This is a genomic window from Paenibacillus sp. RC84 (genome assembly GCF_041260495.1).
Lineage (GTDB): Bacteria > Bacillota > Bacilli > Paenibacillales > NBRC-103111 > Paenibacillus_F.
Map to the genome: position 1 here is coordinate 1 of NZ_JBGBYL010000003.1, position 57,671 is coordinate 57,671.

A 57,671-nucleotide genomic window follows, 5' to 3' on the forward strand; every position below is an offset into this window, starting at 1 on the left:
GTAAGACCCCTTGAAGACGACGAGGTAGATAGGTTGGAGGTGGAAGCACAGCAATGTGTGGAGCTGACCAATACTAATCGGTCGAGGGCTTGACCACAAGGTTTTTTCCGACAGGAAAAGCCGCATCGAAAGCATATAACACATATGCACCACAAGATCTTTGGATGGATCGACTGCACGTTTCGCTGCTAGTTTTCAGGGAGCAACCCTGATGTGTCTGAATAGACACCTGTTTGGTGACGATGGCGGAAGGGAACCACGCGTACCCATCCCGAACACGACCGTTAAGCCTTCCAGCGCCGATGGTACTTGGACCGAAGGGTCCTGGGAGAGTAGGACGTTGCCAAGCAAATGAGAGTCCTTTTGAACGTAACCGTTCAAGAGGGCTGTTTTTGTATGTAGACGAATTTACCGGCGTTTTGTATTCTATTGGAAGCTATACTAATGGCATTGCATCGGAGCACTGCTTCTGTTCTATAAGTTTCGATGGTTTGAAACTGAAGCAGCAGGCTAGGCACAAAAAAGGCAGGACGTCTGAAGACGTTCTGCTTTTTTTGTGCCTAGCTCAAGCGATATTTTGCGGGCGAAAGTCCATTGTGCTTTTTGAACAGTTGACAGAAGTAAGAGAAGTTAGAAAATCCGATTCGTTGGCCGATTTCTCGGACAGATAAATTCGTCGTTTTGAGAAGAAAAGAGGCCTGTTGCAGCCGTTTAGCAGTCAAATAGTTAGTCAAGGTGCTCCCGGTCTCCCTGTGGAACAGGTAGGAAACATGGTTGGGAGTGAGGTGCACGTGCCTGGCCAAATCGGTTAAACGAAATTCCAAGGCATAGTTGGCTTCGATCCATGCGAGGATGGCAACCACGGACGGAGAAAAGCGGAGTGCGGAGCCTACTCTGCCTACGGCTGATTGTTTATCAAAAAGGTCTTGAATCCGGTGGAGGAGGGAGAGCGTATCCAGCAGAACTTTTTCGGACTGGGCCGGAGTGTTCCGGTTTGCTTGGGGTTCACCCTTATAAAAATGAAAGAGTTTATCCATGGCATCCGTATCCGTCACGCCTACCCACTGTTCTCCGAAAGGATGTTTCCAGATATGCAGCAAGAAACTGTTTAACGACGGGTAAGGCTCGGTATACCGGAGCAACACGGCCGGATCGAACAGAAGCATGGAACGGATGTAAGGTTGTTGTTCGGTAATGGTCATCCGAATCGTATGAAGCTGAAAGGGTTTGAAATACAGAAGTGTGCCGGGTTTCATCTCAAACAGTTCCTGCCCGATCATGACCCTCCCGTTGCCGCGGTGGACATATAAAATTTCGATTCCCTGATGGGCATGGAAAATATCTCGAAAGTTTTCCGAACGATTCAGACAGAGGGAAAGCTGCACGGGATGCCGTCCAAGATCGGCATAATTATCAAGTCTCATGGTGAGCGACCTCAATGAATTCGTAATATAACAACATTATATCATAATATCCCCAAAACAAGTCCGGACGGTGTTTGCTACGATAGAGGAATAACGTATAAACGGAGTCTGCCCGGTGGAGTGGAGTGCCGGAGGATTGCCGGGAAGGCAGGGATAACGATGAACAAGGAAGAATTATGGGGCAGTTTGTATAAGAAAGTAAACGCTATGGCACAAAAAATGGGGAATAAATCGCCTCATGTTGCTTTTGACGGAGTCTACGATGATATGAGGATCGATTGGTGGACATCCGGGTTCTGGCCGGGTATGTTGTGGATTATGCATGAAATGACAGGCGATCCTTCATTCCGGGAAAGAGCCTGGGACTGGGATGCGAATCTGGAACAGTGTATGGTAAGCAAATCGAACCTTCATCATGATGTAGGGTTTCAATTTCTTCCGACTGCCGTGATCAAATACAAGCTTACGGGAGATGCGGATGCACGCCGAAGGGGGATTCAGGCGGCGAATTTTCTGGCGGGGCGGTTTAATCTGGCCGGTCGCTTTCTGCGCGCCTGGAATCAGGATAAAACCGGCTGGGCCATCATTGACTCCTGCATGAATCTATCCCTGCTTTTCTGGGCGGCGGAAGAAATCCAGGATCCCCGCTTTCGCCATATAGCGGCGGCTCATGCGGATACCGTGCTGGAGCATTTTATCCGGGAAGACGGATCGGTCAGGCACATTGTCAGCTTTGATCCGGAGACGGGGGCTTTTCTGGAAGCGCTGGGAGGCCAGGGACATTCGCCGGAATCGGGATGGAGTCGCGGTCAGGCGTGGGCCCTTTACGGGATGGCGAACGTTTACCGGTACACCGGCGATATACGTTACCTGCATGCGGCGAAAAGAGTCGCCCACTATTTTCTGGCTTCCCTGCCGGAGGATGCCGTGCCCCACTGGGATTTCCGTACCGGGAATGCGGAAGGGGAGCCCAGAGATACGTCGGCGGCAGCTTGCGCGGCGTCCGGTCTGCTTGAAATCGCAAAGCATGTGGCTGCCCCTGAAAGAGTGCTGTATGAGCGGGCCGCGGTGAGGATTATGGCAGTTTTGGCAGGATCGTACGCGTCTTTTGATGACGAGACCGAAGCGATCCTTCGGGAAGGCACGGGAAATAAGCCTGCCGGCCAGAACGTCGACGTGGGGTTGATCTACGGCGATTACTTCTTTGTCGAGGCGGCCGCAAAGCTGAACGGCTGGCAGGGAAGCATTTTTTAAAGAAGCAAAGAAAGCGAAGGACATCCGGAAAAACAGAGAAAGACACATACAGTCTCAGAGTGTCAGTCTTTAGAAGAACGGATAACGTTTTTTCATAAATGGAATCATACAAGGGTGGTTAGGGAGCATGCTCCCTGGCACAGTCATACGGCCATCGAAAGTAGGAGCTGCCGTAAGTTCATAAGAGCCCATTTGCGGAAATTCGCGGATTAACGGGGAAAGGAGTCTTTGCAGGCAACTGTGCAGCTAAGATAATGGGAGGCTGTTTACCTAATGTTTACCTCCTTCTCATTTCGGGTAATGAAAAGTGTCCAATTATTGATCAAAATTTGAAAATTGTTTGAACAAATTTTAAAGATTGTGCTATAATAGACACAAATAGACCCTTACTGCACGAAAGGGAAGTGATATCAATGACAACTAAAACATTAACGGTACCGCAAAGACAAAAAAACGAACGCGAAGTTGGTCGCTTATTTACTTTTATGAACATGATGGCATGGAGTTCGCTTGTAATCGGCATTATTATGAGCTTGTGGAACGTATTTCACTTTAGCGACAAGAACCTGACGTTGATGGTCGGCATCGGCTTTATGGTCGGAAGCGTGTTCATTTATACAATCGGCACAGCGATTCATCTGGTGCACGAGCGTAAATTCGAACAGCAGGAGAACGGCGAAGTAACCGAATGACGCAGGAATGAATGAGAAGTCCTCCGGACCCGAAAGGGTGGAGGGCTTTTTCTATTGTCTTGGAGTATGGAGTATGAACGTGTGAGAGAAAGAGCGCATATTTAACCGGGACAGGTTGTTAGAAGACGGCCGTTTGGGGTAATGAAGCTTAAGGTGTGTCTGGAAATCGACATAATCGGACAGATTTTACGTTCACAATTAGACTCAAACGGGTGCTAGGTTTCATCCAAGTTTTGGTGAAAACGTTGGTCTGACAAGGTTTTCTGCCTATTCATTACAAAAAAACGTCGAAACGTTGAACTTTCTATTACGGAATTTCAACGGTTCGATGACACCTTTGTTAACAGGGCAGATGTTCGATTCCGTTTCTGTTATGTTTATCACATACATGAAAGAACGAACGATCTCCGCATCTTCTGATGGCGGAGGCGTTAGTCAGGAGATGAGGAGAATTGAAGAAGGGGAACTTGTTCCGGCGTTTAAGCGCAGTATTCATGCTGGTCTTGATGACGGTCGTTTCCGCAGGCTGTAAAAGTCCGATCGTATTGGATCCGAAAGGTCCCGTCGGTCAGCAGCAGATGGATTTGATCGTGATTTCGACTCTGCTCTGCCTGGTCATCATCGTACCCGTACTCGTGATTACCTTTGTAATCGTATGGCGCTACCGTGACAAGCCGGACAGAAAGGCGAAATATACGCCAAACTGGGAGCACAGCACTAAGCTTGAAACCATTTGGTGGGGGATCCCGATTCTGATTATTTTGGCACTGGGTATCGTAACGGTCCGTTACACGCATGCGTTGGAGCCTTCCAAACCGCTTGCGGCCGAGAAAGAGGTTAAGCCGATCACGATCCAAGTTACATCGTTGGACTGGAAATGGCTTTTCAAGTATCCGGAGCAAGGTATCGCGACAGTTAACTATGTTCAGTTTCCGGAAGATGTGCCGGTCCGTTTCGAACTGACTTCGGATGCACCGATGAACTCCTTCTGGATTCCGCAGCTTGGCGGACAGATTTACACCATGTCCGGTATGGCCATGAAGCTGAACCTGATGGCCGACGAGCCTGGTGAATATATGGGATCGGGCGCTAACTTCAGCGGTAAAGATTTCGGTAAGATGAGATTCGTCGCGAAAGCAACGACTCAAGCCGACTTCGATTCCTGGGTCAAAGAAATCAAAGGCAGCTCTCCGGAGCTTACGCTGGACGGCTACAAGAAGCTTGCGGAGCCTGGCGTATCCGAGGTTCAATCTTTCTCCAAATTCCCGGAAGGGTTGTTTGAGAAGATCGTAACGAGATACTCCCCGTCCCATAACCATGGAGGCTTCGGTGCACCTGCACCCGCCAAACCATCCGCCGGTACCGAGTCGGGCACTTCCGACAAAGCGGCCGGAAACAGTTCAACGGAAGGCTCGGGCGCAGTGAAGCAAGAAGCTTCCGCCGCTCATACGGGTCATGAATAGAGAGGAAAGGGGGAACATCCATTATGTTGGATAAAATCAAAGATTTCGCGTCCACGTTCTTCGTAACCGGCGATCCGCTGATCTACGGCGCTGACGTGAGTATCGCTCTGGCGACCATCGCCATCATCTTTGTACTTACTTATTTTAAAAAATGGACATGGCTGTGGCGCGAATGGCTGACTACCGTCGACCATAAGCGTGTCGGTATCATGTATATCATCGCTTCGATTCTGATGCTGTTCCGCGGCGGCGTCGATGCGCTGCTAATGCGGACGCAGCTGGCGATGCCGGATATGGAGTTCCTGCAGCCGGAGCACTATAACCAAATTTTCACCACGCACGGCGTAATTATGATTTTGTTTATGGCGATGCCGCTTATGTTCGGCTTGTTCAATATCGCCGTACCGCTTCAAATCGGAGCGCGCGACGTTGCGTTCCCGTTCCTGAACGCGCTCAGCTTCTGGCTGTTCTTCTTCGGCGCGATGCTGTTCAATATGTCTTTCGTTATCGGAGGCTCGCCTGATGCGGGCTGGCTGGCCTATCCGCCGCTGTCGGAGCTTTCACACAGTCCGGGGGTCGGGCAGAACTTCTACATCTGGGGGATTCAAATTTCCGGTATCGGGAGTTTGATGACCGGTATTAACTTTATCGTGACCATTCTGAAAATGCGCGCACCGGGCATGAAGCTCATGAAAATGCCGATGTTTTCCTGGTCCGTGCTTTCCAGCTGTATCGCGATCATTTTCGCCTTCCCGATCCTGACCGTGACGCTGGCCCTGTTGTTCCTGGACCGTTTCATGGGCGCGCACTTCTTCACGCTCGATGGCGGGGGCAACCCGATGATGTACATCAACCTCATCTGGATGTGGGGTCACCCTGAGGTTTACATCGTTGTCCTGCCTGCATTCGGTATATTCTCCGAAGTCGTCGCGACTTTCGCGAAGAAAAAATTGTTCGGGTACAAATCCATGGTGTTCGCCATGATGATTATTAGCGTTCTCTCGTTCTTTACCTGGGCGCATCACTTCTTTACGATGGGTTCGGGGGCCAATGTCAATGCCTTCTTTGCCATAACGACGATGATTATCGCGATTCCGACGGGCGTGAAGGTGTTTAACTGGCTGTTCACCATGTACCGGGGTAAAATCAGGTTCGACACGCCGATGCTGTGGACGATCGGATTTATTCCGTGCTTTATCGTGGGCGGGATGACCGGGGTGCTGCTCTCCGTAGCGCCGGCCGACTTCCAGTTCCACAACAGTTACTTCCTGATTGCCCACTTCCACCAAGTGCTCATCGGCGGTGTCGCATTCGGATACTTCGCCGGTCTTTACTACTGGTGGCCGAAGATTTTCGGCTTCAAGCTGAATGAGAAGCTCGGTAAATGGGCATTCTGGCTTTGGAATATCGGTTTCTATGTCTGCTTCATGCCGCAGTATTTCCTCGGCCTGGACGGCATGACACGGCGTCTCAGCACGTATGGTTGGGATTCGGGCTGGTACGGCTTGAATCTGACGTCCACTATCGGGGGCTTCCTGATGGGGATCGGTTTCATTTTCCAAGTGTGGCAAATCGCACACAGCATCAAATTCATGGAGCGCGACACAACAGGCGATCCGTGGGACGGACGTACGCTGGAATGGTCCATTCCTTCGCCGGCTCCGCTTTATAACTTTGCGACGATTCCTACGGCAAGCATGCAGGATCCTTACTGGGAAGAGAAGCAGCGTCTGGAGCAGGGCGGCAAACCGGCGCCTAAGGCGAAGCTTGAACCGATTCACATGCCGAAAAACTCGGCGATTCCGTTCATCAAATCGCTTTGCTGGTTTATCGCGGGCTTCGGGTTCGTGTTCGGCTGGATGTTCTTCGCCATCCCGGGCATGATCGGAGTGGCGTTGTGTATGCTCGCGCATTCCTTCAACTATGATACAGATTACTATATTCCGGTGGATGAGATTGAACGCACGGAAGCCGCGGCAAGGGGGTCGGTCTAATTGGCACAAGCAAGCAGTCCTAATAAAGCAATGTCTCACCAGCACGATCACAGCCATGATGATGGCCATCATGACCTCGAATCGCTGCGGATGTTCGGCTTCTGGATCTTCCTGATCACCGACGTTATTCTATTCGGTACGCTGTTCGCTACGTACATCGTTCTTCACGGCAACACTAACGGCGGTCCGACTCCGGCAGAACTGTTCGAAATGCCGGGTATTATCGCGGAGACGTTCATCCTCCTCACGTCCAGCTTTACAAGCGGTCTGGCGGTGCTGGCGATGAACAAAGGCAACCGTAAAGGCCTGATCGGCTGGCTGGCCGTAACGGCGCTGCTGGGCGCTTCCTTCATCACGCTGGAAGTAACCGAGTTTGTAAAAATGGTTCATGAAGGCGCGACGATCTCCACGAGCGGTTTCTTGTCCGGGTTCTTCACCCTGGTCGGAACGCACGGAATCCACGTATCCGTCGGTCTGGTATGGATGATTGCTTTGATGATTCAGCTAAGCCGTCACGGCATCAACTCCGTAACACGCCGCAAAGTGAACATCATCAGCTTGTACTGGCACTTTCTGGACGTGGTCTGGATCTTCGTCTTCACGTTCGTTTACTTGATGGGGGTGATGTAAGATGGCACAACATACGACCCATTCGGGCGGAGCGCATGATCATGAACACCATGAATCGCATGGTTCTCTGAAGTCTTACGTCATCGGTTTCCTTCTGTCGATCGTGCTGACGATTATTCCGCTGGTCGTGATCCTGAACAAAATGGTAACGGGCAAGGCGGCCATTCTGGTCCTGCTCATTACCGCCGTTCTCCAGTTCGCCGTGCAGCTTCTGTTCTTCATGCACTTGACGGACGAGAAGGGGCCTCGATACAACCTGCTGACTTTGATTCTCGGTCTCGTAATTCTGACGACGATCGTAGCAGGTTCCATCTGGATTATGACTTACAATACCGTCGCTCACTGAGCGAGGTCCGAAAGAGCTTTCCCGTTCATGCGGGGAAGCTCTTTTTTTATGGGCATCCGTAAGAAAAATGTTTATTTCGTAAATGAGCACGAGGGAAGTAGAAGGTAACCTACACAGCGTTCCATCTGTCCGGCTATTCATTAGATCGGTTTATGTTCGTGGATAAAAGAGGAAACGAATCGACAAAAAAAGAATAGTACACCTATGAGCTTGTTTGTACTTTTTACTAACGAAACTTAAGTTGGCGGGTAAGGATGGAGATTCGTGTGAAGCATTGTCCTAATTGTAACAGTGATCGAATCAAGCAAACTTCTTCTATTTTAACGAGACTGCTGCTCTCTGTTTACTTTTTTCTTACCTTTATATTTTTCACGGGAGAGGTTTCTTATGGGGCCTTGATTTCCTTGATTCCGTTCGTAGCTCCTTATGATAATAAATGCCTCAACTGTAGTCATCTATTCTATAAATTCTTTCCCCGATTGAACAAGGCTGCTTTATTCAGATTTTCGGTTCTGGATCAGTGTGTTTTGGCCCTCGCTCCTTCCATGCTTTTGATTACAGGGTTAATCGAATTCTTTCCTTATACGGGGCTTGGCAGAATTGTTTCTCTTCCCGTTATTTATGTTTTAAACAGTACCGTGATCGTGATTGGCTTCATAAAAAGAACCAGATACGTAAATCGGGCTGTTTCGGTAACCGTCGCCATCCTGATAACGTTATTCCTTTCCATTTTATTGTATCCCCAAGAGTTCAACCCCCCTGTTATGGAGCAATTGTGGGAGTTGGCTTTTGGGTAGTAATCACAAAGGTAGAATTTTGTTGTACCCGTGCAATAAGAAAAAAAGAAAGGTCAATTAGCCGTTCAATTATAGGAAAGATGCGGCAGCACGGTCGGAGGGGGAACACTGAACGTGAATGCTGACACCTTGACAAGGATCGAACGATCCTGTATAAATAAATCTAATTATTCAAACAACGCAAAACAGGAACGTTTAAGAACGGGATTGGCATTCAGACGGATAGTCGCAGCGAGCCGGAAAAGGTGGGAGCCGGTACGGATGTCTGATTGGCCGCGGGCCCGGGAGATGGTCTTCTGAACGGAAAGTAGGGAGATCCGGCTGAGCGCCGTTATCGGTCAAGAGAGGTCCGGTTTTCGCCCAGGAGGCAGCCGGACACTTAGAGTGGTACCGCGGGATCTTACGAGCTCTCGTCTCTTCATAGAGACGGGGGCTTTTTGCGTTTCACCCAAAAAACCGGAGGCGATACTATGATTTCCACACAATTAAGCGATGAAATCGAAAGACAGGTCCGGAAGCTGCTGGACGAAACCGGTACGCCGTGGCCGGCAGGAATTAAAGTGCTGGTGGATAAGCCGGCCCATCCCGAGCACGGGGAGTACAGTACGAATGTGGCCATGCTCTTAGCCAAAACGTTAAAAAAACCACCCCTGGAGATTGCGGAAAAGCTAAAAATGGAGCTGGAGCATTCCGGCATTGCAGAAGGGATTTTTTCGAAAGTGGAGGCTGCTCCGCCGGGCTTTTTGAATTTTGCTATCGATTGGAGCGCCTGGATGAACCGCCACCGGGAATACTCGGCTTATGCGGGGGATGGCGGGAAGGGAAAGGTGATGATCGAGCATACGTCGATCAATCCGAACAAATCGGCGCATATCGGACATTTGCGTAATTCCTGCATTGGGGATACGCTGGCGCGCCTATTATCGAGAGCAGGCCGTGAAGTCGAAATTCACAATTACATTGATGATCTGGGCAACCAGTTGGCTGATACGGTAGTGGGTATCCTTCATACGAAGACGGAGGGAAAGCATGTCTGTTTCGGTGATTTTTGCTGGGATACGTATGCAAAGGTGAACAGAATGTATAAAGAGGAGCCTGGCCTTCAGGAAGAGAGAACGAGGGTTCTGCACGAGTTGGAGGAAGGAACCTCTTCTACGGCCTGGATCGGGCGTTTGACGGCGGAAAAGATTGTGCGCGAACAACTTCACGAGATGAAGGCGTTCGGCATCGGCTATGACGTGCTCGTATGGGAAAGCCGGATTGTATCCGAGGGGCTGTGGGAAGCCGCTTTTGAGCATCTTCAGGCTACCGAGGCCTTTTATAAAGTGGAGGAAGGCAAGCTTGCCGGATGCTGGGTGCTGCGTCACGGAGGTGAGCGCAGCGGTGAAGCGGAGGGGGCCTCAAATCCTGAACCGGAAGCGCATCAGGCGGACAAAGTGCTCGTCCGGTCGAACGGGATACTGACTTATACGGCGAAAGATATCGCGTACCATCTGTGGAAGTTCGGCTTGTTGTCCCAAGATTTTACGTATATGCCGTTCGCGGAAGGCGTCTGGTCCACCGATTCGCAAGGATATGCGATGCCGTACGGCCGCGGAGAGACGGTGATCAATGTGATCGATTACCGGCAGGAATATCCGCAGACGATGGTTAAGCTGGCGCTGGAGGCGCTCGGATACAAGGAGCAGGCGGCCAGGCTGCTGCATGTCAGCTACGGAGTCGTGTCGCTGAGCCCCGAAACGGCCGAAAGCCTTGGGGTCGACACTTCCGCAGGCAAAGGCTCGTATGCCATGTCGGGCCGCCAGGGTGTAGGCATCAAGGTGGCCGAGCTCCTCCATGTGATGGAGGAGAGCATCGAATCCAAGCGCTCCCGGCAGGAGGGGCTTTCCAGCCGGGAGATTGCGGCCGCCGCAATCCGGTATTACCTGCTGAAATATCATCTTCAGACGGAAGTCGTTTTCGATCTGCGCCAGGCGACGGAAGTAAGCGGAAATTCCGGCGTATATCTGCTGTACGCTTACGCCCGTGCCGGAAGTGTGCTGGAAAAGGCAGCCGCAGGGCGGATGGGAAGCGGCAAAGCGCTCATGGAGCGGTGCCTTCCGTTGACGGCGGGGCGCTGGAGCCCCCGGAGCGTCAGCTGCTGAAGCAGATCGCGTACTGGACCGAGACCATGGATGCCGCCGTCCGGCAGCTGGCTCCGAATCTGATCTGCAGCTATGCTTTCGAGCTGTCGCTGCTGTTCAACAATTTCTACGGTGCTTGCCCGATACTGAAGGGTCCGGCCGACCGGGTGGAGCTGCGGGTGTGGCTGACTTGGAAATTCCGTGAAACGTTGGGGAAGGCGCTCGATGTGCTCGGACTGCCGGCTCCGGAACGCATGTAATTCTTCCGGCGAGCATGGTATGCCGTACCTTGACCGGAAGGCTCCGTGAAAGGGGGCCCGGCCGCACGGGCAAGGAGAGCGCGGCCCGTGCGGCACGGTCCGGTCTGTCCTGGCCTAGCTTAGGCGGCTTCTTTGTTCACGGCAAGCTTTAACAGCGCATGGGTGTCGGTATAGACGCCGCCTGAGCTTGACCGGAGTACGACGGTAATCAGGTTCTTCCCGTCAAGGTCCGCCGATGAGACAAGACAATAGCCGGCTTCGTCGGTGAAGCCTGTTTTGACACCGTTAACGCCTTTGAAGTAGTAGGCGCCGCCCTCTTGAAGAAGCTGGTTCCGGTTGACGAAAGTTTGCGAATGTCCGGCCGAAGCGACCGTATGCCGGGGCTGATCGACAATGCTGCGGAACACTTTGTTCTTCATGGCTTCACGGGCAAGCAAGGCCATATCGCCCGCAGTCGTGTAATGCTTGGGATCGTGCAGCCCGTGCGGGTTCGTGAAGTGGGAGCGCTTGGCGCCGACCGCGGCGGCCTTCTCGTTCATCAGACCGGCGAAATAGGCGATGCCCTCTTCCGCGGAGAGCTTGCGGCCGCTATCCTTCTCCGCTATGTAGCGGGCGACGGTTCTGGCCGCGTCGTTGCCGGAAGGAAGCATCATCGCGGCGATAAGATCTTCCAGTGAAAGGCGCTGGCCTTCCCACAGTCCGGCGGTGCTTTCACCCGTTGTTTTCAGCCGGATTTCGTCGCCGACCGTAATGCGGTCCTTGGCGCCGCCTTTCTCGAGGGCGACCATGGCGCTGACGATTTTGGTGGTGCTGGCGGGATAAAGGCGCGAGTCCTTTTGTTTCTCGAAAAGGACTTTGCCGGTATCCGCGTCCATGAGTACGGCGGCTTCTCCCTCGACGGAAGAAGTTAAAGGGCTGCCGCTTTCGCCCAGAAGACCAGAGCGCAGCGTCGATATGGCGGAGGCCGCGTGAGGTTGGATAACATGTAAGGGATCCGAGACAAGGGTCAAGGCGACGACGGCAGCCGTGAGTCCCAGCAGGGTTGATTTTAGTTTCATAGGGTAGTGCTCCTTTCCGGTTTGAGGCGGTAACTGCTCTCCTTCTATATTGGACCCTAACGTTTAATAAACCGATAAGAAAACCTTACGAAATAATTACGATTCTCTGTGATTTTAGACAGATTTTGAGAGTCTCGCGAACAGCCGTTATTCCAGCGATAAAAAAAGCGATCCCCCGAGGGAGATCGCGTTTAAAAGGAACCGGAGCGGACGGAAGAAGGGGGAGGGCTGTCGGGATTCAGCGTCCGCAGGCGGACCGTGAATACCGTCTCCTCCGGATCGCTGTAAGCCTCGATCGTTCCGCCGTGGAGATCGATAATCTGCTTGGCGATGGCCAGACCGATTCCGGAGCCCCCGAGATGCTTTGTACGGGACTTCTCGACGCGGTAGAACCGCTCGAAAATCCGCGGAAGATCGGGCGCGGGAATCGATTCTCCGTAATTGGTTAAGGACAGGACAATTTCGCTGCCTTCAATCCGTCCCGTGACGTCGAGATAAGCCCCGTCATGCCCGTACTTGATGGCATTGGTGATCAGATTTTCGAACACCCGGCGCAGTTTGTTGCCGTCCGCAAGCACATAGAGGCGGGGCTGCTCGAACGTCATTCGCGTGTCCATGTCCGCCTCCTTGAGCTGCAGCTGAAAAGCGGAGAAAATCTGGTGCAGCATTTCGACCAGATCGATCTTGACGAGCTGGAGCTTCATTTCTTTGTTCCGAAGCCGCGTATACTCGAACAAATCCTGAACGAGCTGGTTCAGCCGCTGGGATTCCTCGTACGCCATTCCGATATAGTGGCGGAGCTCCACTTCGTCCCGGTACCTGTCCTGATCCACCAGGCCCAGATAACCGGTAATGGAAGTGAGCGGTGTCCGAAGATCGTGCGATACGTTCGTGATCAGGTCGTTCTTGGCCTGTTCGGCCTGGCGTTCTTCCTCCAGGGAGAGCTTCAGGCGGTCCACAAGCCGGTTAACGTGTACGGCAAGCTGACCGAGCTCGCCGGAGCCCCCCGCCGGAACGCGGTGATTAAAATCGCCGTCGGTGATTTTTTGCATATTCTCGATAATCTGCGCGAGCGTGCGCTTGTCCCGGTGACGCTGCTCCAGCCGGTAAAAATAAATAAAAAAGAGAAGGAAGATGATCAGTCCGGCCTGGATATAAGCATCGGGATAACCGATCCGGTAGTTGATCCAGATCAAAATATTTTCCAGGCTGATCCGCTCGGAAAGATAGGAATAGAAGAGCGTGCGGCCCAGTAGAAAAATAAGAAGCAGCACCATGAGGGCCGATCCGAGGCTGTACAGCAGGGCTCTGCTCCAATTAGTTTTCAAGCTTGTAGCCGACCCCCCATATCGTGTGGATAAGTTTCTCGCCGTCCATTTCCTTCTCCAGTTTGTCGCGGAGGCGGCTGATATGAACCGTGACGGAGTTCGTGGATTCGAAATATTTTTCTTTCCAGATTTTCTCGAAAATTTCTTCCGAGCTGAAAACGCGTCCCGGATGAGTCGCCAGCAGGGACAGAATGCCGAATTCGATCGGCGTCAGCTTGACGAGGCGTCCGTTGGCCGTAACGGTGTGCGTCTGCTTGTCGATCAGCAGGGAACCGATCCGGGTCGTGTGCTCTTCGGCGGGAACGGATGCCTGCGCCTGGAAATACGCCCTTCTCAACAAGGACTTCACACGGGCGATCAGCTCCAGCGGATTGAAGGGCTTCACGACGTAATCGTCCGCCCCGGTCATCAGCCCGGTAATTTTATCGAGATCCCCGTCCTTGGCGCTGATCATCAAGATGGGGGTCATTTGCTTTTCGCGTATTTTCATGCAAACTTGAAGGCCGTCCATGCCCGGCATCATAATATCGAGAATGACGAGGTGAACCGTCTGCGCCGCCATAATTTCCAGAGCCGTCAGGCCGTTGTCGGCTTTGTAGACGGTATAGCCTTCGTTTTGCAAATAAATTTCGATGAGTTGCGCGATTTTATCGTCGTCGTCGACGATCAGAATATGCTTGTCCATGTCCGTTTTCATCCTTTGTTTTGCCCGGTTGCGGAGGGCCGTCAGTCATAATGGTTCCATTGTATCATTTGTTGCTTAGGATCTTTTTACAAAAAGGTTAAGAAATTCTTTCAATAAAAAAAGCGGGGATGCCCCCGCGGCTTAAATAAAGGCCGGTCCCCAAAAGAGGAACCGGCCCCGGTTCTTATTTCGAAAACAGTTTCAGGTAATCGCCGTAGCCTTCTTCTTCCAGTTTGTTTTTCGGAATGAAGCGCAGAGCGGCCGAGTTGATGCAGTAACGAAGCCCGTTCGGGCCCGGGCCGTCTTCGAAGACATGCCCCAGATGGGAATCCGCTTCTTTGCTGCGGACTTCCGTGCGGACCATATTGTGGGTCAGATCCACATGCTCCGTTACTTGCTCGCCCTGCAGCGGCTGCGTAAAGGAAGGCCATCCGCAGGACGAATCGAATTTGTCCAGGGAGCTGAATAGCGGCTCGCCGGATACGATATCGACGTACAGCCCTTCTTCTTTGTGATCCCAGAATTCATTGCGGAACGGCGGCTCGGTGCCGCTGTTCTGCGTCACTTCGTACTGCATGGGCGTGAGACGCTTTTTGAGATCCTGATCTTTCGCGTGGTCTTTCCAAGTGTTTTTCAAAAATGCCGCCCTCCCTGATCCTACCGAGTACGCTTTATAGCGCAGCGGATTTTTTTTATAGTACCCTTGGTGATACTCTTCTGCCGGGTAAAACGGCTTGGCCGGTAAAATTTCCGTGGCGATCGGTTTGTCGAACCGCCCGCTGCGGGCCAGATCCGACTTGGATTTCTCCGCCGCGGCCTTCTGTTCCTCGCTATGGTAGAAAATGGCCGTTTGATACGACTGTCCACGGTCGTTAAATTGCCCGCCCGCGTCCGTCGGGTCGATCTGCTGCCAGAATACCTGAAGCAGGCGCTCGTAGGAGAACACGGCAGGGTCGAACGTGATCTGGACCGCTTCGTAATGGCCGGTCGTATCGGAGCAAACCTGCTCGTACGTAGGGTTCTCCAGGTGACCGCCCGTATAGCCGGATTCGACTTTGAGAATTCCAGGCTGCTCGTCGAACGGCTTGACCATGCACCAGAAGCAGCCGCCTGCAAATGTTGCCAGCTCGGATGACTTGTTTTCCAAACTCATGGTTCCCCAGCTCCTTTATTTGAAAGTTCTGTAATGTCGGTTGTATTCCTGACCTTTCTATTATACCATCTCCCCGCCCGAAAAAAGAAATCCCGCCGCCGGGTCACGGCAGCCTGTCGTTTGCCGCCTCCGCTTACGGCCGGACCGCTCTTTCACGAAAGCCCCGAAAGGAGTATAATGGCCCTTGCATGACGTATGCAGTCCATTCTGAAACGAAACAGGTGACCTCGATGGAAGCGAATTATTGTATGACGTGCGGAACTCCGCTTGAAACGCGGGATATGGACGGGACGCTTCGCAGGGCTTGTCCGGCCTGCAGCTTTGTCCACTGGGGCAGCTACAGTGCGGGCGTGGGGGCTCTCGTGATGCGGGAAGATAAGCTTTTGCTCGTCCGCAGGGCGCAGGAGCCGGGCAAGGGAAGATGGACCAACCCGGGCGGCTTTATCGAACAGCTTGAGCTGATTCACGAGACGATTGCGCGGGAAGTGCTGGAGGAGACGGGCATCGAGGCTTCCGTTAAGAAGGTAGTGGCGTTCCGGGACATGCCGAAAAGCATTCATAACATTTATATCGCTTTCGCGATGGATTACGTAAGCGGGGAACCCGTACCGGACGATCACGAGGTGGACGCCGCAGGATTTTACAGCCGGGAAGAAATGGAGACGATGAACGTGGCTCCTTTTACTCGCTGGCTGGCCGATGTGGCCTGGAACGGGCGGGGCGGAGGACTGGTTATCGACACGGATCCGGTGGTTCCGCTGGACGGGTACGGACTTTTCCGCGTCTAACACGGTTAAACAGCAGAGCGGATACAAAGCATGCAGCCAAGGCAGCGATTGCCGAAGGCTGCATTTTTTTAGGGTAAAAATCGGTATGAAAAGAGCCGGTCGGGCAGCATTCTAGTCCTTGATTTCAATTGGTAAAATTATTCTCCAAAAGCGCCGAAAACCGTACTAAAAATTCCTTGTACAGATGGAAGTTTCCTGTGCTATCTTATTGCCATAGAAAGATTTGGAAGCGTTTTCTAAAAAGGCGGACGTGATGATTTTCGGCTCCGGGTTTAAGCCCTCTTTTTTAAGTCCTCCGACATATGACTCCTGCTGTGAAACTCTTCCCGCGAGACTTGCTTATTCCGCTTAATGACTTCCGCCTAACGGAACGCTTTCCGAATCTTCCGCCATCATGTATAGGAGGTCATGTTCTTGAAAAAATGGAAACCCTCTTTATTGACCGCATTAACGCTGGGGCTTGCGCTGGGAGCCGTTCCCGCCATGGGCGCGTCCTCTGCCGGGGATATCAGTATCGCTTACGGCAGCCGCGTCGCCGTACAGCAGCAGAAGCCTGTTCTGCAGGGGGATGCCCTGACCGTACCCGCCGAGGAGCTGGCCAAACAGCTTCAACTAAAGCTTAGTCCCCTGAAAGAGGACGGGACTTTTACGCTGTCTAAGACGGGCGTCTTTATCGAGATGAAGCTGGGCTCCAAGGAAGCGCGAGTGAACAACCAGCTCGCTAACCTTCAAGCCGCTCCCGCCAAACAAGGAGACGCGCTGTACGTTCCTCTCCGTTTCGTTTCGGAGGCGTCGCGGAGCCTGGTGGAGTGGGATCAGGCCAGACGGATGGCGATCATCAGCCCTTCTTATAAAGTCGTCGGCTATTTCACCTCTTGGGGAAAATTGAAGGCTTCCGAGATCGACGCGTCCAAGCTGACGCATATCAACTACGCGTTCGCCAATATCGTGGACGGGGAGGTGGCGCTGAGTTCGCCTAAGGATCAGGAAGAAGCCTACCCTGGAGCGTGCAAAGGAGAAGATTGCGCCAAATTTGTAAGCGATTTCAAAGAGCTTGCGAAATTAAAGCAGGCGAATCCTCATTTGCAGACGCTGGTCAGTGTCGGCGGCTGGACCTGGTCGGGCCGGTTCTCGGACGCGGCTCTTACGGAGGCTTCGCGTACCAAATTCGCCGACAGCGCCGTCCGCTTTATCCGGGAGAACGGCTTCGACGGAGTCGATCTCGACTGGGAGTATCCGGTGACGGGAGGCCTGGAAACGAATGTGCGCCGTCCGGAGGACCGCACGAACTTTACCTTGCTGCTGCACACCATCCGTGAAAAGCTGGAAGCCGCCGGACGTGAAGACGGCCGTCATTATTTGCTCACGATCGCATCGGGCGCGAATCCGAACTACGTGAGGGATACGGAGCTCGATAAAGTGGCCGAGGCCATTGATTTTGTGAACATCATGACGTACGACCTGCACGGAAGCTGGGAGCCGACGAGCAACAACAACGCCGCCTTGTACTACGATCCGGCCGATCCGGATCCGAACGCCCACCGCTTCTATGCGGAAGCGGCTGTGAACGGGCACCTGAATGCGGGTGTGCCGGCCAAAAAGCTGGTACTAGGCATTCCGTTCTACGGCCGTTCCTGGGGCGGCTGCGAAGCCGTAAACAACGGTCTTTACCAGGCCTGCAAAGGCGGGGACGTCGTGGATTGGACTGAAAAGCCGGAAGGATTCCAGCGCTACTGGAACGACCGCGCCAAGGTTCCTTACCTCTACAACAAGCAAACCGGCCAGTTCGTCTCCTACGAGGACGAGGAATCGGTCGGTTACAGAGCCGAATTTATCAAGGAAAAAGGCCTCGGCGGAGCCATGTTCTGGGAGCTGAACGGCGACCCGGACGGCAAGCTGCTGCCGCGGCTGGCGGAATCGCTGGACCGGTAAGGAGTCGGTCGGCCGGCGGCACTCCCGTTCTATGACTACGCTCGGATTGCTGAGCGAATAGGGGGATTCGGCTGCCGGCGGGCGGTCCGGTATACGAAACGGGACCTGAGTTTTAGCTGAATACACTCTTTAGAACCGCACGGGAACCTTCGGGATCAACCGGTGTATTCTAGGGAGTGTATTTTTATGGAGCGAAATGCTCATCGTTCCGCGGCCTTAATCTTCTCTTTTTCTGGAGAAAACCTCCTTCTTTACGGGTATGTTCAGCGGATGGAGCCGGATTGGTTCCGTGCGGTCTCCCCGTGGTATAATGCGGACATCTCATCTGTTTACCTGTTAAATAAAGGAGTCGGACTCTAGTGAAATCGCGTCTTGTTCTGCTTGTTTTGGCCCTGCTCGTTTATGTGGGGCTTACTATTTACATCGGATGGCATGGCGAGCGCTTTCTCGACTTCTGGGGAATTTCCGTGCCGGCCGGAATATACTGGACTTTGCTGGCGGTACTGGCTCTCGCTTACATGCTGGGCCGCTCTCCCGTAGTTCCGGGTCCCCCGGGCAGGCTGCTGAAGGTCATCGGATCTTATTATTTCGCCGTGCTGGAATTTGCCGTGATTCTTCTTCCGCTGGGAGACTTGGCCGCCTGGCTCTTGAAACTTGCGGGATTTCCTCCCGCCGTATATTTCGGAGGTACGGGAAGCGTCGTGCTCGTGATTCTGATTGTTCTGCTTGCCAAAGGATACTGGAATGCCTGGACGCCCATCGTCCGGACGTACCGGGCGCGGGTCGGCAAACGGGCTGGCCGCTTGCGTCAACTCCGGGTAGCCGTTGCATCCGACATTCACTTGGGTAACATTGTAGGAAAACGGCACTTGGCCCGTCTGGTTAAGGCGGTCGACGCGATGAAGCCCGATCTTATTTTGCTTCCCGGCGACCTTATCGACGACAGCATCGAACCGTATATCCGCAACGGAATGTCGGAGGTCATGAAGCAGCTTCAGGCGAAATACGGCGTGTACGCGGTGCTGGGAAACCACGAATATTACGGCGGGCATATCGAAGAGCACATCCGCCAAATGGAGTCGATCGGTATCCGCGTGCTGCGGGACGAGACGGTTTCCGTAGAGGACGCTTTCTATATCGCGGGACGCAAAGACAAGACGGCGGAGTCGTTCGAAACCGGCGGCCGTATGGCTGTGGACCGGCTGCTGTCCGGGCTGGACCCGTCGAAGCCGATTCTTCTCATGGACCACCAGCCCTATCATTTTGACAAGGCAGCCGCTGCCGGAGCGGATGTGCTTCTGTGCGGTCACACGCATCGCGGGCAGTTCGCGCCGAATCACTGGATCACGGGAAGATTGTTCGAGCTGGATTGGGGCTACATGCTGAAGGAGAAGATGCATGTCGTCGTATCGTCCGGTTTCGGCACATGGGGACCCCCCATACGGATCGCCAGCCGTTCGGAAGTTATCGAGCTTATTCTCGATTTTGAGGAAGCGGAATGAAAGAGTTTTCATGGTATAATAGTCTGGTAAAAGGCCGCGCTGGAACTGACGAGGGGAGAGAGAAGCATGACACACAACCGTGCGTATGAGAGTAACTATCAGGGAATGAAAGCCGTCCGGCTGGAATGGGGAGCCTATGAAGCCGTCATGCTCCCGGATTACGGAGGCAACCTTATCGCTTTTCGGGATACGGACAACGGCTACCGGTTTCTGCACGAACCGGCTGAGGAAGAGCTGGAATCCTTCAAGGCGAATCCGGGAATCCATGGCATTCCCGTGCTTTTTCCGCCGAACCGTTACGAAGACGGCAAGTTCCCGTGGAACGGCAAAGTGCTCCGGTTTCCGATTAACGAAGAGGCAACGGGCAACCATTTACACGGATTTCTACATAAGATTCCCTGGCAAGTCGACGAATACGGAACGACGGAAAGCGAAAGCTTCGTAAGCGTGTCCGTCCGGGTGGATGAAGCCCATGAGGTGTACAAGTTTCTCCCGTTCCGCTTTACGATCCGCCTGCGTTATTCGCTCAGCGCGGACGGCTTGGCCCAGCATCTGTTTATCCGCAACGAAGGCGGAGAACGGATGCCTTGTCTGCTTGCTTTTCACACGTCGGTTAACGCCCCTTTCGCGCCGGATGCTTCGGCGAAGGATTACAGGGTGAGGCTGACGATCGGCAAGCGCTGGGAGATGAACGACCGCATGCTTCCTACGGGCAGGCAGCAAGCCCTGACGCGCGAAGAAGAGCAGCTCCGGGACGAAGGGATTTATCCCTTCTACGAACCGCTGGACAACCATTATACGGTGTCGGCCCGGAACGGGCGCAACCGCATGGAGCTGACCGACACGAAGCGCAACGTCACCCTCGTTTACGATGTCGGTACGTCCTACAAGCAGTGGATGATCTGGAACCACTTCGGGGAGGAAGGGTTTTTCTGCCCGGAGCCGCAGGTGAATCTCGTGAACGCGCCGAACAGTCCGCTGCCGGCAGAGGAAATCGGCTTGTTCGGGCTGGAACCCGGAGAAATCTGGGAAGAGACCGGAAGGCTTTATGTAAAATAACGGACGCTTTTAACCGAAGCGGCAAAAGAAGACGGCGCTTTCCCATCATCTCCAGAACATGATAAGATGGGAGGCAAGGAGGAGTATATATGACCACACCTAACGAATCCGGCGATCAGCCTATCGAAGCTCAAGCGACAGAAGAAGAGCAGTTGTCTCCCGAAGAACAGGCAGCCAAAGAACAGCAGGAGCAACAGCAGCAGAACGAAATTATTTTTGCCTGGTACAAGCATGCCGAGCAGGTATTGAAAGAGCAGTTTTCCGACTACGAAGTGGAAGGACAGGTAGGCCAGCACCCCGTCTTCGGTCCATTGTTCGCCTACACGGTCCGTCAAAACGATAACAGCTATTCCTGCGGTTTTTTCCTTAACGAGCTCGTGCATACGTTCCAGAACAAGGAGAATCCGGGTCTCTGGATGTCTTCCTTCTTCGTGGACTTGATTCGCAGCTCCGACAATCGTCCGCTTCCGGCCGCTCCTCAAAGCGAAGAAGAAGCGAAAGAGCTGCTGGACAAATATATCGTGCCTCACTGCGCGGAGAGCGTAAGAAGCGAATTTCCGGAAGAACAGATCTACGTCGATCTGGAGATGCATCCAGAAGCGGGTCCTGTCCTGGAAGTGGGCTTCCCGTCCATTAAAGAAGGCAACAATACGTTTGCCCTTCCGCTCCAGTTTCTGATGACGCTTCACTTGCTGAACCGCGATCCGGCCGATCCGCTCGTTCAGGCGCTTTATAAAATCCATGAAGAGCATCAGCAGCAGGCGGAGCACACGTAACACCGATTCCGGCTGTCCGATCCTGCTTGCCGAGCAGCGGTGCCGCTTATCGTGCCGTACCGGCCGGCGAGGTATAAAAAAGACGATTCTCCGAAAGGGGAATCGTCTTTTTCCGTTGCCATGCGCTACAAACCGGGTTCTTCTTCGAAGTTCAGGTTTACCGGAGCGTCGGGGAGCGCGGCAATCTCTTCGAGATTCGTCACAGGCACCTGGAGACTGACGGTATCGAACTGGAGGCTGTCGATCCAGACCCGGCCGCTTCCGTTCAACAGGACACCGAACGCGATGGCCACACTCTCTTTGGGCACATCCAGCACCAGGCTGTAACGGCTCCAGTCCGTCGTTCCGCGGATGGGTCTGCCGCTCATGTTGTCAAACCCGAGCACGTCGTGATCCTTGCCGTCTATACGCAGCCACAGGCCGCACCAGTCATTGACCTGCTCGGTTTTGACGAATCCGCTCAGCCGGAGCCGGGTTCCCGAGTAAGCGTCCGCCTTGAACATCTGCATCATGGTTCCGAAGCCGAAGGCCCGTTCCGTAAGCGAACGCAGATAACCGGACGATTTGCCGTGGTGGACCACCAGCCGGTCTATGCCCATCTCGTAATCTCCCGAATGGGTGCCGGTAAGCATCCATCCCCGGGGTTCTCCTTGTAAATCGTTGATTCGTTCCGTCTGTTCGGCCATTTCGGCTTCACTCTCCTTCTGCATCGTAAGCGTTCGGTAGTAGGAACGGTATTGACCCGGCGTCATGAGGAACATGCGCTTGAAAGAGCGGGTAAACGATTCCTGGGAATCGAAGCGGTATTCAAGCGCGATATCGAGGATCCTCCGCTCGGTTCCGAGCAGGCTGCATGCCGCGCTGGACAGTCGGCGCCTGCGGATATAGTCGGCGGGAGGCATGCCTACCTGAGCCTGGAAGATCCGGTGAAAATGATACATGGAAAATGCCGCCCGCTCGGCGAGGATTTCCAGATTCAGCTCCTCCTTCAGATGAGCCTCAATGTAAGAAAGGGTCCGGTTGACCGTTTCCGAATATACGACTGCTTGCACCATCGCCGGGTATCGCCTGCCTTTCCGCTATCAGCTTATCATGGAGAGTCCGGACGGGACTTGATCGTTCTTGCGCTTTACAACTGCTGCCGTTCGGCAACGGTCGAATGGTTATCTACGTACAGGGTGTTCGTGTACTCCACACGGCCGATTTCACAGCCGGGACCGATCTTCACATCTCTACCGCGTACGACGGAGGCGGATGTATGCTCCAAGTAGATGACGTCCCCTTCGATGATTCCGGCTTCCAGGGAGGTCAGTTTGGAACCGAAAAGAGAAGCCAGCGAGTTGAGGAAACCGTTTTTCTTCACCTGGATGGATTCTCCGCCGATTTCTCGGGCCCGGCACGGTCCGAACAGACGAATGTCGATTATGCCCGCATTAAGCAGGCCGCCGACTTCGAATCCGCCGTAGGCTTCGAACTTTTCCGCTTCGCAGTCTCCGTTGATCTGTACGGAACCGCGAATGACCGCCGTGTCTGCGGTCAAGGAGCCGCCGATGCCGGCCGATCCGTTCACTTTGACTTGCCGGGCAGCCACGTCGCCCCGAAATTCCCCGTTTCCGCTGACACTCACCAATTCGGAACGGACATTCCCGGATACGGAACCGCTTCCGCGTATGATCACTTCCCGGGCGGCCAAGCTCCCGTATACATGGCTGTGCCCCGCCGATTTATAGCTTCGGCATTCCAGATCGCCGTCTATCCGGCCGTTTCCGTTAATTCTCGCGTTCCGGTAACGTCCGCCGTCTGCCGAACCCGATCCCGCGATGGACAAGTCATTCGTTATATTAGGCTGTGCTTCCATGGTCAGGCCTCCCGCCAAATTTTTGTTTTTAACGCTTCAACGGATGAGGAAAGCTGCAGGCGCGCCGCCACTTTCACACCCTTTTCCAGATAAATCTCTCCGGTGCCCTGCTTTAGAAAACAGGTGGACACACCCATTTTGCGGATAAAAAGAAGCTCCCCTTCGCTGTCGCTCATGTTCGGGTACCGGTCTGTCATAAGCTGGATAAGGCCGCTTCCTTCCTCCAAGCTGATTTCCCCGGTTTCGAGCAGCGTGTGAAGAACATAGACGGCGAAAATACGCTCGAATGTCCACACCTCGGCGTCTCCGCTGAGCCGGACGAAATAGTCCAATGCAACCTTCGAAACAATGTTATGAAGGATAAGTTCTTCTTTCGTCATCCTCAGATCGGAAGGGCGGGGAGAGAAGCGATCGGCCAGCTCATCCAGCGACAAATCATCTTTCTGGTGCAAAATGTTGTCGATGCGGACGAGAATCTCTTTCTTGGGAAAAAACGTTTCCTGCCCCGTGAAGGTAGATTTTCGGATGAACCACGCTTCCGGTATAAGGTTTTTTCGTTTCCAGCGATAAAGCTGGCCGTAGGATATGCCGGTCAATTCGAGCAGATCTTTTTTCGAAATCAATTCCTGCGTCATCTCAACACCTCTTGAAAAAGATTGTAACATAACACTGTTACACTGTAAATCACCCTACATGCATAAGATTTTTCTTATCCATTAAGTCATAAAAAAGACGTTGACACTTCAAAAAAACGTGTGCTAAGCTACTTGAAACTCCGATAACATACTAATCCAATCGGAATTATTGAAACGAAAGAGTCTACCGTTCGAACGGAGACGCGCTTTTTTCCCTTCAGGGGAAAGTGCGTCTTCTTTTTTTTAGATGAACGGAAGAACATAAGGGGGAGAGAGACGAAAATGACAACGATATCCGGGTGGCTGAAGCGTTCCGCAAGTACAAAGGCACGGCTGGCGGCCCTTATGCTGACGGCTGCGGTCGTTCTGTCCGCATGTTCTTCGGGCGGGGACAAAGGGGCCGCGGCAACAACGCCGAATGAGGCAAAATCCGCCGTATCGGGAGACTCCAAGGTGGTCCGAATCGGCTACCAGAAAGGGAACACGCTTAATATTTTGAAAGAACACGGAAATCTGGAGAAACGGCTGAAAGAGAAGAACATCACCGTGGAATGGAAAGTTTTTGCGGGCGGAAATTTTCTGCTGGAGGCGTTAACGGCGGGAAGCATCGATTTCGGGCATGCGGCAGACGGCTCGGGCGTATTCGCGCAGGCCGGAGGCAAACCGTTTGTCTACGTGGGCAGCGATCTTCCCAATCCGGAAGGCATGGGAATTGTGGTTCATGCGGGTTCGCCGGTAAAAACCGTCGCGGATTTGAAAGGCAAGAAGATCGCGGTGGCGAAGGGCGGGAATCATCATTACCTCGCTGTTCTGGCGCTGGAAAAGGCCGGTCTCAAACTGGACGATGTCAAATTCGTGTTCGTCAAAGACGCATCCGAAGGGAGAGCTCTGTTCGAAACGAAGCAGGTGGACGCGCTCGGCTCCTGGGACCCTTTTTTCGCCTCGGTCGAGAACGATCTGTCGCCGGTGACGCTGACGGACGGAACGGGATATTCACCGAACCGGACCTTTTATTACGCCAATGAAACGTTCGCGAAAGGAAATGCCGGGCTGATCAAAACGATTCTGGAAGAAATCGACGTCTCCGACAAATGGGCTAATACGAACAAGCCGGAAGTCGTCAAGCAGTTGACGGAAGCGCTCGGCATCGACCAAAAGGCAATCGAACGGGCCGTGAACCGGCGAACGTACGGCGTCGAAAATTTGTCGCCGGAAATCATCGAGCCGCAGCAAAAACTGGCCGATACGTTCCACCGGATCGGACTGATCGGGGACAAGATCCATGTAGCTCCGCTGATGCCGACCCAGCAGGCGTGGGCAATCGGAAAATGACGGCGGATCATAACTTGAGGGAGATGACGAAATGTCGGTAAGCATTCAACAAGCGGATACGAGACGAAGAGATACATGGGCGGCCGCGCTGCTTCCCTGGCTGCTTCCGTTGCTTATTCTGGCGGGCTGGCATATAGCCGCCGTCTACGGGCCCGTTTCCCAGCGATTGTTCCCGCCTCCTCTTGAGGTGGCGAGATCGGGTTGGAAGCTTCTTTCCTCGGGCCAGCTTACGTATCATCTGGGCGTCAGTCTGGGGCGCGCGGCAGCGGGTTTTGTCATCGGCGGGGGAATCGGGCTGCTGCTGGGGGCCGCCAACGGATTGTTTGTGACGTCCTACCGGATGTTCGATACGTCGATCCAGATGATCCGAAATATTCCGCACCTTGCGCTGGTACCCCTTGTGATATTATGGATGGGAATCGACGAAGGAGCGAAGGTGTTCCTGGTTTCTCTCGGCGTGCTTTTCCCGGTCTACGTAAATACATTTCACGGAATACGATCCATCGACCGTGGGTATTTAGAAATGGGGGGCGTCTATGGACTCACCTCCTGGCAGCTTTTCCGCCATGTTATTTTGCCGGGGGCGCTTCCTTCCGTTTTTGTGGGGATCCGATACGGGCTCGGAATTATGTGGCTGACGCTGATTGTAGCCGAGACGATCGCAACGGATAAAGGAATCGGGTATTTGGCTTTAAATGCCCGTGAGTTTATGCAGGCGGACATCATCATTTTAAGTATTCTGCTGTACGCGCTGCTGGGCAAGCTGGCGGATGTGATCGCCAAATGGCTGGAGCATACTGTGCTCAAGTGGAATGTAAGCTACCGGAAAGCCTAGAACAACGTAAACGGAGGTGCCGCAATTGAGCGGGTGGAGTCAGTTGGCCGAGGAGGCTTTATATACGGAAGCCCTGGCAGGTGATAAAAGAAGGGCGGTTTCGGGCGATGACGCCGGGCAAAGCGGGGAGCGCCTGTTCGGAGCGTCTGTCCGGCTGCAGGGCGTTCATAAATCGTTCGGAGGCAAAAAGGTGCTTCACGAGCTGGATCTGACGATCCGTCCGGGCCAGTTTATTGCCGTTGCAGGCAGAAGCGGCAGCGGAAAAAGCACGCTGCTCAGACTGCTGGCCGGGCTCGAGAAACCTGCCGAGGGCCGGATCGAGATCGACGGCAGGCCCGTATCCGGCATCGGCCGGGATATTACGGTCATGTTCCAGGAGGCCCGCCTGCTCCCGTGGAAAACCGTGCTGGACAACGTCGGCATCGGTTTAAGCGGGAACTGGCGCCCGCGTGCCTTGCACGTACTCGGGCAGGTTGGCCTGACGGACCGCGCCGGTGACTGGCCGGGCGTCTTGTCCGGAGGCCAGAAGCAGCGGGTCGCCTTGGCGCGGGCGCTTGTCCGCCAGCCGAAGCTGCTGCTGTTGGATGAGCCGCTGAGCGCCCTGGACGCGTTGACCCGGCTGGAGATGCAGCAGCTGATCGGCACGCTATGGCAGCGGCACGGCTTCACGACCCTGCTCGTCACGCACGACGTAAGCGAAGCGGTCCGTCTGGCGGACCGGATTCTTCTGATCGAGGACGGTAAAATCGCGTTGGACGCCGATAACCCGGTTCCATGGCCGAGGGATCAGGCGAATCCGGAATTCGCCCGACTCGAGAAGCGGGTTCTGGAGCGGATCATGCAGACAGGCGGGGGGAACGGCCGATGAATCCATCTCCGTTCAGCTTCGCCCGAACAGCGGAAGAGCGGGAGCGTCTCGAGGGGATCGGCCGGCTGGCCGACACTTTGCGTGACGAAGCGGCCAGGGCGGATGAGGAGAACGGCTTCTCCTACGGAGCTATCGACGCGTTGAAGGAAGCCCGGTATCCTTCGCTGACCGTCCCGGCCGAATACGGAGGAGCCGGAGCCTCCCTGTACGAGTTTGTTCTGCTGCAGGAAAGGCTGGCCCAGGGAGATGCGGCGACAGCACTCGGAATCGGCTGGCATCTGGGCATCGTTCTGGAACTGGCGAATCAGCCTGCCTGGCAGGACAAATACGAGGCGCTGTGCAGAGACATCGCCTCCCGCAACCTTCTGATTAACCGCGCGGCTACGGAAAAAGGGACGGGGAGCCCCTCGCGCGGAGGCCGCCCGGCTACAACGGCGGCGGACGTAAAGGGCGGCTACCTCCTCAACGGACGCAAGACGTTTACGACGCTGGCACCCGCCCTTGACCTCGTCATTGTGACCGCTTCCCTGGAGCCGGACGGAAGTCACGGCGAGTTTGTTTTTCCCGTCGCGACGGAAGGCGTTCGCATCGAGCCGACATGGGATATGGTCGGCATGCGCGGAACGGCCAGTCACGACCTGGTGCTGGAGGATGTGCTTGTCCCGCCTGAGGCGAGGGTAAAGCACACCCGCAGCGAACCGAGCAGACCCGGGCCGGCGGCTCATCCGTATCTGCTGCATATTCCCGCCTGCTACCTCGGCATCGCTCTTGCGGCGAGGCGGGAAGCGGTCTCTTTCGCGGCGGCTTACCGGCCGAACTCGCTTCCCCACCCGATTCTGGAGCTGCCCCATATCCGGCAGCTGATCGGGGAGATCGAGCTGGAGCTTTCCGCGGCGAGGCATTTCCTCTACGCGGTCGCGCAGCGCTGGGAGAGCGCCCCCGCAAATCCGGGGGCATTCGCCGCGGACTTGAGCGCCGTCAAGACGTTCGCCGTGCGGACGGCGCTTGCCGTCGTCGACAAATCGATGCGGATCGCGGGGGCGCACAGCTTGGCGATGACTCATCCGCTTCAGCGGCTGTACCGGGATGTGCGGTTCGGACTGCACAATCCCCCGATGGACGACGTCACGCTGAAGCAGCTGGCCGACCGGGCGGAGCGCGAACTGCTGCAACCGCCGGAAGGAACGGCGGAGACGTAAGGCTGGCGCCTGGCGATGGACGGACGGTCAGCTCCCAAGCTGAGCAGTAGAGCATCGTCAGCGTCATAGAGCGGGGCCGGAAGCTCCGGGGAGCGCAAGCTTCCGGCCCTGCTCAAGCGGCCATTCCTATGCGGGATGGACACTCCCTCCATAAAGCAGCGATGCGGCTTCTCTGAGAATGAGTACATTTTGCATTGCATCCGTGCCGTAAGCAAGCCGCCGGCAAAAAGACCCGCAGTCTCATGTTCGTAACCGAACGTGAGGCTGCGGGTCTTTTTTACAACCGGGCCGGATAGTCAGGACCCGATCGCCTGCATGCCTTGCGAGTGGCGGTACAGCTCCTCGTAGTAGCCTTTCTTGGCGAGCAGCTGCCGGTGGGTGCCTTCCTCCACGATCTCGCCGTGCTTCATGACAATGATCCGGTCGGCGTGCATAATCGTGGACAGCCGGTGGGCGATGAGCAAGGCCGTCCTGCCTTCGGAGACGACGGAGAGCGCCTTTTGCACGAGCTGCTCCGTATGGGAGTCGAGGTTGGCCGTAGCTTCGTCGAGAATGAGAATTCTCGGTTTGAACACGAGAATGCGCGCGAACGACAGAAGCTGTCTCTCGCCGGCCGAGAGGCCGCTGCCGCGCTCCGAGAGCTTCGTGTCATACCCGTCCTTGAGCCGGGTGATGAGCGGATGGGCGCCGACCGCCCTGCAGGCGGCGGTCACCTCTTCGCGGCTGATTTCCTGCCGGAACAGCCGCACGTTGTCGAGGATCGTCCCGGAGTACAGGTACGGCTCCTGCTGGACGAGCCCGATCATCCGGTGAAGCGTATCCTGCGGAATGCGCCGGATATCCGTACCGTCGATCGTGACGCTTCCGGCGTTCACATCATAGAAGCGGGTAAGCAGGGATATCAGCGAACTTTTGCCCGCGCCTGTCGTTCCGACAATTCCGATCATTTCCCCCGGTTTAATGTGCAGGTCCAGATTCCGGAGGACCTTGCTTCCCTCCACATAAGAAAAATCCACGTGATTGTAGTCGATTTTTCCGGCTGTTTTTTTCCAGTCGACTTCGGTTATATCTTCGCCGGCAGGTTCTTTTACATCGGGTTCCGTGGATAAAATGTTCCACAGCCGCTCCATCGAAACGGAGGTCGATTGCAGCGTATTCCACTGCTGGGTAATCTGGTTGATCGGCTGAAAAAACTGGCGGATGTAGGTAATAAAGGCGTAGAGCACACCGAATTCGATACTGCCGCCGAGAAAAGCGAGTCCGCCGAGCCAGACGAGAAGAGCGACGGATATGTTGCCGAAAATATCGAAGGACCGGTTGAACAGCACGTTCGTGCGGATTTCTTTCAAGTTGGCTTTCAAGTACTGCCCGTTGCGGTCGCTGAAACGTCCGAACTGTTCATCCTGCTGGTTGTACGTCTGAATCAGGCTCATCCCGGCGAGATTTTCAGCCAGGTAAGCGATGAGACGAGAGAGCTGCGCCCGCGTCTCCTGGTAAGCTTTTCGCAGCATGGAACGGAAAAGGACGGCGATCAGCGCGATGACCGGCAGAAGAAGCATGCTGTACCAGGCGAGTGTGGCGTTCAGCTGAAACATGAAAACGATGATAAGCACCAGGGTCATCCCGTCCCGGACGAGACTGAGGAATACCTGAGTGAAAAATTGGCTGATCGTCTCGGTATCGCTCGATTCGAGCGTGACCAGGCTTCCGATCGGATAACGGTCGAAGAAAGACATCGACAGTTTTGAAATATGAGCGAACAAATTTTTGCGGATACTCGCGACGATGCTTTGTCCGGCGTACTGGAGCAGGTTGTTCTGGACGTAGGTAAAAGCAAAGTTCACGACGGACAGCCCCAGGTAAAACAGGCCGATGATCAGAAGGGGCCGCATGGCTCCGCTTCCTCCGAAGAGATGGTCGTCGATGGCGATTTTGACCAGATACGGCTGCAGCAGTTCGGCGATGATGGCGATCAGCGAGCAGAAAAAAATGCCGATGAACGTGAGCTTGTGCGGCTTGGCATACGTGAGCGTCGCCTTGAATGCGTCGAGCCTGCCCGGGCGCGGGTCCTCTTTCGGTTCGGAGGCTCCGCTGCTTTTCGCGGTATCCGCCGTTTGCCCGGCCCCCGCACAATTCTGCCCGGCCGAACCGGCGGAAGCCGACCCCCTTGGAGCGTTTGCGTCCGGTGATTTCGGATCAGGCATGCCGGGTCCCCTCCTCCTGAATCTGATACAGGGAAGCATACAAGCCCGGACGGGCGAGCAGCTCCTTGTGCGTGCCCCGCTGCACGATGCGGCCTTCATCCAGGACGACGATTTCGTCCGCATGCTTGACCGCACTGATGCGGTGCGCGATGATCAGCGTTGTTTTGTCGCGGTGGGCGGCACGGATTTGGCGGACGATATTCGTTTCGGTCACGGCGTCCACGGCGCTTACGCTGTCATCGAGAATGAGAATGGGCGCCTGCTTCATGAAGCCGCGTGCCAGGCTCGCTCTCTGGCGCTGGCCGCCGGACAAGGTGATGCCGCGTTCGCCAAGTTTCGTTTCAAACCCGCGCGGCAGCTCCGTGATGCTGCTGTAAATCTGCGCCTCGCGCGCGGCCTGCTGCATTTCGTCGTCCGCCGCATCCCGCCGCGAGAAGGCGATGTTGTCCCGGATCGTCGTGCTGAACAGAAAGCCGTCCTGCGGGACATAGGCGATCTGCGAGCGCAGGCTTTCCAGCGTAACCCGGCGGATATCGTGGCCTGCGATAAATATCGTGCCCGCGGGCGGATCGTAGATGCGCAGGAGCAGCTTGACGAGCGTTGTTTTCCCGCTCCCCGTGCGTCCGATGATGCCGAGCGTCCTGCCCGGCTCCACTTTCAGGTCGATGGCTTCCAGAGCGCGGCGGTCCGAACCGGGATAGCGGAAAGACAATCCGCGGATGTCCAGCTCTCCCGCCCCGTTTTCCAGCTGCTCGGCTTTTGCTTCCTCCCGGATATCCGGTTTTACGGCCAGCAGGTGATTGAGCCGCTCCAGCGACGCGCGCGAACGCTGCATCATATTGATCACGTTGCCGATCTGCTGCAGAGGTGTCATCATCATCCGCAGGTAGAAGGTAAGGGACACGAAGCTGCCGAGCGTAATTTGGCCGTGCAGCGTCATATAGCCTCCGGTGAGAATGGCAATGATCATCGAAAAAGAGCCCATCAGGGGAAGAAGGGACTGGAAAAGCGACGACATCCGGACGAGCCGAAGCTGCTTTTCCCGGATCGCGTCGACGTTCCGGCCGAAACGCTCGTAGGCGATTTCTTCGGCCGCGAACGTTTTGGTCACGCGGATGCCGCCGAACTGTTCCTCGGCCGATTCGGTCATCGTAGCGAGCGATTCCTGCACTTCAAGAGACCGGGAGCGGATGCGCGGCCCGAGGAACACGACGATGAACGGAATAAAAGCCATAGGCGCGAGACTCAGCGCAATCAAGCCGAAAGGAATGGAACTGAAGGACATCATGACAAAAGCGGAGAGAATAAAGAAGATGGCATTGGTGGTCTGGTTGACTCCGTTCGAGATGGACTCTCGGACGGCCGTCACGTCGTTCATGACGTAACTGAGAAGCTTGCCGACACCGTGCCTGGAGAAATAATGCTCGCTGAGCGTGGAGAAATGACGGAACAGCTTTTGCCTCGTCGCGTATTCGAACCGGCGTCCGAGCCGGGCGTTCGTATACTGGCCGATGCCGAAAAGCACTCCGTAGGCCACACCGATTCCGAGAAGCTGCATGCCATAGCTGGCAACCGTGTGGGATGTGGCGACTTTCAGCTGCAGATCGTCCGTAAATTCTCCCAGAACCCGGGGGAAAAACGATTGCACCACGTTAGACAGGATAATAAAGGCGACCCCGACCGAATACAGTCCCAGGTTCGCTTTCACATAATTCCGAAGCAGCCTCTGACTGCCCATGCCACCACCTCCTCAGGGATAAACTCATTTCTTTATTGTAAAGGCCAATGGAAAAAGCGGGCAAGGCAGCTACAGCGCCATATAGACGGAAATGAGACCGTACGGCGGACAAAACGGGCTGTAAGCGATTTATTTCCGAGAAAATCGAAAGATTTGGAGAACGTCTCCAATTAAAGGACTGAGAATGGCCGAAATAAAGAGGCCGGACAATTAAAAAGCCCCCGTCATGGGAGCTTTTGCTCTAGTGCATCTCTGAAGCGGGGGAAACGCCGCAAGATGGCGGCCATCTTCGGATATCCGGGTTTTTGAAAATTTCCTTGTAATGGATGTCCAGATCCGGAAATAGGGGGGGGGGCCTCCCGTTCGGCCGAATGTCAGAGACGGTCGCTTGAGGCGGGCTTCACTGAAAGTCTGCACAATCGGCTTCGTAAACCTCACCATAAGCGGTCCAATAATCTCACATGCGGCATCAACTTGCAGCCTCTCCGAACGGTCTCCCTACCCGCCCTACTCAGGAGCGTACCGCACGGTCTGCGTTGACCCGGCCGTACACCCAGTACGTCCCCGTTCCGAAAATCGGATCGGCGTTAAACAGAATCGCATCGCGGATTTGCGCATTCGTGCGGCCCTGTCCAGCAAGGAGAGCGGCTACACCCGACACGTGGGGAGCGGACATGGACGTGCCGCTGAGATAGGCGTAGCTGGAGCCGGGGAACGTCGAGAGGATCGTCGTCCCGGGCGCGGCGACCTGCACCCAGCTTCCGCGGTTGGAGAAAGAGGAGATGTTGTCGGCCGAATCTGTGGAAGCCACGGAAATGACCGTCGAATAAGCGGCCGGATAGTTGGGTGTCGTGCTTCCGTCATTCCCGGCCGAAGCCACGATGACCGAGCCTTTGCCCCAGGCGTAATCGAGCGCGTATTGGAGAGTAGTCGAGCTGTACGGGGAGCCGAGACTCAGGTTGATGACCTTGGCGCCGAAGAAGGAGGCGTATATGATCGCGTTGGAGATATTGCTTACCGTTCCGTTGCCGGAGTTGTCAAGAACGCGGACAGGCTGAATGGAAGCGAGCGGGGCGACGCCGGCGATTCCGATCCCGTTGTTCGTAACGGCGGCCGCAATCCCCGCCACATGGGTGCCGTGTCCGTTGCCGTCACTCGGATTCGAGTCATTGTCCACGTAATCGTAACCGGGAACCAGGTGCGCGGCCAGATCCGGATGAGTCAGCTCGACTCCCGTATCCAGGACGGCGATGACGACCGAACTGGCGCTTTGCGCCACATCCCATGCCGAGGGTGCCGAAATTTTTTGCGGACCGTACTGATAGAGGCTGAAATAAGGGTCGTTAGGGATGGCGAATGCATTCACATCCGAGGAGGACTGCCCTTTTCCTTGCTTCTTGCCGCCGGAAGGCACGGACTCGAACGCCTGATACCTATAGTTTAATTCGGCATACTCCAGCACTTCGTGTTTTTCATAGCGCTTGATCGTTTTGCGTAGGGGCTGCTTCGTGAACAAAACCTGGTGACCGAGCGTGCTGCATTGTTCCAGCACCTTGCATTTGTATTTTTTATGAAGTTTTGCAATAAATTCTTCCGGGGTGTCCGGCTTGAATTTCACGATCAACTGGCAGGGCTGATGGGGTTCTTTCGGCAGTTCTTTTTGATGGAAAATGAAAAAAACGACGGCTGCGGCGGCAATAAAAGCGAGTACGGTGATCAAAGTCGTCATGGATCATTCCTCCCGGATTCGATTAGAAATCTCTCTATGCTATGAACCGCAAGATTGAGAGGATTGGGGGGTTGTCCTTTTATAAAAAATAATCGCGTATATTTAACAAATTTAATGATGGACGCGCTTACAACTTATGCTTATAATGCGGAAAGGGCTTGAGAATCGGAAAATTTTCCCGATCGATTGGACGCTTAAGCCGGAAGGGTGAATCCGTTGTCGACGAACATACGAAAAATGCTGATCATGAACTTTGTGTCGTCCATCATTTTTATTTACATCGGGATTTTTGTGAACCTGTATATCTGGCAGGCCAATACCAGCATTTTTGAAATTTCCTGGTTCAACATGGTGATGTTTTTCGGCTGGGGATTTTCGTTCGTTCTCGGGGCGAAACTGCTCTACCACCGCACGATCCGCCTGCTGCTCGCCTTGTCCGCATTCGGAGGTGCGGCCGCATTTATTATGCTGACGTTCCTTACGCTGGAGAACCGGATTCTGTGGATCGCCCTGATCGGATTTCCGGTCGGTCTCATGTGGGGGTTCTATACGGTCGCCCAAAATCTAAGCGTTTCTTTTTCCGGGAAAGGAACTGAAATCGCTTCCTTTTTTGCGGCGAACAATCTCATCGCTTCGATTCTGTCCATGGTTATTCCTATTATTTCAGCCCAGTTTATCGGCTGGTTCGGTTATGAAAGCTCGTTTGTCCTGATGTTTGTCTTTCTGATCGTCATGCTGGTTTTCTCGGCTACCATGCCTCGTATCGCCTTGCCCAGAACGGAGACGCCCGGGCTCGGTTTCTGGCGGCAGCTTCAGTGGAAGCGGGTTTTCGGCGACCGCCATTCCGTCTGGCTGATCCTTTCGATATTGGCTGGAGGCGTATTCCTTCAGTTTCAAAATCTGTTTACGCTCGTCTTCACGTTCACGGTTACCCAAGATAAGCTGCTGATCGCACTACTGAATCTGCTCTACACGGGGGCGGCATTTCTCGGGCTTATTCTGTACCGGAAGTTCAAATGGAACGATCAATTCTGTCTCTGGCTCGGCGTTCTTCTGCTGTCGGCCGGGTTTGTGATCGCGATGTTTCCCCTTAAACCGCTGCTGATCCTCTCGAATGTGCTTACGGCGTTCGGCATGTTTTTCTTTGCGATGATCTGGAACGCCCAGCAGTTTCAATGTATCGAGGACTATGCTCCGGGCCGGAAAGCGGCTTTCCTCATCTGGCGGGAAAGCATGCTGGTCGGGATGCGGATTGTGCTGCTCGTATTCATTATGTCCTTGGATAAACTGGAGGGCTGGCTGTACATTTCCATCATCGGCGTCACGCTCGTCAGTCTGATTTCGATTCCGGTCGTACAGGCGAAAGCGGTCAGGCTGATGGCCGACGGCCGGAAAAAAAAGGAGGGCGCGGAACCTCTCCGGGAGGCAGGAAATTCGCCTCGGCCGCCTACTTTTTCTGCCTGAATTCCCCGTGAAACTAGGCCGGAATAACCGGATTTGGGACTATCTTCCCAGATCCGGTTTTCTTTTTGCACCGAGGATGGTGCAAAAGGTTTGATCTTTTCAGTTGGAAGCGGTTGCGTTATCTTGGGCTTACAGGAACCTTTCCTTTACAAAATGTTTAAGCCATACAGAAACCGTTTTAAATCGGAAGGAGATACCCCAAATGGAGAAAGAGTTTTCCGTACAGAATCCGTTAGGTATTCACTCGCGTCCCGCAGGGGCACTTATGAAAAAAGCAAAAGCGTTTACATGCGACATCACGATTGCCAAGGGCGACAAAAGCGTTAATGCGAAAAGCATCGTCGGGCTGCTTTCCCTGGAAATGCGTTACGGCGATAAAGTAACGGTCAAAGCTTCCGGCGAACAGGAAGAAGAAGCGGTAAACGAGCTGGGAACCATGCTCGAATCCGTACTTGAATAGGTGACCGGATGATAGAGGAGAGAGAAACCGCAAGCGTAAAGGGCATCGCGGCCGCTCCCGGCTATGCGATGGGGAAAGCGCATTTATGGCAGCCGCAGGCAGAGAAAACACCGCGCAGAACGCTGGCGGAAGAGGAAACCGCAGCCGAAGTTGCAAGGCTGGAGGAGAAGACACGGGAGGCGCTTGACGAGCTTCAGTGCCTCAAAGAAGAAACCGCTCTCAAACTGGGCGAGGCTCACGCCGAAATCTTCGAGACGCATATGCTGCTGCTTGAAGACGACGATTTCGTCGGGGCGGCGGCCGAAGCCGTCCGCTCAGAGCGGCTGAACGCCGAAGCGGCCGTGGAAGACGCGGCGAAGGCGCTCGTGGAGCTGTTCGAGAACATGAGCGACGCCTACATGCGCGAACGCGCCTCGGACATCCGCGATGTGGCGGGCCGCCTTCAGCGCCTGCTGCGCGGGGAATCCGCCGGCGATATCGGCGGCGGGGGCGAAGCGGTCGTCCTCTTCGCCCATGACTTGACGCCGTCGGATACGGCGCGGCTCGACCGCAGCCGCATCGCCGGCTTCGTTACGGCGGTGGGGGGCCGTACCTCGCACTCGGCGATCATGGCCCGCTCGCTGGAAATTCCGGCGGTCGTCGGCATGGGCGCGGGAGCGGCGCGGGTACAGCCCGGCGACTACGTGATCGTGGACGGAGGCGAAGGCACCGTGCACATCAACCCCGATGCCGGGCTGCTGGAGCTGTACCGGAACAAGCAGGTCCGGTACGAAGAGCGCCGCTCGCGGCTGGGCGCCTACATCGGACGCCCGACCGAAACCGCGGACGGGCATCATGTCGAGCTTGCCGCAAACATCGGCAGTCCACAGGACGCCCAGGCCGCCAGAGACGGCGGAGCCGAAGGCATCGGGCTGTACCGGACGGAGTTCCTGTACATGGGGCGCGATACGATGCCGACGGAGGAGGAGCAGTTTCTGGCCTACAAGATCGTGGCCGAAATGTTCACTGGCCAGCCGGTCGTCATCCGGACGCTGGACATTGGCGGAGATAAAGAACTTCCTTACCTGAGCCTGCCGAAGGAAGCGAACCCGTTCCTGGGCTATCGCGCTATCCGCCTCTGCCTGGACCGGAAGGATCTGTTCCTCACGCAGCTGCGCGCGATACTCCGTGCGAGCGCTTACGGCAATGTGAAGATCATGTATCCCATGATCTCGAACATCGAAGAGCTCCGCGAGGCGAACGCGGTCCTGGCCGATGCGAAAGCCGGGCTGGACGCGGAAGGCATCAAGTACGCGCAGGACATCGAGGTAGGCATCATGATCGAGGTGCCGGCGGCAGGCATGGCGGCCGATCAGCTGGCGCGCGAAGCGGACTTCTTCAGCATCGGAACCAACGATCTCGTGCAGTACATGATGGCGGCCGACCGGATGAACGAAACGATCGCGCATTTGAGCGAACCGTTCAATCCCGGTGTGCTCCGGCTGATCCGCCACGTGATCAGGGCGGCGCACGAGAAAGGCCGCTGGGTCGGCATGTGCGGCGAAATGGCCGGCAGCGTCATCGCGATTCCGCTGCTGCTGGGCATGGGGCTGGATGAGTTCAGCATGGGAAGCGGCTCCGTCGCTACGGCTCGGGCGCTGATGCACAAGCTGAACCGGAGCGAGCTGAGCCTTCTGGCGGACGAAGCGCTGGAACTGGATACGGCCGAGGAAATTCGTCGGCACATCATAAGCCGGGTTCCGGCCGTGGCGGAGTGGCTGTAAACTTTTGCGCGGGCCGGCCCGATATACCGGTAAGTCTATAAATACCTCCGAATGAAAGAACGCTCGCTTACGAGTGAAATCGCGGAAACTGCGGATGCGGTACCGCGGCGGGAAAGGCCTTGTTTTTCTTCCGTACCGGCGGGCGGGGTAGTGGTACAATAGACGTTAACAGGATGAATATGCAGGAGGGGATATCATGACGCTCACAACGCGATCTCGTGCACTGCTCAAAAAAATCGTCTATTCCCACAGTCCGCTCCGCATCAAGGAATGTGCGGAAGAGTTTCAAGTCAGCGAACGAACCGTGAAATACGATCTCGAATCCATCCGGCTTTGGCTGCAGCAGGAGCAGATTGAACTGCTGTCGAAGCCGAGCCGGGGGATCTGGATCGACTGCAGCGATACGGACCGCATTCATCTGCTGGAGAAGCTGGATGCGGTCGGCGAGCACGTCTTTCTGAACCAGCAGGGACGGATGAGGCACATGCTGATCGATCTGCTGCTGCTGGACGGCTACCTCACCATCGGCGAACTCGTCGTTAAGCACGATGTAAGCCGGAACACCGTTCAGGCGGATTTGGCTTTGGCCGATCAGCTGCTTGCCGACTCGGGACTGACGCTGAACCGCACCCGGCACGGAATCCGGGTAAGCGGTTCCGAAATGAGAAGGAGGGCCGTGCTGGAGCATGTGATCCAGGACCTGCTGGACGGCAACGACATGTTCCAGATCGTGCAGGGAGTCGTGCAGGAGCGCAGGCCGCATCTTCACTTCAGCAAGCTGCTGGAATGGTTTCTGCAGCCAGTGCGCGACCTGGACCGCGTGTTCGAGGATGTGGGCTCCCTGGTCCGCGAAATCCGGGAGAAAACCCAGCTGCTGCTGACGGACAATGCGATCATCGGGGTGTTTATCCGGCTCTGCATCGTCATTCAGAGGCAGCGCCCGGCGGAGGAACAACCGGCCGCCGATTCCGGCGAACGCCCTGCCGCTTTCGATCAGCGGACGCTGGCCGGCTATCACCTCAGCATCTCGGATTTATTCCGGCAGAAGCTGACGGGACTGTTCGAAGAGCTGGAGCTTCCTCTTTCGGAAGAGAACATCCGCTACGTCAGCCTCCCGGCAATCGGCCTGATCCCCCCGCTGCTTGAAGCGAGGGATGAAGAAGGGGCGCAGCTGCCCGACGCTTTTGCCGTGACGAAGAAACTTATCGACAAAGTCAGCGAGTCGGTTCATGTCCGGTTCCGCAAAGATCCGGATCTCATGCAGCATCTGCATGCGCATATCGCAGACAAACTGAACAAGTACAGCTACGGAGTCGCGGAGCCGAATCCGCTGCTTCAAGAAATACTCAGATCTTACCGGACCATGTTCGAAACCGTGAGATCCGCCTGCGGAGAAGTATTTTCCCCTTACGGCATTCTGTTGTCGGACTCGGATATCGCTTATATTGTTCTTCACTTTCAGGCCGCTTTCGAACGCAGGCAGGAAGTCCAGCGGTACCGGGCACTTGTCGTATGCGGAACCGGCCGGGGGACGTCGAAGCTTTTGAAGACGGTCATCGAGAATGAAATCAAGACACTCCAGGTCGCGGCTTTCTGTTCCGTGATGGAGTTCGACAAGCAGGTTGTCGGCGATTTCGATCTGGTCATCAGTATTTTCCCGATTGAAGCGCACGTACCCGTTGTGGTAGTCAATCCGATTCCGGATAAGAACGATTTCAAATCGATCCGGCTTAGGCTTGAAACCCTGGAGAAACATGGGGGTGCGGAGGGCGCGTCGGCAGGCCGGTCATCGAGTCTGCAGCGGCCCGAGCTTTCCTATCTGGAGCAGAAATTCCAGGATATCATCTGGAGAGGCTTCGAACTGAGCCGGGCAATCCGGACACGTTTCGCTCCGTATCTGAATGAAGAGAGACTCGAAGGCTTGACGCTTCATCTGCTTTTTATGATGAACCGCATCGCATTCGATACGGCTTATATCCAGACGGGCTCCGCTCCTTCAGCCGAAGGGGCGGAAGGCGAGCTGGCGGAGGAATTAAAAATGCTGCTTTCCGAACATCGCATCCACGCGACGGAAGGCGAAGTAATGGCCATTCTACGGTACTTTGAGAGGAGTGCGTAACCATGAAAGCGGATTTGTTGATCCACGGAGGAACAGTAATCGATCCATCCACAGGAATATCCGGTGCATTTGACGTTGCGGTCAGCGGAGGGAAAATCACAGATGTATTCAAGCCGGGTACGGCTGACATAGAGGCCGGGCAAACGCTCGACGCTTCGGGGAGTTATGTATCGCCGGGTTTCATCGACATTCATACCCACATTTATGAAGGCGTGCCTGCCATGGGCGTAGCCCCTGACCGCGTCGGAATCGACCAAGGGGTAACGACCGTTGTCGACGCCGGCAGCTCGGGAGCCGCCAATTTCGACGATTTCGTCCGCAGAAGCATCGAGCCGAGCAAAAGCCGTGTTTACGCCTGGCTGAACATCTCGGCTCCAGGTCTCGTCGAAGGACGCTCGGAGCTGGCCGATCTGACCAAGCTGGATCCCAAGGAAGTCCTGGCGGTTATCGAGCGCAACCGGGACCGGATTATCGGGATCAAGGCCCGCATGAGCGGCTCGGTCGTCAAAACAAGCGGCATCCGGCCTCTGCAGATCGCCAAGGATACGGCGAGGGAAGCCGGTCTTCCGGTGATGGTCCATATCGGCAACGCCCCGCCTCAACTCGGAGACGTGCTGGATCTGCTGGAAGCCGGCGATGTCGTCACGCATGCCTTCCACGGTAAAGCGGGCGGCATCCTGAGCCCGGACGGAGGCCTGATTCCGCAGGCGGTCCGCGCGCTGGAGCACGGCGTCCTGTTCGATGTCGGACACGGAAGCTCCAGTTTCAGCTTCGATACGATGGTTAAAGCGAAGGAACTGGGCATTGATCCGTACTCCATTTCCACGGACTTGTATCTGGAAAATCTGGAGCGCGGACCGGTTTACAGCCTCGCGCTGACGATGACGAAGCTCCTGGCGATGGGTTATTCCCTGGAGCAGGTTGTGGCCTGGTCCACCGTGGCCCCGGCCAAAGCCATTCAGCGCGAAAACGAAATCGGCACCCTCCGCGAAGGCGCCGAAGCGGATATCACCGTATTCCGGCTTGTGCAGGAGCCCGTTTCCCTTACGGATTCGGAAGGCAAGACAGTTCAATACGATCAGCAGCTGCTGCCGCAATATACTTTAAGAGCTGGAGCGATACACCATGTACAACGTAAATGAAGTCCTGGAAGAAATTCCGCAAAAAACGGAAACTTCTCCCGAAAAGCTCGAAGTGGTAAAAGACCTGTTAACGAAACTTCGTCCGATGTCGCAAGAGATCGGGCTTAGTATACCGCATACGAAAGCCGTCATCATCGGCATTCATCTTCTCGCTTTCCTGAGAAGAGTCGATCAGGACGAATATTTGCCGGAAATCGAGCCGGAGATGTTCGAGGAGATCAGTGCGGAGTCCATAGATCTCAGCAAGCGCTTGTTTGCCGTCTACAACATGCCGCCGCAAAGGAAACTGGATGACGCCGAAGTATTCTTCCTGGCTGTTCATTTCGAAGCGGCGAAAACTAATCTTTGAGGAGTGAAGGTTCATGGAAAACAAAGTGAAAGTAGTTATCGGTGATCGTCTCGGCAAAGGCCAGAACGTGGCAAAAGGGGTAGAGGCTGCGGGCGGCGTCGCGATTGTGATTCCGGGCGTAGGCGCCGACATGAAGCTCGGCGACATGATGAACAAGGAAAACGCGGATTTCGGCATCTCCTTCTGCGGAAGCGGCGGAGCGGGTGCGGTTACGGCGAATACCAAATACAAATATCCGATGGAATTCGGCATGCGTTCCATTGATGCGGGCGTTACGGCGATCCGCGAAGGTAAAAAAGTTCTTGGGTTCGGTTTCATGGATGTCGAAGAACTCGGCCGCCGTTTAACCGAAGAATATATCAAGAAAAACGGGAGGTAAGCCATGTTTCAGGAAAAGCCGTTAACACTCGTCGTAAGCGGGATGTCGGAAACCAAGCAGGGAGCTTTTCAACAGGCTCTGACCCGCATGAAAAGCCAAATTTCGAAGGAGACGTCAGATGTTCTTCTGCAAATCGAGCCTCAGGATGTGGAAGTCGTTTCGGCCCATTTGACGCAATACCGTGAGAAGTTTCTCGGATTCTTATTTCCGCGGACGAGAACTCGTTACGAGGTGACTCTGCGAATAACGGTCAAACTGAAATATGTAAACCTTTCGGAAGTGGAATTTACAGAAAATAAAGAGAACCTGAGCAAGTATCAGCGTCTGCTTCATATGCGCTGAGCTGCCGGGGCAGCTGTTTTGTGTGAGGATAGAGAGAACTGGAGACCACCTGTAGACTGAAGTTTTGGGGGATACACATGAACACATTGATGATCGTATTTGAGTCCATTATTATCGGACTCCTGGTCGGTTTCGGGGTCGGAGCCGGCGCAGCGCGGATGTTCCACGCACCGAACGTCCAAGGGATGGGCGCATTCCGGACATTCGGCGAGCTGAATGCCTGCGAAGGCGACGCCGTCGCTCACTTCTCGTTCGGCCTCGGCTTCCTGTTCAACGCCTGGGCATCCGTCGTGGGCGCAGGCGCCCTGACGCAGGACGTCGACCATCGGATCATTCCGCACTGGTCTGCCGCTGCGCTGCTTTCCCGCAACAAAAAGCTGGAAGAAACTCTCCACGATCCGCGTAAAATGGCTTGGGCCGGTGCGATTATCGGCGCCGTAGTGGTCGCGCTGCTGAACTCGACCGCCGCCGCAATTCCGGCTTCGCTGCAATCCGTGGCGACGAAGGTATTGGTCCCGGCGGCGAACTGGCTGATCAATCCGATCATGCCGATCGTATTCTGGACCGCAGCCATGGATGCGGGCAAACGGACCGGCGTATGGGCGACCATGCTCGGCGGTTTCTCCCACCTTGTCATGGGCAACGCCGTACCGGGTATCGTGCTGGGGATTCTGATCGGTAAGGGTGTAGACGACAGCGGCTGGAACCGGATTACGAAGACCATGCTCGTTGCCGTTATCCTGCTGTTCATTTTCAGCGGATTCTTCCGCGCGTTTGACGTGGCGCTTCTTAAGAGCATGAGCCTGACAACGCCGCAGTGGCTTATCGACCTGCACGCATTCTTCGGATCGGTGGTGAAATAACATGGAAAACAACTTGCAAAAAGGCTTCTGGTATTCCGAGTGGGCATTTGTTTTATTCGTCGCTTGTCTTTCTTCTGGGATTTTCGCCGGAACTCACTTATACTATGTATATCATGTAGGCGCTTTTAACGATATCGCGATCGTCGCCATGCTGGAAGCCGGTCTGAAGGGCGGCAGCTACGGGGCCGCAGCGGCATTCGGCGCAAGCTTCCTGTTCGCCCGTATTCTCGAGGCCCCTCTGGTCGGTATCCTCGACATCGGCGGCTCGCTTCAAACCGGAATCGGCATCGGTGTGCCGGCTCTTATGCTCGGCGCCGGTATGACGGCACCGCTAACGAACTTCCCGCTGGCTCTTCTGACAGGCGCCGTACTGGGCGTAGCCGTCGGTGCAGTCATCGTCCTGATTCGTAAATTTACGATCAACGCCTCGAATTCGACGTTCGGAGCGGATGTCATGATGGGTGCGGGGAACGCCTCCGGGCGTTATCTGGGCCCGCTGATTGTCATCTCCGCCGTTATGGCTTCCATTCCGGTCGGGATCGGCGCAACTATCGGCGCAGCTATTTTCTACTATTACAAAAAGCCGATCGCCGGCGGCGCGATTATCGGAGCCATGATCCTCGGCGCGATCTTCCCGATCGTAACGAAATAAGCGAGATTGGCGAAAATTAGCTCTGCACGACAAGATGTTCATACCATGGATTCAAATCAAGGATAGAGGAGAGAGACCATGAGTATTTTCGAGCGTTACGGTTGTAAGCAAGTCATCAATGCAAGCGGCAAAATGACCGCCCTCGGAGCCAGCGCCGTCCACAAAGATGTGGCGGCGGCGGTTGCCGAAGCGGCAATGGACTACGTGGACATCAGCGAGCTGATGGTGCAAGCCGGCAAGGTCATCGCCGAGGTGACGGGCGCCGAAGACGGCTGTCCGACCACCGGCGCGGCCGGAGGCATCGCGATTTCGGTCGCGGCCGTTATCGCCGGCACGAGCCTGTCGCTGATCGAGCGTATTCCGCTCACCGACGGCCTCCGCAACGAGATCGTCATCCAGAAAGGCCACTCCGTCCATTTCGGAGCGTCTATTCCGCAGATGATCGCGATCGGCGGCGGCAAAGTCGTCGAGGTGGGCCAGGCCAACCACGTGGAGAAAGACCACATCGCGGAAGCGGTCACGGACAAAACCGCCGCCCTGCTGTATGTGAAGTCTCACCATGCGGTGCAGAAAGGCATGCAGTCCATCGAAACGATGGCGGCGATCGCCAAGGACAAAGGCATTCCGCTGATCGTGGACGCGGCTGCCGAAGAAGATTTCCGCAAGTACGTCGCGATGGGCGTGGAGATCGTCGTGTACAGCGGCGGCAAAGCCCTTGAAGGCCCGACGTCCGGCTTCATCTGCGGACGCGCGGACCTGATGGTCGCCTGCCGGGCGCAGTACAAAGGCGTCGGCCGTCCGATGAAGATCGGCAAGGAGGGCATCATCGGCCTCCTGACCGCGCTCCGCCGTTACGACAACCGCCCGGACGAGTCCCAGCAGCAGCGTGAGCGCATGGAATGGCTCATCGCGGAGCTGAAAGACGTTCCCGGCGTGAAGGGTGCCATCACTCAGGACGAAGCCGGACGCGCCATCTACCGCGCGCAGCTCACCATTGACGCCAAAGCCGCCGGCAAAACCGCCTACGAGCTCATCAAGGAGCTCGAATCCGGCAGTCCGGCCGTGTACACGCGCAATCATTACTCCAACCTCGGAATCATCAGCGTGGACCCGCGTCCTCTGCTGGAAGGCCAGGAGCGTGTAATCGCCCAGAGAATCAAGGAAATTCTGCAAGCCTAGTCTTTAAAAACCCGCTTAAAGATAAAGGAGATGGAGAGAACGAAATGGCACAACCGACGATTAAATTAAACGTATTAGCGAAAACGGCTGAAAACGCCAAGCAGATCGTAGAAGCAGCGGAAGGCCGCGTATATGTGGGCCTGATGGTTAAGAACTTCCCGTCCGTAGATGAAGCGGTTAAAACCGTAGAAGAGTTTCAAGCCGCAGGCGTACCGGTTTCGGTAGGTCTCGGCGCCGGCGATCCGGCGATGTGGAGCAAGGTTGTGGACGTTTCCGTCCGCACGAAACCGGCTCACGTCAACCAGGTGTTCCCGGCTGCGGGCTACACGCTCGGAGCTATGCGCGCGGTGGGCAGCGAAGACACGCTCGTGAACGCCTTGATCACGCCAAGCGGAACGGCCGGTCAAGTCAGAATCGCCACGGGACCGACCAGCGTTTCTTTTGAAAACGACACGATTTCTTGTGAAGCGGCAGCGGCTATGCTCGCTGAAATCGGTGTTCACTCCGTTAAGTTCTATCCGATCGGCGGAACGCAGCATTTGGACGAGCTGGCGGCAATGGTGAAAGCTTCCGTCGCACAGGGAATCAAAATTTTCGAACCGACCGGCGGCATCGACATCGATACCATCGGCAAAGTCGTGGAAGTTTGTGCCGAGAACGGGGCGGAAATCATCATTCCTCACGTGTACACGTCGATTATCGATTCCGCAACCGGCTTGACGCGCATTGAAGATGTGAAGGAATTGCTTCGCGCTATTTCTTAATAGATGCTGTAAAAAGCCCAATACCGCATGCAGGCTGAGCCGTATGCGGTATTTTTGCTGAGAATAGGGCAATTCCAAGTAAAGAGTAGATAATTGTGCCCTTTATTCGCCGAATTTATCCCTTATGAACTTTGTCTATTTATGGTGTAATAAGGGTACGGGTCAGCTTCAATTTCACACTCCACACGTTCTGGTACTCTCGCAATTCCGGGGAGTACACTTTTTTTTTGTCCGGAGATTGGATCCGCTGTAAATCAGAAGCAAACCGTGGCAAAATCGAGGCGTTCTTTCCACAATTATTATTTAAAAAGGATTGTATGCTATGGAACTACAGACTGTTTTGGAGAAAGCGTATCAATTGGCAGGGGAAAAGCTGAAGGACGAACCGACCGGACACGACTGGTGGCATATTCACCGTGTAACGCGTTTGGCCAAGCTTATCGCGAAGAAGGAGAACGCGGACGAGTTTGTGTGCGAAATGGCTGCTTTACTGCATGATCTCATTGACGAGAAGCTGGTGGACGACAAAAAGAAGGAAACCGAGAAACTCGCCGCGTGGCTGGCGGACAACGAGGTGCCCGGCGAAGCGGTCCGGCATATCCTGGACATCATCGGAACCTTGTCTTTTCAGGGCGGCACCGGCACAAAGATGAGCACACTCGAGGGCAGGATCGTCCAGGATGCGGACCGGCTCGATGCGATCGGAGCCATCGGCATAGCGCGGACATTCGTTTACGCGGGGGCGCGGGGAAGCCTGATTTATGATCCGCATCTCGAACCGCGCTCTGAAATGACGGCGGAACAGTACCGAGAAGGCAAGAGCACCGCGATCAATCATTTTTACGAGAAGCTTCTCAAGCTTAAAGAGCTGATGAATACGGAAACCGGCAGGCAGCTGGCCGAGGAGCGGCATGAGTTTATGGAGCAGTATCTGGTGCGGTTTTATTCCGAATGGAACCTGGGGAACGGCCTGTAGTTCCGGCAGGCGAGAGCGGTAGAAGTCGAACGGTAAGACGCTCTTACAAGGTGACGACGAAGCGTCCTGTTTAAGTGGATATTTGTATCCCTTTCTGTAAAAATTTCCCCCTGCCGCGGCGGGAGGAAGTGTGATGTAATAAAGATAGCCGACAGCTGCTTGGATTCCAAGAGAGTCGGCTCTTTTGATGCGCAGCCTCTTGAAGCCCGGGCTCCGGGGTTTCATCAAACGCCTCGCAGGGTAAGTAAGAATTGTAGAGATAACCAATAACCCTCTAAGGAGATGAGATACCATGGACAACAACGTATTCAAAGGGAAATGGAAACAGCTCAAAGGGGAAGCGCAAAAACAGTGGGGTAAACTCACGGACGACGACATGGATGTTATTAACGGCGAGAAAGATAAACTTGTAGGCAAGCTTCAAGAGCGTTACGGCCATACGAAGGATGCCGCGGAGGACGAATATCACCGCTGGTCCAGCAGCTACCGTGACGAAGCTCCCGCAGACGCCGATCGCCGTATATAAGCAGGCCAATTAGTAGAAAAGAAACGGAGCGTGCTCCGTTCTTATAAGAAGAAACCGGATCCTCGTGATCCGGTTTCTTTGCATATCCGGGTAAAGTGAAGCCGCCAGAAGCGGATATGAGGCATCTTAGCGCAGGGCGGGAAGATGCCCGTTTTTTCAGGCGTAAAAAACGGGCCGCCGGATGAGCGAACCCGTTTGATCGGTTACTTTTCAAAAACCTGAATGACAAGCGAAGCGAGCTTTTGCATAAGCGTCTCTTTAGGCGCCCCGGCAGCCGGTTTTTCCCCGGCTTGTACCACGCTGTTTGCCTGGTCGTCCGCCGGCCCGGCCGATGCCGCTTTGACCGCGGTCTGTGTTTTGGCGGCCGCCGAATCCGGCGAAACTTCACGGTAAGTCAGAAAATCGGTGTAAAAGCCGTGTACGCCGATTTTTTTCAGCTTGTTGATTTCCTTCAACTCATTCACCGTATGGACATAGACGGGAACACCCAGGTTGCTCAGGCCGCCGATCATCGTAGAGGTAGCCCGTTCGACCGGCATCGCTACCGCCTTGATGTTATTTTTCTTCACCAGCGAGATGATTTCTTTTTCGGAGTAGCTGGTCATGTAGATGGAGAAGAAATAGTTTGGAAAATCATAGATCTTCTTCACTTGGTTGATCATGTCGATTTCGTACAATTCCGGAACAATGCGTTCCAGAAGAGCCGGATTTACCGCTTTTGCTTGTTGAACGATAAGCTGGAACTGCTTCTGTACGACTTCCGGGTCTTCGCTTTTCGTATCGGTTACGATGTAAGCATCGGGGTACTGCTCCAGCAGTTGAAGCAGCAGGTCGAGATCAAGAGGCGTATATTTGTTCAAAATTTTGTGCCGTTTGAATTCCGCCAAGGTGACAGGTCCGTCTTTAAGATGATCGGGAAGGGTCGGCTGCAGACGATCGGACAAATAACGGAGCCAGTCGTGCCGCGCCGCGAGCTGGCCGTCCGATGTCAAGTTAAGATCGACTTCGAATAGGCGGTGACCTTTTTCGTAATTGATCAGAAAAGCTTCATATGAGTTTGTGAGAGTTTCACCGGAAATTCCGCCCATCGCATGAGCGATCAGGGTTTGATCGGTCCAAGGCTCCGCTTCTTTGGCCGATGCATGCTGGAAAGGCAGCAGCGCCAGCGTAAGCAGAAGAGCGAGAACTCCCGTTAAGTGTTTGTTCACTAAAACAACCTCCTTCATGTTATTCATCTTCTGTCTCAACACCTCAAAGCGGGATTGAGCGCATGACGTACGGGTTGTTAGAAACTAACTTTATTTACCCGGTAAAATTGGAGTGAAACAAGAAAATAGGCAGGTATGCTTATATTTTGTCGAAATTTGGAATTTTAGTCCTATTATAAGCATCGGATTTTAGGTTTATAAAGAGAGGAAATTGGCGTTAAAAATCCCAACTTTTATATAAAATGAATGATAAGTGAATCTAAATTCGGCTTATAAAATAATAAATTCGTCTATTTGAATACAAATACGCATAAGTTTATTTCAAAATGATAGAAAGTCGTTTAGAATGGAGATAACCACTTATTCAGACACGAAAGAAGATGACTCTCTTGAAATTTTCCGCTGCCCGTTTAAAACTGCTGCTTCAATTATTCGGTTCGTTTGCCCGCATCGGCCCCGTTTCCTTTGGCGGAGGCTTTGCCATGCTGCCCATTCTCGAACGGGAGATCGTGCTGCGCCGCCGCTGGCTGGACGAGGACGAATTCGGCGAAGTGATTTCGGTGTCGGGAGTCGCTCCCGGCGGAGTGGGCGTGAACGCGGCCGCCTTTATCGGCTACAAGCTCGGAAGCGTTCCCGGCATGCTTGCCGCTGTTTTCGGCATGATGCTGCCTACCTTCGTGCTGGTGCTTATACTCGCTATTGGCTTTTCCGCGTTCAGGCAGTATCCTAAAGTTATTGCGGCAATGGAAGGCATTCAGATGGCGGTTCTGGCTCTGATCGCTTACGCGGGATTGAAGCTGCTGCGCTCTTCGGTATTCGACGGCGCCTCGCTGTTTGTCTTCGCAGGTTCTATCGCGGCTCTGCTTCTGACGGGAATCCACCCTCTGCTCGTCATGCTGCTTGGCGTCACCGCCGGCTGTGTGCTGGTGCTGGCAAAAGGACATTTCGGCTTCGCCGTTCGCTTCGAGCCTAAAAAAAGGAGACGGGAGCGGTCCGCTGACCCGGCCGTTCCCCGTTATCCCGAGCTCGAATGTTATTTCGGCGAAGGCATATAAGGGGGAGAGTCAAGATGCTGATCAACCTTTTCTGGACGTTCCTCAAAATCGGAATTCTCTCCTTCGGGGGCGGATTCGCGATGATTCCGGCCATTCAGCATGAAGTCGAACTGCAGGGATGGCTGACGCCGGAGCAGTTTTCGGAAGCCGTGGCGATTTCCGGCATGGCGCCGGGGCCGCTGGCGACAAACTGCGCGATTTATATCGGCAAAATGACGATGGGGCTTCCCGGAGCGGCGGCAGCCGTGCTGGGCATGGTACTCCCGTCGGTCGTTCTGATCGCGGCCGTCGCGCGTTTCTTCTATGCCATCCGGACGCACCGAACCGTCAAAACCGTCTTTTACGGGCTGCGTCCCGTAGTGGCCGCGCTGGTCGTCGTGGCGGCTTTGCGCTTTGGCTTTACCTATTTCCGGACGGAATGGTGGACCTGGAAGACCGGCGTTTCAGCGGCTATTTTCCTGCTGGCGCTGCTGGGGCTTACCCGTTACCGGATGCATCCGTTGTCCGTTATTCTGCTTAGTGCGTTAGTGGGTGTAGCGATTTATGGTTAACAGTCCGATTTCCGAGCGCATCGGAAACCGCAAAGAAAAAGAGTTGTTCGAGCTGATCCGCCAGGGCGGGACGGTCTCCAAGATCGAGCTGCTGGAAGAAAGCGGCTTGACCGTAAGCACACTTACCCGGCTGCTGGACGAACTGTGCGCACAGGGCCTGATCGCCGAATCGGGGCACGGCCCGTCCACGGGCGGCCGCAGACCGGTTCTTTACCGAATTCAGGCGGATTACGGCTGCGCATTCGGTGTAGATATATCCCGTACTCTTTCCCGTCTCGTCCTGACCGATATGCAGATGAAGGTCCTTGAATCGAGGACGTGGGAAATGAAGGAGGGGCTGACGCCGGATGTGCTGCTGGCGTCCGTCGCCGATGAAGCGGAAGCCATGCTGCAGCGCAGAGGTTTTTCCCCCGGACATGTGCTCGGCATGGGTGTCGGAGCCGTAGGCCCGGTAAATCGCGAGGAAGGCGTCATCCTGAATCCGCGTTATTTCCCGACGCCCGGCTGGAACGGCGTGCCCGTCCGAAATATGCTGGAGGAACGGCTCGGGCTGCCCGTGCTCCTCGATAACGGAGCAAATACGGCGCTTCTCGCGGAATCTTGGTCCAGACAGAAACGCTCCTTCCGTCATATGCTGTATGTACACTTAGGCGTCGGCCTCCGCTCGTCCATGCTCAGCGAAGGGAAGCTCATCTACGGGGCCGTCGATATGGAAGGCTCGATCGGGCAGATGATCATCCAGACGGATGGCGTCGCCCCCCGGTCCCAGGAGGGGAATTACGGGGCGTTGGAGTCCTATGCATCCATTTATGCCGTCGAACGCGAAATACGTGCGTGGCTCAAGCAGGGACGGCCCAGTGTGTTATCCGCGCTCGGCAGTCCGGATGCGATTACGTTCCGCGAGATTGTGCAGGCTCTCCACAGCCGGGACCCGCTGGCGGTTGAAGTCATCACGCAGGCCGCCGTCTATTTCGGCATCGGGTTGGCCAATCTGCTCAATATGCTGCATCCGGAGAAGGTCGTGCTCGGAGGACCGCTTATTTCGACGAATGATTTATTCTTCTATACCGCCACACAGACCGCGATAAAGAAAACTTATTATTACCCCGACTACCAGGTGCTATTCAGCAAAGGAAGTTTCGGAGAGGAAGCCCTCGCTATCGGGGCGGCAGGACTGGTTATCCGCCAGCTGTCAGCGATCTAAGGTTGTGGCGGTTCACGATCTCAGAAAAAAAGCCGAGCTTTGATTCGGCTAGGTAACATATCCTTTAATTGGTGGAGTTGATAAAAAAAGGAGAGAACAGACATGGAGAAATTGTTCACTAGCAGTGTATTTACACCTCCGCACGGATTTACGGGTGGAATCGAAGGGCCCGCCTGCGATGCCCAAGGGAATTTGTATGCCGTTAATTATGCGAAAGAAGGTACCATCGGCAAAGTAACGCCGGCAGGCCAAAGCAGCGTGTTCGTGGAGCTTCCGAACGGCAGCATCGGCAACGGAATCCGTTTTACGCGGGCCGGAGAGATGCTGATCGCCGATTATAAGAACCATAACGTGCTGAAAGTAGACATGGCCACCAAAGCCGTTACGGTCTGGGCGCACGGACCCGGAATGAACCAGCCGAACGATATTGCGATCTCGGCAAACGATATTGTTTTTGCAAGCGATCCGAACTGGAGCAACAACACGGGAAGTCTTTGGCGGGTGACCCCGGGCAATGTGACGCTTCTGGAGAGCGGAATGGGGACAACCAACGGGATCGAAGTTTCACCGGACGGGAAAAGGCTGTATGTGAACGAATCCGTTCAGCGCCGGATCTGGGTATACGATCTGACCGAAGCGGGCGCGATTTCCAACAAGCGTCTGCTAATCGAATTTCCCGACTTCGGACTGGACGGCATGCGGTGCGATTCGAAGGGCAATCTGTACAGCACCCGTTTCGGTAAAGGAACGGTCCTGAAGATTTCCCCGCAGGGCAACATTCTTCAGGAAGTCGTTCTGCACGGCAAAAACTGTACCAACCTGACCTTCGGCGGTCCGGACGGCAGAACGGTCTATGTCACCGTAGCGGACAACGGCAACGTGGAAAAGTTCCGTACGGACGCCCCCGGCCGATGCCGGGTGCTCAGCGGGGTCGTCACTTCTTAGACCCCTTGCATCTGAATCAAAAAAAAGACTTGGTTCCGTCCGCTTCCTCCGGGAAGCGGACGGCCAAGTCTTTTTTATCGTGCCGTTATTTCAGTTCATTCACTTGTTTGACCGGTGTCGTTTGAATCGGCAGGTTTTTGGAATCGATCACTTTCACCTGCAAGTTCACCGGTTTCCCGGGTTCAGCGGCATCTTTCGGGACGATTGCGGAGAGCGATTGGCGGCTCTCGTAAGTCGTCTTGAGGGCCTTGTCGTTCAAATAGACGACACACCCCGGAGCAAAGTTCTTGCCGCTGATTTCGACGGAAGAATCTCCGCTGCTGCCTCCGGCCGTGCTTTGGTGAAGCGGCGACACATTGTCGATCGTCATCTCACCGAAGCCAAGTGTGTATTTCGGATTAATGATCTTGTCGCGGAAGCCGTTAAAGCTGTACTGCTCCCCGAACAGCACGTCATACTGGAGCATCCGGTACTCCGTCACATCCTGCTCGGTCAGCTTCATCCGGTCGTAATGATTCCGGGGCGGGATCATCGGGAACTTTTTGGACAAGGAGAACAGGTAGTCCGTGTAGGGCGTTCCTTCGCGCTGCGCCAGATTCAAAAGATAAGGCCCGAGGAAGGAAGCGCTCATGTCGAGCTTATCCTGGTGCTTCGGCAAATAGTTATCCCAGACGACGACCGGCAGGGTGTACATTTTATCCAGCACGGCTGCGGAATCGTCATCGTCCTTCAAGTATCCGGTATCTTTGTAGGCCTGGAAGTTATTGCCCATGGCCGGAAGATGGTCGCCGAACAGCATGATGATCGTCGGCTCGCCTTTCTTCTCGTAATGTTCCACGAGCATTTTGAGCGCGGCATCCGTATTATGAACGCCCTGGGCGAGTGTCTCGATCATGCCCTTCGTTTCCTCCGGGAAATTGCCGCTCGCTTTGATGGTGTTCTGTTTGAATTTATCCGGTGTAAACGGCGCGTGATTCTCCATCGTGTTCGCGAATACAAAGTCAGGACCGGACGTGCTGTCGACCTGCTCGATGATTTTGTTCATCACCGCTTTGTCGGCCAGATAAGGACCGTTGTATTCGGGTTCGAAGTACTCCTGAGAAATGAATTTAGAGAATCCGAAGTTCTGGTACACGTTGCGGCTGTTGAAAAACCAGTTATGGAACGGGTTAATGGCCGCCGTCTGATAGCCTTGTCTCGCTAAAATGCTGGCCAGTGAATCGACGCGTCGGTTCATGTATTGGTTATAGGCGATGGCGCCTTCCGGCAGGAACCGGATCGAATTGCCCGAGAGCACCTCGAATTCGACATTGGCGGTTCCGCCGCCGAACTGGGGCGACAGCATATAACCGCTGGAATAGTTCTGCTGGAGATGGTGGATGAACGGAACCGGATCTTCGCTGAACGTTACGTTCTTCATCCGGGTAGGATCCCAGAAAGCTTCGCCGAGAATGACGATAATGTTCGGTTTTACATTCGGATCTACGTTGGTGCGGCGTTCGACCCGCTTCACGAAATTGTCCATATTCGCCTGGCTGTAGCCCTGAGGAGCATCGATGATGATCTGCTCGATATTCATGACGGTGGACAGCATAAACCCGTTGACATGATAGTTATCGGCCTGGTTCCAGGGAATGGTGGAGATATGAAGGGCGGATTTGATCGGAACCGGTTTGTCGAAATAGACGGCGCATGCGAGCGCGACGCCAAGGACACCGAGAACGATGTTCTCTTTCCAGCGGAAGCGGGAATGGGTCCAAGGAACGAAATAAAGCAGGGCGACGCTGGCCGCAAGGAACACGATAATGCCGATTACGATCGTTTTATCGAACAAACCGTTCAAGTATTGGACGATGTCGGTCGTCTCGCTGCTGAGAAACAAATCCCAAGGCAGAAGAGGCACACCGAGAATTTTGAATTTAATTCCGCTGATTAGACCGCAGATCAGCATGAAAGCGGCTACGATCCAGAACGCGATGCGGCTCCGGCCGGTCAAAGCGGTAAAAACTAGGAACAGGCAGAAGGTCAGCAAATAGTTAAGTACCATTTCCCCCGGACTGTGCTTGACCCAGGATAGGGCGGCCATCACTCCTCCCCGATTTAAAAACTCAATGAAGACAACGAGCAGCAGGGGCCAAACGAATAAGTGCAGCCGACGCGCTATAAAATGAATACCTTTCTGCATCACAGATCTCCTGTTCATTCAATTTACAAACATTTTACATATGATTTGCTCTGTCATTATACCATGTAGAACCAGGTCTCGATACCTAAAACCTTGTAACAAAATCGTTACAATTTCATAAAGAATTTGTGATTATTATCACATGTGGGTGCTCATGCCGAAGGTAAGATGAAACCATGAAAAGCTTCATTGACAAAGGGGGATGCCGCTATGGCAAAGCTCGCGCCTGCCAAGGAAAAGCAGGACATTAAGCCCGCTCCGCAAAGCGGGGCGAACGAGAAGGAACCGGAGCTGAAAGGCGCTTTCGCATCGGTTATGATTCTGGGCGCGTTTATTCTGATTACTTGGTTCGGCGTATTTGCTCTGTACCTTATAAGAAGTTAACGGGACAAATGCGCCAAAAGTTCCGCGAATCGGAAAAAAAAGAGGGGATATTACATGCATATTCATCGTTTGGAGAAAATCTGGATCGTTTTCGGCATCTCCATGCTCATCGTTTTCCTGTCCGTGATCGGCGTATCCGCGTTTGCGATGGGAATGAACCCGCCGACCGGCCATGCGCACACGATCGATCCGGCGAAGGTCGATTTGACGCCGCCTTTCGATCAGCCGGGCCTGAAGAAAGTAGGGGAGAACGAATACGAAGCCGTTATGACCGCTTTCGCGTTCGGTTACAAGCCGGATAAGATGGAAATTCCCGAAGGAGCGACCGTGCATTTTATGATCACAAGCAAGGACGTCGTCCACGGGTTTGAAATCCCGGGCACAAATGTAAACATGATGGTGCTTCCGGGGGAAGTGAATCATCTTACGTATAAGTTCGACAAGCCGGGTTCTTATCTCGTGCTCTGCAACGAATACTGCGGCGGAGCCCACGAATGGATGAAAACGACGATAGTCGTTAACTAAACCCACCGGCAGAAAGGAAGTCGTTATGTATGAACGGAACCGACACGCAACCGGCGCGGCAAGCCGCCGCTGCCTTTAATCCGAAAGACAGCAAGCTCGTCCTCGCTCACATTTTATTCGCTTTTGGCGCGCTTCTTCTCGGAGGTATTGCCGGAGTGCTGCAGGGCCTAGTCCGCGGAGGCATGATCAAACTGCCCGCCGGTATCGGCTATTATCAGCTGCTGACAGCACACGGCGTGCTGATGGCGCTCATTTTTACGACCTTTTTCATTATCGGATTCCTGTATTCGGGTATCTCCAAAACGCTCGGAGGCGAGCTGCTGCCGCTGCCGCGGCGCCTCGCCTGGCTCGGATTCGGCCTAATGGCGGGCGGAACCGCGCTGGGAACGGTTTTTATCCTGCTCAACAAAGCGTCCGTGCTATACACGTTCTATGCTCCTCTTAAGGCATCGCCGTATTTCTACATCGCATTGACGATGGTTGTCGTCGGCAGTTGGATGAGCGGCTTCGGCATCTTCATCAATTACCGCTACTGGAAGCGGACTCATAAGGGGCAGTTGTCGCCGCTGTTTGCCTTCATGGCGGTCATTACGATGCTGCTCTGGCAGGTCGCGACCATCGGGGTAGCGGCGGAGGTTCTGCTCCAGCTGATTCCTTGGTCGTTCGGCTGGGTCGACACCGTCAACGTCCTTCTGAGCCGCACCTTATTCTGGTACTTCGGTCATCCGCTCGTTTACTTCTGGCTGCTGCCCGCCTATATTTGCTGGTATACGATTATTCCGAAAGTTATCGGCGGCAAAATATTCAGCGACGCGCTTGCCCGGCTTTCGTTTATCCTGTTCCTGCTGTTCTCGATTCCGGTAGGGTTTCACCATCAGTTGACAGAGCCCGGAATCAGCTCGTTCTGGAAATTCCTTCAGGTTATTCTAACCTTCATGGTCATCGTTCCTTCCCTGATGACGGCGTTCTCGCTGTTCGCCACCTTCGAAACGACAGGCAGGGCGAATGGGGCCAAAGGCCTGTTCGGCTGGTTTAAGTTTCTCCCTTGGAAGGACGTCCGCTTCTTCGCTCCGTTTATGGGGATGCTGATCTTCATCCCGGCGGGAGCGGGCGGCATCGTCAATGCCAGTAACCAGATGAACCAGGTCGTACACAATACCCTCTGGGTAACGGGGCACTTTCATCTGACCGTCGCGACCAGCGTGGCCCTTACTTTCTTCGGGATCACCTACTGGCTGATCCCTGCGATCACGGGCCGGCAGCTGACGCAAAGGCTGCACAAGCTGGGAATTTGGCAGACGATTCTCTGGTGCGTCGGCATGTTCTTCATGTCGGGCTCCATGCACACCGTCGGCCTGCTCGGCTCGCCCCGCCGCACCGCTTACACGACGTACGAGAATCATCCCGACACGGTGCTGTGGATGCCGTATCACGTCGCGATGGCGATCGGCGGTATGATTCTTTTCGTAGCCGTGCTCCTGATGATCTATAATGTCATTGCGCTTATGCGTTCGCCTAAAGGCGAGACGGAGTACCCGATCGCTGAAGTGCGTGACGCATCGGAGCCGACTCCGAAGCTGTTCGAGCGCTGGGGGCTTTGGCTCGGCGTCACCGCCGTTCTGATCCTTGTCGCGTATACGATACCGGTCGCCCAGATGATGGGCGGAGATACACCTGGCTCGATCCCTTTTGTAACCTGGTAAAATAGCAAAATAACAACCCGCCTTGTGTAGTTTACACGGGCGGGTTTTTCGCGATTTTCGTACAAGGAAGGCGTTCCCAGTTATAACGGTTCCGGAATCGGGTAGTGAACGTTAGAATACACAGACGACTAAGGAGCCGTGAAATAATGGATCTGATTACAGGAAATCCTCTCTGGCCTCATACAAGTAACGTAAAAAAGCGATATCCTCGGTTGGAGGAAGATATAGAATGCGAAGTTCTGGTCATCGGCAGCGGAATGTCCGGGGCCATGAGCGCTTACATGCTTACGAAGGCGGGATTCGATACCGTCCTTGTGGATTCAAGGGAAATAGCCGGCGGCAGTACGATGGCGAATACCGGCCTCATTCAATTTTTCAACGACAAAACGTTAACGAGCTGCATCCACACCTACGGGGAGGAGAATGGCGTGGCCTTCTACAAGCTGTGCGAGGATGCGGTTCGCACTCTGGGGCGGATCTGCGAAGAGGAAGGGATCGACGCCCAGTTTCAGCGGAGGGAATCGCTTTACATGGCTTCCGCCGAAGCGGATGTGCCGATGCTGGAGGAAGAATACCGGACGCTGAACAAATACGGATTTGAAGTCGAGTACTTGCAGCCAAGCGACATAGCGGATAAATTCTCTTTCACAAAACCCGGGGCTATTCTCGCGTCCGGGGATGCGGCCATCAATCCGTACGCCTGCGTTAACGGCCTTATCGAAGTGTCGACCGCAAGGGGAATGAGAGTCTATGCCCGGACCGAAATCGATTCACGGTTGGAGACGTCGAACGGAACAGTCTTTTATACGAAAGAACGGCGGCGGATACAGGCGAAGTATGCGGTTTATTCGACGGGATACGAAACCCAGGAAATGAAACGCAACCGCAACGCCAAGCTGCTCACCTCCTACGCGATCGCGACTCAACCGGTGGGAGAATTTCCCGGATGGTACAAGGAGTGCATGATTTGGGAGACGGCCCGCCCTTATCTGTATATGCGAACGACCGCGGACGGAAGGATTATTGTGGGAGGGGAAGACGAAGACATGCTTCCCGAAGAAGAACGGATAAACCGCCTTGCGGTCAAGACGGGTATTTTGCTGGACAAAGCGAAAGCCTTGTTTCCGGAGCTTGACCTCCGCGCGGAATTTTCGTGGGCGGCGGTTTTCGGTGAAACGCATGACGGGTATCCGCTGATCGGCGTGCAGGACGGATTTCCGAACAGCATGTTCTCGCTCGTATACGGCGGGAACGGAACGGTATACTCTGTG

Annotated in this window: 52 protein-coding genes and 2 rRNA genes (1 of these 54 running past the window's edge); 41 read left to right on the forward strand and 13 right to left on the reverse strand. The window is 54.7% G+C overall.

Annotation, left to right across the window (positions count from 1 at the left end; all coding sequences use genetic code 11):
- Both ABH899_RS07155 and rrf read left to right on the forward strand, forming a co-directional pair.
- A 23S ribosomal RNA gene (locus ABH899_RS07155) occupies positions 1-97 on the forward strand; the annotation flags it as partial.
- 135 nt (positions 98-232) lie between these two features.
- Positions 233-349: ribosomal RNA gene (gene rrf / locus ABH899_RS07160) — 5S ribosomal RNA — on the forward strand.
- Positions 350-560: 211 nt separating this feature from the next.
- On the opposite strand, the gene ABH899_RS07165 is transcribed toward rrf, so the two are convergent.
- Positions 561-1,424, reverse strand: a complete 864-nt coding sequence (locus tag ABH899_RS07165) for a helix-turn-helix domain-containing protein (protein WP_369995175.1) — start codon at positions 1,422-1,424, stop codon at positions 561-563.
- Positions 1,425-1,583: 159 nt separating this feature from the next.
- Between ABH899_RS07165 and ABH899_RS07170 the strand changes: the two genes are divergently transcribed.
- The 8 genes from ABH899_RS07170 to ABH899_RS07205 all read left to right on the forward strand — a co-directional run bounded on the left by ABH899_RS07170 (position 1,584) and on the right by ABH899_RS07205 (position 10,983).
- Positions 1,584-2,678 carry a glycoside hydrolase family 88 protein gene (locus ABH899_RS07170; protein WP_369995178.1) on the forward strand — a complete coding sequence of 365 codons (1,095 nt, stop codon included), beginning with the start codon at positions 1,584-1,586 and terminating at the stop codon, positions 2,676-2,678.
- A gap of 413 nt (positions 2,679-3,091) precedes the next feature.
- On the forward strand, positions 3,092-3,370 hold the full coding sequence (locus ABH899_RS07175; protein WP_009677268.1) for a hypothetical protein: 279 nt from the start codon (positions 3,092-3,094) through the stop codon (positions 3,368-3,370).
- 494 nt (positions 3,371-3,864) lie between these two features.
- Positions 3,865-4,833, forward strand: coding sequence for a ubiquinol oxidase subunit II (gene cyoA, locus ABH899_RS07180; protein ID WP_369995965.1), 969 nt, complete (start codon positions 3,865-3,867; stop codon positions 4,831-4,833).
- Positions 4,834-4,856: 23 nt separating this feature from the next.
- The gene (locus tag ABH899_RS07185) at positions 4,857-6,827 is read left to right on the forward strand and encodes a cbb3-type cytochrome c oxidase subunit I (RefSeq protein ID WP_369995182.1); all 1,971 of its coding nucleotides are present in this window, start codon (positions 4,857-4,859) and stop codon (positions 6,825-6,827) included.
- Positions 6,828-6,857: 30 nt separating this feature from the next.
- Positions 6,858-7,457 (forward strand): cytochrome o ubiquinol oxidase subunit III, encoded by a 600-nt coding sequence (cyoC, locus tag ABH899_RS07190; protein ID WP_170318738.1) that lies wholly within the window; start codon positions 6,858-6,860, stop codon positions 7,455-7,457.
- A 1-nt stretch (position 7,458) separates the two neighbouring features.
- Entirely contained in the window at positions 7,459-7,803 is a 345-nt protein-coding gene (cyoD, locus tag ABH899_RS07195) for a cytochrome o ubiquinol oxidase subunit IV (RefSeq protein WP_009677253.1), read from the forward strand.
- A gap of 1,267 nt (positions 7,804-9,070) precedes the next feature.
- Positions 9,071-10,744, forward strand: a complete 1,674-nt coding sequence (argS, locus tag ABH899_RS07200) for an arginine--tRNA ligase domain-containing protein (protein WP_369995185.1) — start codon at positions 9,071-9,073, stop codon at positions 10,742-10,744.
- Entirely contained in the window at positions 10,693-10,983 is a 291-nt protein-coding gene (locus ABH899_RS07205) for a DALR anticodon-binding domain-containing protein (RefSeq protein WP_369995187.1), read from the forward strand. Before argS ends, ABH899_RS07205 begins: the two co-directional genes overlap by 52 nt.
- A 119-nt stretch (positions 10,984-11,102) precedes the next feature.
- On the opposite strand, the gene ABH899_RS07210 is transcribed toward ABH899_RS07205, so the two are convergent.
- The 4 genes from ABH899_RS07210 to msrA form a co-directional block, all read right to left on the reverse strand.
- Positions 11,103-12,041, reverse strand: coding sequence for a D-alanyl-D-alanine carboxypeptidase family protein (locus tag ABH899_RS07210; protein ID WP_369995189.1), 939 nt, complete (start codon positions 12,039-12,041; stop codon positions 11,103-11,105).
- A 191-nt stretch (positions 12,042-12,232) separates the two neighbouring features.
- A complete protein-coding gene (locus tag ABH899_RS07215) occupies positions 12,233-13,369 on the reverse strand; it encodes a sensor histidine kinase (protein WP_369995192.1) in 1,137 nt (378 codons plus the stop codon).
- The gene (locus ABH899_RS07220; protein ID WP_369995195.1) at positions 13,359-14,054 is read right to left on the reverse strand and encodes a response regulator transcription factor; all 696 of its coding nucleotides are present in this window, start codon (positions 14,052-14,054) and stop codon (positions 13,359-13,361) included. The genes ABH899_RS07215 and ABH899_RS07220 overlap by 11 nt, the downstream gene beginning before the upstream one ends.
- A 184-nt stretch (positions 14,055-14,238) precedes the next feature.
- A complete protein-coding gene (gene msrA / locus ABH899_RS07225) occupies positions 14,239-15,207 on the reverse strand; it encodes a peptide-methionine (S)-S-oxide reductase MsrA (protein WP_009677273.1) in 969 nt (322 codons plus the stop codon).
- Between the two features lie 188 nt (positions 15,208-15,395).
- Between msrA and ABH899_RS07230 the strand changes: the two genes are divergently transcribed.
- From ABH899_RS07230 to ABH899_RS07250, 5 genes are all read left to right on the forward strand, one after another.
- Positions 15,396-15,995, forward strand: coding sequence for an NUDIX domain-containing protein (locus tag ABH899_RS07230; RefSeq protein ID WP_369995198.1), 600 nt, complete (start codon positions 15,396-15,398; stop codon positions 15,993-15,995).
- 408 nt (positions 15,996-16,403) lie between these two features.
- Positions 16,404-17,927, forward strand: coding sequence for a glycosyl hydrolase family 18 protein (locus ABH899_RS07235; protein ID WP_369995199.1), 1,524 nt, complete (start codon positions 16,404-16,406; stop codon positions 17,925-17,927).
- Between the two features lie 359 nt (positions 17,928-18,286).
- Positions 18,287-19,429, forward strand: coding sequence for a metallophosphoesterase (locus tag ABH899_RS07240; RefSeq protein ID WP_369995201.1), 1,143 nt, complete (start codon positions 18,287-18,289; stop codon positions 19,427-19,429).
- A gap of 66 nt (positions 19,430-19,495) precedes the next feature.
- The gene (locus ABH899_RS07245; protein WP_369995203.1) at positions 19,496-20,488 is read left to right on the forward strand and encodes an aldose 1-epimerase; all 993 of its coding nucleotides are present in this window, start codon (positions 19,496-19,498) and stop codon (positions 20,486-20,488) included.
- An 89-nt stretch (positions 20,489-20,577) separates the two neighbouring features.
- The gene (locus tag ABH899_RS07250) at positions 20,578-21,264 is read left to right on the forward strand and encodes a hypothetical protein (protein WP_218229709.1); all 687 of its coding nucleotides are present in this window, start codon (positions 20,578-20,580) and stop codon (positions 21,262-21,264) included.
- 125 nt (positions 21,265-21,389) lie between these two features.
- Here the strand turns inward: ABH899_RS07250 and ABH899_RS07255 are convergent, their stop codons facing one another.
- The 3 genes from ABH899_RS07255 to ABH899_RS07265 all read right to left on the reverse strand — a co-directional run bounded on the left by ABH899_RS07255 (position 21,390) and on the right by ABH899_RS07265 (position 23,757).
- Positions 21,390-22,319, reverse strand: coding sequence for a helix-turn-helix domain-containing protein (locus tag ABH899_RS07255; protein WP_009677259.1), 930 nt, complete (start codon positions 22,317-22,319; stop codon positions 21,390-21,392).
- Between the two features lie 74 nt (positions 22,320-22,393).
- Positions 22,394-23,122, reverse strand: coding sequence for a polymer-forming cytoskeletal protein (locus ABH899_RS07260; protein WP_369995208.1), 729 nt, complete (start codon positions 23,120-23,122; stop codon positions 22,394-22,396).
- A gap of 2 nt (positions 23,123-23,124) precedes the next feature.
- A complete protein-coding gene (locus ABH899_RS07265) occupies positions 23,125-23,757 on the reverse strand; it encodes a YhbD family protein (protein WP_369995211.1) in 633 nt (210 codons plus the stop codon).
- 282 nt (positions 23,758-24,039) lie between these two features.
- Between ABH899_RS07265 and ABH899_RS07270 the strand changes: the two genes are divergently transcribed.
- The 4 genes from ABH899_RS07270 to ABH899_RS07285 are packed head-to-tail and all read left to right on the forward strand — an operon-like array spanning position 24,040 to position 27,991.
- A complete protein-coding gene (locus ABH899_RS07270; RefSeq protein WP_369995212.1) occupies positions 24,040-25,089 on the forward strand; it encodes a sulfonate ABC transporter substrate-binding protein in 1,050 nt (349 codons plus the stop codon).
- Between the two features lie 31 nt (positions 25,090-25,120).
- Positions 25,121-25,924, forward strand: coding sequence for an ABC transporter permease subunit (locus tag ABH899_RS07275; protein WP_369995214.1), 804 nt, complete (start codon positions 25,121-25,123; stop codon positions 25,922-25,924).
- 25 nt (positions 25,925-25,949) lie between these two features.
- Complete coding sequence (locus ABH899_RS07280) at positions 25,950-26,792, forward strand: ATP-binding cassette domain-containing protein (protein ID WP_369995215.1); 843 nt, start codon at positions 25,950-25,952, stop codon at positions 26,790-26,792.
- The gene (locus ABH899_RS07285; RefSeq protein ID WP_369995218.1) at positions 26,789-27,991 is read left to right on the forward strand and encodes an acyl-CoA dehydrogenase family protein; all 1,203 of its coding nucleotides are present in this window, start codon (positions 26,789-26,791) and stop codon (positions 27,989-27,991) included. The genes ABH899_RS07280 and ABH899_RS07285 overlap by 4 nt, the downstream gene beginning before the upstream one ends.
- Positions 27,992-28,287: 296 nt before the next feature.
- Here ABH899_RS07285 and ABH899_RS07290 read toward each other — a convergent pair whose 3' ends face one another.
- From ABH899_RS07290 to ABH899_RS07300, 3 genes are all read right to left on the reverse strand, one after another.
- Positions 28,288-30,195, reverse strand: a complete 1,908-nt coding sequence (locus tag ABH899_RS07290) for an ABC transporter ATP-binding protein (protein WP_369995219.1) — start codon at positions 30,193-30,195, stop codon at positions 28,288-28,290.
- The gene (locus ABH899_RS07295; RefSeq protein ID WP_369995222.1) at positions 30,188-31,933 is read right to left on the reverse strand and encodes an ABC transporter ATP-binding protein; all 1,746 of its coding nucleotides are present in this window, start codon (positions 31,931-31,933) and stop codon (positions 30,188-30,190) included. Before ABH899_RS07295 ends, ABH899_RS07290 begins: the two co-directional genes overlap by 8 nt.
- A gap of 511 nt (positions 31,934-32,444) precedes the next feature.
- Positions 32,445-33,662: a S8 family peptidase gene (locus ABH899_RS07300; protein ID WP_369995224.1), complete on the reverse strand. Its 1,218-nt coding sequence runs from the start codon at positions 33,660-33,662 to the stop codon at positions 32,445-32,447.
- Positions 33,663-33,869: 207 nt separating this feature from the next.
- Here ABH899_RS07300 and ABH899_RS07305 point away from each other — a divergent pair, with 207 nt between their 5' ends.
- From ABH899_RS07305 to ABH899_RS07370, 14 genes are all read left to right on the forward strand, one after another.
- On the forward strand, positions 33,870-35,126 hold the full coding sequence (locus ABH899_RS07305) for an MFS transporter (RefSeq protein WP_369995227.1): 1,257 nt from the start codon (positions 33,870-33,872) through the stop codon (positions 35,124-35,126).
- 202 nt (positions 35,127-35,328) lie between these two features.
- Positions 35,329-35,586 (forward strand): HPr family phosphocarrier protein, encoded by a 258-nt coding sequence (locus ABH899_RS07310; protein WP_009677256.1) that lies wholly within the window; start codon positions 35,329-35,331, stop codon positions 35,584-35,586.
- 8 nt (positions 35,587-35,594) lie between these two features.
- Positions 35,595-37,349 carry a phosphoenolpyruvate--protein phosphotransferase gene (gene ptsP, locus ABH899_RS07315; protein ID WP_369995229.1) on the forward strand — a complete coding sequence of 585 codons (1,755 nt, stop codon included), beginning with the start codon at positions 35,595-35,597 and terminating at the stop codon, positions 37,347-37,349.
- A 196-nt stretch (positions 37,350-37,545) separates the two neighbouring features.
- Positions 37,546-39,468 carry a BglG family transcription antiterminator gene (locus tag ABH899_RS07320; protein WP_369995231.1) on the forward strand — a complete coding sequence of 641 codons (1,923 nt, stop codon included), beginning with the start codon at positions 37,546-37,548 and terminating at the stop codon, positions 39,466-39,468.
- Positions 39,469-39,470: 2 nt separating this feature from the next.
- On the forward strand, positions 39,471-40,610 hold the full coding sequence (locus ABH899_RS07325) for an amidohydrolase/deacetylase family metallohydrolase (RefSeq protein ID WP_369995234.1): 1,140 nt from the start codon (positions 39,471-39,473) through the stop codon (positions 40,608-40,610).
- The gene (locus ABH899_RS07330; RefSeq protein ID WP_369995237.1) at positions 40,594-40,959 is read left to right on the forward strand and encodes a PRD domain-containing protein; all 366 of its coding nucleotides are present in this window, start codon (positions 40,594-40,596) and stop codon (positions 40,957-40,959) included. Before ABH899_RS07325 ends, ABH899_RS07330 begins: the two co-directional genes overlap by 17 nt.
- A 13-nt stretch (positions 40,960-40,972) precedes the next feature.
- On the forward strand, positions 40,973-41,338 hold the full coding sequence (locus ABH899_RS07335; protein WP_369995240.1) for a glycine-rich SFCGS family protein: 366 nt from the start codon (positions 40,973-40,975) through the stop codon (positions 41,336-41,338).
- A 3-nt stretch (positions 41,339-41,341) separates the two neighbouring features.
- Positions 41,342-41,680 carry a DUF4312 family protein gene (locus ABH899_RS07340; protein WP_042228729.1) on the forward strand — a complete coding sequence of 113 codons (339 nt, stop codon included), beginning with the start codon at positions 41,342-41,344 and terminating at the stop codon, positions 41,678-41,680.
- A 77-nt stretch (positions 41,681-41,757) separates the two neighbouring features.
- Entirely contained in the window at positions 41,758-42,543 is a 786-nt protein-coding gene (locus tag ABH899_RS07345) for a DUF4311 domain-containing protein (RefSeq protein ID WP_009677250.1), read from the forward strand.
- Position 42,544: 1 nt separating this feature from the next.
- Positions 42,545-43,195 (forward strand): DUF4310 family protein, encoded by a 651-nt coding sequence (locus tag ABH899_RS07350; RefSeq protein WP_009677263.1) that lies wholly within the window; start codon positions 42,545-42,547, stop codon positions 43,193-43,195.
- Between the two features lie 78 nt (positions 43,196-43,273).
- Entirely contained in the window at positions 43,274-44,374 is a 1,101-nt protein-coding gene (locus ABH899_RS07355) for a DgaE family pyridoxal phosphate-dependent ammonia lyase (RefSeq protein ID WP_009677262.1), read from the forward strand.
- Between the two features lie 44 nt (positions 44,375-44,418).
- Entirely contained in the window at positions 44,419-45,138 is a 720-nt protein-coding gene (locus tag ABH899_RS07360; protein ID WP_009677236.1) for a KDGP aldolase, read from the forward strand.
- 322 nt (positions 45,139-45,460) lie between these two features.
- Positions 45,461-46,114, forward strand: a complete 654-nt coding sequence (locus tag ABH899_RS07365; RefSeq protein WP_369995245.1) for an HD domain-containing protein — start codon at positions 45,461-45,463, stop codon at positions 46,112-46,114.
- Between the two features lie 292 nt (positions 46,115-46,406).
- Positions 46,407-46,640, forward strand: a complete 234-nt coding sequence (locus ABH899_RS07370) for a CsbD family protein (protein WP_369995248.1) — start codon at positions 46,407-46,409, stop codon at positions 46,638-46,640.
- A 203-nt stretch (positions 46,641-46,843) separates the two neighbouring features.
- Here the strand turns inward: ABH899_RS07370 and ABH899_RS07375 are convergent, their stop codons facing one another.
- Positions 46,844-47,848: a phosphatidylinositol-specific phospholipase C/glycerophosphodiester phosphodiesterase family protein gene (locus ABH899_RS07375; RefSeq protein ID WP_369995250.1), complete on the reverse strand. Its 1,005-nt coding sequence runs from the start codon at positions 47,846-47,848 to the stop codon at positions 46,844-46,846.
- Between the two features lie 380 nt (positions 47,849-48,228).
- Here ABH899_RS07375 and ABH899_RS07380 point away from each other — a divergent pair, with 380 nt between their 5' ends.
- The 4 genes from ABH899_RS07380 to ABH899_RS07395 all read left to right on the forward strand — a co-directional run bounded on the left by ABH899_RS07380 (position 48,229) and on the right by ABH899_RS07395 (position 51,603).
- Complete coding sequence (locus tag ABH899_RS07380) at positions 48,229-48,903, forward strand: chromate transporter (RefSeq protein WP_016423975.1); 675 nt, start codon at positions 48,229-48,231, stop codon at positions 48,901-48,903.
- Between the two features lie 14 nt (positions 48,904-48,917).
- A complete protein-coding gene (locus tag ABH899_RS07385; protein WP_369995253.1) occupies positions 48,918-49,454 on the forward strand; it encodes a chromate transporter in 537 nt (178 codons plus the stop codon).
- Positions 49,447-50,658, forward strand: coding sequence for an ROK family protein (locus ABH899_RS07390; protein WP_369995256.1), 1,212 nt, complete (start codon positions 49,447-49,449; stop codon positions 50,656-50,658). The genes ABH899_RS07385 and ABH899_RS07390 overlap by 8 nt, the downstream gene beginning before the upstream one ends.
- A 102-nt stretch (positions 50,659-50,760) precedes the next feature.
- On the forward strand, positions 50,761-51,603 hold the full coding sequence (locus ABH899_RS07395; protein ID WP_369995257.1) for an SMP-30/gluconolactonase/LRE family protein: 843 nt from the start codon (positions 50,761-50,763) through the stop codon (positions 51,601-51,603).
- Between the two features lie 85 nt (positions 51,604-51,688).
- Here ABH899_RS07395 and ABH899_RS07400 read toward each other — a convergent pair whose 3' ends face one another.
- Positions 51,689-53,788 carry an LTA synthase family protein gene (locus ABH899_RS07400; RefSeq protein ID WP_369995259.1) on the reverse strand — a complete coding sequence of 700 codons (2,100 nt, stop codon included), beginning with the start codon at positions 53,786-53,788 and terminating at the stop codon, positions 51,689-51,691.
- A 210-nt stretch (positions 53,789-53,998) separates the two neighbouring features.
- Between ABH899_RS07400 and ABH899_RS07405 the strand changes: the two genes are divergently transcribed.
- The 4 genes from ABH899_RS07405 to ABH899_RS07420 all read left to right on the forward strand — a co-directional run.
- Positions 53,999-54,172 (forward strand): cytochrome c oxidase subunit 2A, encoded by a 174-nt coding sequence (locus ABH899_RS07405; RefSeq protein ID WP_009677255.1) that lies wholly within the window; start codon positions 53,999-54,001, stop codon positions 54,170-54,172.
- 54 nt (positions 54,173-54,226) lie between these two features.
- Entirely contained in the window at positions 54,227-54,697 is a 471-nt protein-coding gene (locus ABH899_RS07410; protein ID WP_369995262.1) for a cytochrome c oxidase subunit II, read from the forward strand.
- Between the two features lie 29 nt (positions 54,698-54,726).
- The gene (locus tag ABH899_RS07415; protein WP_369995263.1) at positions 54,727-56,400 is read left to right on the forward strand and encodes a b(o/a)3-type cytochrome-c oxidase subunit 1; all 1,674 of its coding nucleotides are present in this window, start codon (positions 54,727-54,729) and stop codon (positions 56,398-56,400) included.
- 212 nt (positions 56,401-56,612) lie between these two features.
- On the forward strand, positions 56,613-57,671 hold the 5' portion of the coding sequence (locus tag ABH899_RS07420; protein WP_369995266.1) for an NAD(P)/FAD-dependent oxidoreductase. It continues 120 nt past the right edge of the window; 1,059 of the gene's 1,179 nt are visible here — the first part of the coding sequence; its start codon is at positions 56,613-56,615; its stop codon lies off the right edge, out of view.

What these genes read in the sequence shown, in the direction of transcription:
- ABH899_RS07165 (WP_369995175.1), bottom strand. Translation starts at nt 1,424, where the DNA reads ATGAGACTTGATAATTATGCCGATCTTGGACGGCATCCCGTGCAGCTT.
- ABH899_RS07170 (WP_369995178.1), top strand. Translation starts at nt 1,584, where the DNA reads ATGAACAAGGAAGAATTATGGGGCAGTTTGTATAAGAAAGTAAACGCT.
- ABH899_RS07175 (WP_009677268.1), top strand. Translation starts at nt 3,092, where the DNA reads ATGACAACTAAAACATTAACGGTACCGCAAAGACAAAAAAACGAACGC.
- cyoA (WP_369995965.1), top strand. Translation starts at nt 3,865, where the DNA reads ATGCTGGTCTTGATGACGGTCGTTTCCGCAGGCTGTAAAAGTCCGATC.
- ABH899_RS07185 (WP_369995182.1), top strand. Translation starts at nt 4,857, where the DNA reads ATGTTGGATAAAATCAAAGATTTCGCGTCCACGTTCTTCGTAACCGGC.
- cyoC (WP_170318738.1), top strand. Translation starts at nt 6,858, where the DNA reads ATGTCTCACCAGCACGATCACAGCCATGATGATGGCCATCATGACCTC.
- cyoD (WP_009677253.1), top strand. Translation starts at nt 7,459, where the DNA reads ATGGCACAACATACGACCCATTCGGGCGGAGCGCATGATCATGAACAC.
- argS (WP_369995185.1), top strand. Translation starts at nt 9,071, where the DNA reads ATGATTTCCACACAATTAAGCGATGAAATCGAAAGACAGGTCCGGAAG.
- ABH899_RS07210 (WP_369995189.1), bottom strand. Translation starts at nt 12,041, where the DNA reads ATGAAACTAAAATCAACCCTGCTGGGACTCACGGCTGCCGTCGTCGCC.
- ABH899_RS07220 (WP_369995195.1), bottom strand. Translation starts at nt 14,054, where the DNA reads ATGGACAAGCATATTCTGATCGTCGACGACGACGATAAAATCGCGCAA.
- msrA (WP_009677273.1), bottom strand. Translation starts at nt 15,207, where the DNA reads ATGAGTTTGGAAAACAAGTCATCCGAGCTGGCAACATTTGCAGGCGGC.
- ABH899_RS07230 (WP_369995198.1), top strand. Translation starts at nt 15,396, where the DNA reads ATGACGTATGCAGTCCATTCTGAAACGAAACAGGTGACCTCGATGGAA.
- ABH899_RS07235 (WP_369995199.1), top strand. Translation starts at nt 16,404, where the DNA reads ATGTTCTTGAAAAAATGGAAACCCTCTTTATTGACCGCATTAACGCTG.
- ABH899_RS07245 (WP_369995203.1), top strand. Translation starts at nt 19,496, where the DNA reads ATGACACACAACCGTGCGTATGAGAGTAACTATCAGGGAATGAAAGCC.
- ABH899_RS07250 (WP_218229709.1), top strand. Translation starts at nt 20,578, where the DNA reads ATGACCACACCTAACGAATCCGGCGATCAGCCTATCGAAGCTCAAGCG.
- ABH899_RS07255 (WP_009677259.1), bottom strand. Translation starts at nt 22,319, where the DNA reads ATGGTGCAAGCAGTCGTATATTCGGAAACGGTCAACCGGACCCTTTCT.
- ABH899_RS07260 (WP_369995208.1), bottom strand. Translation starts at nt 23,122, where the DNA reads ATGGAAGCACAGCCTAATATAACGAATGACTTGTCCATCGCGGGATCG.
- ABH899_RS07265 (WP_369995211.1), bottom strand. Translation starts at nt 23,757, where the DNA reads ATGACGCAGGAATTGATTTCGAAAAAAGATCTGCTCGAATTGACCGGC.
- ABH899_RS07270 (WP_369995212.1), top strand. Translation starts at nt 24,040, where the DNA reads ATGACAACGATATCCGGGTGGCTGAAGCGTTCCGCAAGTACAAAGGCA.
- ABH899_RS07275 (WP_369995214.1), top strand. Translation starts at nt 25,121, where the DNA reads ATGTCGGTAAGCATTCAACAAGCGGATACGAGACGAAGAGATACATGG.
- ABH899_RS07285 (WP_369995218.1), top strand. Translation starts at nt 26,789, where the DNA reads ATGAATCCATCTCCGTTCAGCTTCGCCCGAACAGCGGAAGAGCGGGAG.
- ABH899_RS07290 (WP_369995219.1), bottom strand. Translation starts at nt 30,195, where the DNA reads ATGCCTGATCCGAAATCACCGGACGCAAACGCTCCAAGGGGGTCGGCT.
- ABH899_RS07295 (WP_369995222.1), bottom strand. Translation starts at nt 31,933, where the DNA reads ATGGGCAGTCAGAGGCTGCTTCGGAATTATGTGAAAGCGAACCTGGGA.
- ABH899_RS07300 (WP_369995224.1), bottom strand. Translation starts at nt 33,662, where the DNA reads ATGACGACTTTGATCACCGTACTCGCTTTTATTGCCGCCGCAGCCGTC.
- ABH899_RS07310 (WP_009677256.1), top strand. Translation starts at nt 35,329, where the DNA reads ATGGAGAAAGAGTTTTCCGTACAGAATCCGTTAGGTATTCACTCGCGT.
- ptsP (WP_369995229.1), top strand. Translation starts at nt 35,595, where the DNA reads ATGATAGAGGAGAGAGAAACCGCAAGCGTAAAGGGCATCGCGGCCGCT.
- ABH899_RS07320 (WP_369995231.1), top strand. Translation starts at nt 37,546, where the DNA reads ATGACGCTCACAACGCGATCTCGTGCACTGCTCAAAAAAATCGTCTAT.
- ABH899_RS07325 (WP_369995234.1), top strand. Translation starts at nt 39,471, where the DNA reads ATGAAAGCGGATTTGTTGATCCACGGAGGAACAGTAATCGATCCATCC.
- ABH899_RS07330 (WP_369995237.1), top strand. Translation starts at nt 40,594, where the DNA reads ATGTACAACGTAAATGAAGTCCTGGAAGAAATTCCGCAAAAAACGGAA.
- ABH899_RS07335 (WP_369995240.1), top strand. Translation starts at nt 40,973, where the DNA reads ATGGAAAACAAAGTGAAAGTAGTTATCGGTGATCGTCTCGGCAAAGGC.
- ABH899_RS07340 (WP_042228729.1), top strand. Translation starts at nt 41,342, where the DNA reads ATGTTTCAGGAAAAGCCGTTAACACTCGTCGTAAGCGGGATGTCGGAA.
- ABH899_RS07345 (WP_009677250.1), top strand. Translation starts at nt 41,758, where the DNA reads ATGAACACATTGATGATCGTATTTGAGTCCATTATTATCGGACTCCTG.
- ABH899_RS07350 (WP_009677263.1), top strand. Translation starts at nt 42,545, where the DNA reads ATGGAAAACAACTTGCAAAAAGGCTTCTGGTATTCCGAGTGGGCATTT.
- ABH899_RS07355 (WP_009677262.1), top strand. Translation starts at nt 43,274, where the DNA reads ATGAGTATTTTCGAGCGTTACGGTTGTAAGCAAGTCATCAATGCAAGC.
- ABH899_RS07360 (WP_009677236.1), top strand. Translation starts at nt 44,419, where the DNA reads ATGGCACAACCGACGATTAAATTAAACGTATTAGCGAAAACGGCTGAA.
- ABH899_RS07365 (WP_369995245.1), top strand. Translation starts at nt 45,461, where the DNA reads ATGGAACTACAGACTGTTTTGGAGAAAGCGTATCAATTGGCAGGGGAA.
- ABH899_RS07370 (WP_369995248.1), top strand. Translation starts at nt 46,407, where the DNA reads ATGGACAACAACGTATTCAAAGGGAAATGGAAACAGCTCAAAGGGGAA.
- ABH899_RS07380 (WP_016423975.1), top strand. Translation starts at nt 48,229, where the DNA reads ATGACTCTCTTGAAATTTTCCGCTGCCCGTTTAAAACTGCTGCTTCAA.
- ABH899_RS07385 (WP_369995253.1), top strand. Translation starts at nt 48,918, where the DNA reads ATGCTGATCAACCTTTTCTGGACGTTCCTCAAAATCGGAATTCTCTCC.
- ABH899_RS07390 (WP_369995256.1), top strand. Translation starts at nt 49,447, where the DNA reads ATGGTTAACAGTCCGATTTCCGAGCGCATCGGAAACCGCAAAGAAAAA.
- ABH899_RS07395 (WP_369995257.1), top strand. Translation starts at nt 50,761, where the DNA reads ATGGAGAAATTGTTCACTAGCAGTGTATTTACACCTCCGCACGGATTT.
- ABH899_RS07400 (WP_369995259.1), bottom strand. Translation starts at nt 53,788, where the DNA reads ATGCAGAAAGGTATTCATTTTATAGCGCGTCGGCTGCACTTATTCGTT.
- ABH899_RS07405 (WP_009677255.1), top strand. Translation starts at nt 53,999, where the DNA reads ATGGCAAAGCTCGCGCCTGCCAAGGAAAAGCAGGACATTAAGCCCGCT.
- ABH899_RS07410 (WP_369995262.1), top strand. Translation starts at nt 54,227, where the DNA reads ATGCATATTCATCGTTTGGAGAAAATCTGGATCGTTTTCGGCATCTCC.
- ABH899_RS07415 (WP_369995263.1), top strand. Translation starts at nt 54,727, where the DNA reads ATGAACGGAACCGACACGCAACCGGCGCGGCAAGCCGCCGCTGCCTTT.